Here is a 56197-nt window from a genome sequence, read left to right as displayed (position 1 = left end):
GGCCCCAGTGCTCGGCGACGACGGAGTCGATGGCGGCCATGCCGAGGCGGGTAGCGAGGACGCGGTCGAACGCGGTGGGGGTTCCTCCGCGCTGGATGTGGCCGAGGGTGGTCGCGCGGGTCTCGATGCCCGTGCGCTCCTCGATCATCGGAGCGAGCATCTCGCCGATGCCGCCCAGGCGCGGGCGGCCGAAGGCGTCGAGGCCGCGCTCGGAGTGCGCGTCGTCCATGCTGTCGAGCGAGAAGCCCTCGGCGACGACGACGAGGGGAGCGCGACCGCGGTCCTGAGCGCTCTTCACCCACTCGACGATCTGCTCGATCGAGGTCTTCTTCTCGGGGATGAGGATCACGTGCGCGCCGGCGGCCATGCCCGAGTGGAGGGCGATCCAGCCGACGTGGCGTCCCATGACCTCGGCGACCATGCAGCGCCCGTGGGAGTCGCCGGTGGTGCGGAGGCGGTCCATCGCGTCGGTCGCGATGCCGACCGCGGTGTCGAACCCGAAGGTGTAGTCGGTCGCCCCGAGGTCGTTGTCGATCGTCTTGGGGACGCCGACGATCTTGAGCCCGGCGTCGGTGAGGCGCTTGGCCGCGGCGAGGGTGCCCTCGCCTCCGATCGCGATGATCGAGTCGATGCCGTTGCGCTCCATCATCCCGGCGATCTTCTCGGGGCCGCCGTTCTCGCCCTCGAAGGGGTTCGTGCGGCTCGTGCCGAGGATGGTGCCGCCCTGCTTGGCGATGCCCTGGATGTCCGCGCGGCCGAGGGGGAGCAGGTCGCCGTCGACCACGCCGCGCCAGCCGTTGCGGAAGCCGACGAACTCCTGGTCGTACACCTTCATGCCCTTGTAGACAGCGCCGCGGATGACGGCGTTCAGCCCGGGGCAGTCGCCCCCGGAGGTCAGGATCCCGATCTTCACCCGCTCAGAGTAGAGGACGCGGGGGCGCGCTCGGGGCAGGAACGACGACGGGCCCCTCCTCGCCGCCTCGAGGAAGGGCCCGTCGTCGTACCGGACTAGTTGGCCTGGCTCGTGTTGACCACGCCGTTGACGCCCTCGGGGAAGAATCCGCCCTTGGTGGTCGCCTTCGGGTTCAGGTACACGACGTTGAGGACCTGGCCGGGGTTGCGGCTGAAGGCGATGCCGTTGGCGTCGGTGGGCTGGATGTTGGCCTCACCGCCGACCTTGACACCCTGGTCGAGATCGGTGGCCCCGTCGAGGCTGTCGCGAGCGTCGGAGAGCTTGCCCGCCTGCACGTCGAGACCGGCGCTGTAGATCGCCGAGCGGATGGCACCGGCGTGGTACGCCTCGACCGCGAGGATGCCGGCGGCCGCCTCCAGGTAGACCTTCGACTCGATGAGGGGAGCAGCGCCCTTGTAGGCGGTGACTCCGACGTCCTCGAAGACGTAGGCGCCGAGCAGGAAGTTCTGCTCGTTCAGGAACGGGTCGAAGGACCCACCGGCGGGGATCAGGCCGGCCGCGGTCGCGGCGGCGTTGAAGCTCTCGGTGAGGTTGATTGACGGGCGTGCGACAGCGGCGCCGCCGAGCTGGGCCCGGAGGAACTTGACGTGCGCCTTCTCGTCGTTGGCGACCTCGCGGGCGAACGACTTCAGCCACGGGGTCTTGAACGGGACGGCGCGGCCGCCCTTGACTCCGCCGAGACGGCCGACGCCGCCGGTGTCGCTGCTGTTGAGGCCCGAGCCGGTGACGGCGCGGAGGTAGAACTCGGCCTCGAGGTACTCGAGGTTGAGCGCGAAGTTGAGGACGGCGGGGTCGCCGGGGCCGGCGGCCGCGACTTCCTCGGCCGAGGCGGAGGGGGCGGCGAGGGCGGCTGCTCCGATGCCGAGGCCGGCGATGCCGGTGGCCTCGAAGAAGCGACGACGATCGAGGGCCGTCTCGGAGCTCCTCACGATCGCGTTGCGGATGAAGGTCGTGTCGAACATGTGCGCATCTCCAGTGATAGGCGGATGCCGGACGACGTGGTTCGTCGCCGCGACAGCGCGAAGCTACGCCCGGGAACCGAGCACTGACCAGCGAATTCCCGACATCGGATCTGCGCATGTGGTCATCGCGGTTGGACCAATCCGATGCGGGCGCGGCTCCGAACACGTCGTGGATGGCGGTTCTGCGGAGAGGCTTCCGGAGCCGATGTCGGAGGGCGCGGTTAGCATCGCTGCGTGTCGATCACCCACCCTGCTCCCGTGCCCGCCAGGGCAACGGTGTACGCGCCGGCCGTGCCGGTGAGCCTCGCGCTCACCGTGCGCACGCTGCTGCGGGGCTCGGGCGACCCGACGATGCTGATCGACGCCTCCGGCTACTGGCGCGCCTTCCGCACGCCGCTCGGGGCGGGCACTCTGCAGCTGCGGCAGGCCTCCGACGGCGCGGTGCACGCGCGGGCGTGGGGCGAGGGCGCCGAGTGGCTGATCGACAGGGTGCCCGAGCTGCTGGGGCACGGGGACGACTGGAGCGGGCTCGACCTCTCGTCGCACCGGCCGCTGGCCGAGGTGCTGCGGCGCTCCAGCGGGCTCCGGCTCACGCGGGCCAACCTCGTCTTCGAGATGCTCGCGCCGTCGATCCTCGAGCAGAAGGTCACGAGCACGGAGGCGTGGCGCGCCTATCGGGTGCTGGTGCGGCGCTACGGCGATCCGGCACCCGGCCCCGTGCCGCTCCACGTCGCGCCGACGGCCGAGCAGTGGCGCCGCATCCCCTCGTGGGAGTGGCACCGGGCCGGCGTCGACCCGCGGCGCTCGCGCACCCTCCTCACGGCGGCCCTCGTCGCCCCCGGTCTCGAGCGCACCCTCGCGCTCGGCCGCGGCGGCCCCGAGGTCGCGGCGCGACTGCAGTCGGTCCCCGGGATCGGCGCGTGGACGGCCGCGGAGGTGATGATGCGCGCGCACGGCGACCCGGATGCGGTGAGCGTCGGCGACTACCACCTGGCCGCCTCCATCGGCTTCGCTCTCACGGGGCGGCACGGGGTCGACGACGACGGCATGCTCGAGCTGCTCGAGCCGTGGCGCGGGCACCGCCAGCGCGTGATCCGCCTGATCGGCACGAGCGGGGCGCGCAAGCCCAGGCGGGGCCCGAGGATGACGATCCAGGACCACCGCCGGCACTAGGCCCCCGTCGCACTACGCCCCGAGCTCCTCCAGGACCGCCATCGCCGCGTTGTGCCCGCCGAGACCCGAGACGCCGCCCCCGCGCCGGGCGCCCGCACCGCAGAGGAGGATCCGCGGGTGAGCGGTCGCGACTCCCCAGCGCTGGGCGGGGGTGTCGAGCGGCTCGTCGTCCTCGGCGAACGGCCACGACAGCGGACCGTGGAAGATGTTCCCGCCGGGGAGCCCGAGGCTCGCCTCGAGGTCGCGCGTGGTCCGCGTCTCGATGCACGGCGCCCCGTCGGCGTCGCGCATCACCAGGTCGCGGATCGGCTCGGCGAGCACCGAGTCGAGGGAGTCGAGGATCTCGGCCTCGAGGCGCGCCCGCGTCTGCTCGTTGTTCTCGGCGGTCAGCCAGCGGTCGGGCGTGTGCAGGGCGAAGACCGTCAGGGTGTGCGCTCCCGAGGCGGCGAGCTCGGGCGAGAGGACCGTCGGGTCGGTCAGCGAGTGGCAGTAGATCTCGCACGGGATCGGGCCGGGAGCGATTCCGCGGGACGCCGCCCGGTAGGACTCCTCGAGGTGCCGGTAGCCCTCGTTGACGTGGAAGGTGCCGCCGAAGGCCGCCTCCGGGGTCACGCTGTCGTCGCGGAGGCGGGGGAGCCTGGTCAGCACCAGGTTCACCTTGACCTGTGCTCCCTCCGGTCGCTCGGCGCCGACTCCCGACCCGCCGCCCATCAGAGAGTCGAGGACGAACGGCGCCGCGTTCGAGAGCACGAAGCGGGCGCGGACCCGCCGCGTGCGGGGACCGCGGCGATAGGTCACCTCGCCGTCGGCGCTCACCGAGGTGGCCTCGGTGGCGGTGAGGATCCGCGCGCCGGCGTCGAGGGCGGCGCGCTCGAGAGCGCCCGACACGGCGCCCATGCCGCCCACGGGGACGTCCCAGTCACCGCTTCCGCCTCCGATCACGTGGTAGAGCAGGCAGCGGTTCTGCGCGAGGTCGGCGTCGAGAGCGCCGGCGAAGGTGCCGATCAGCGCGTCGGTGAGGAGGATGCCGCGGGCCGCATCGTTCGTGATGTTCCGCTCGATGACCTCGCCGATGGGCCGCTCGATCATCGCCCGCCAGACGTCGTCGTCGCCGACGAGACGCCGCGCCTCCCCTCGGCGCAGCAGCGGCTGGGTCAGCGTCGGCCAGAGAGCGCGCGCCATCCGCGCGGTGTGCCGCGAGAAGTCGGCGAACGGGTCTGCGTCGCCGGCGGCGCCGAGCCGGGCGAACGAGGCGGCGGTCGCCTCCGCATCGCCCGTGTCCACGAGGAGGCCGCGGGTCGGATCGACGGGGTCAGGCGTGTAGGAGGAGTAGCGGCGGCGCACGAGCGGGACGTCGACGCGCAGATCGGCGAGGATCGACGGTGGCAGCAGGCTCACGAGGTAGGAGTACCGGCTGAGGCGCGCCTCGACGCCGGGGAAGGGGTTCTCCGAGACCGCGGCACCGCCGGCGCGGGCGCTCCGCTCGAGGACGAGCACGTCGAGTCCGGCCTGCGCGAGGTAGGCGGCGGCGACGAGTCCGTTGTGGCCCGCGCCCACGATGACGACGTCGACGGCGGGGTCGGAGGGGGCGGGGCCGCCCGACCGCCGCGGACCGGGCGCGGTGCCGCTGCGCTCGGTGACGTCCTTCGGGCGGTGCCGGTCGCGACGGGCGGTGCTTCTGGCCATGCGCTCCAGTGTGCTCGGCGTTCGCGCGGGGCGCGAGTCAGCCCTCGTCGCTGCGCAGCGCCTCCGTGACGAACTCGCGGAGCGAGAACAGGATCTCCTCCCGGGAGCGGCCGCTCGACTCGACCAGGCGCCCGGTCAGCCAGGTCAGGCAGATGACGGCGGCGCCGGCGACGTCGGACGCGGTCGGCACGACGATGCCGTCGTCGTCGAGCACCCCCTCCTCGATGGGGCTGAGGGCGCGCTCGAGCGTCAGGCGGTTCATCGGGCCGGTCGCCTCGCCGTCGAACGCCGCCGCGCTGTCGATGAGCGCCTGCGCGGCGATCATGGCGGCGTGCGGGATGGGCAGCTGGTCCATCGGGGACTCCGATCGAGGGAGGCGGGTTCGCTCATCGTGCACCCCGGCGCGGGGCTCGTCCACACCCCGCCCTCGGCGCGGAGTCTCCCCAGAGCCGTGCGACACGCCCCGCTCGCATGCCGACTCGGGCATAGCCTCGACGCATGGAGCAGTCGACGTCCTCAGCAGCGCCCGGGAACGAGCCGGAGCGCGACGACGTGCTGTCCGAGGAGCAGGCCGCCGAGCAGTCGGAGGAGCAGGCCGAGGAGCAGCCGGCCGACGACGCCCGGCACGACCGGGGCGCCCTGAGCGACACCGGGCAGTACCACACCGGGATGCCGCTGCGGCTGCCGCGCTTGAAGCCCGAGTTCGACACCGACCAGCCGATCCTCGACAGGGTCGAGACGCTGGTGCGCCGCTGGCTCGTCCGCAGCCGCGCGTTCCCCGCCGACCCGGCCGCCCAGCGTCTGGCTGGCGTGCTGCAGGACCCGAACGGCCTCGACTTCACCGTCGGCTTCGTCGACGGCGTCGCCCGGCCGGAGGACCTCTCGGTCGCGGCCGAGAACCTGTCCGCGCTGACGGCGAAGACCCCCGCATTCCTCCCCTCCTACCTCCGCGCCGCGGTCGCCACCGGAGGCGCGGTCGGCCCGGTGCTCCCGTGGATCGTCGTGCCCGCCGCCCGCCGCGTGCTCCGCCAGATGGTCGGCCACCTGGTGGTCGACGCCTCCGACTCCCGCCTGGGCGGTGCGATCCGGAACCTCCGCACGGGCGGCGACCGGCTGAACCTCAACCTGCTGGGCGAGGCGGTGCTCGGCGAACGCGAGGCGCGGCGGCGTCTCGAGGGCACCCACCGGCTGCTCGAGCGCGACGACGTCGACTACGTGAGCATCAAGGTGTCGAGCATCGTCAGCCAGCTCTCGATGTGGGCCTTCGACGAGGCCGTCGACCGGGTCGTCGAGCGCCTGACGCCGCTCTACCAGCTCGCCGCGGCGAGCCCGACCCCCAAGTTCATCAACCTCGACATGGAGGAGTACCGCGACCTCGACCTCACGGTCGCCGTGTTCCGCCGGCTGCTCGAGCAGCCGGGCATGGAGGGGCTCGAGGCGGGGATCGTGCTGCAGGCCTACCTGCCCGACGCCCTCGGCGTGCTGCAGGGCCTCACCGCGTGGGCCGTCGAGCGCCGACGCGCCGGTGGGGCCCCGATCAAGGTCCGCGTCGTCAAGGGCGCCAACCTCGCGATGGAGCGGGTGGACGCGGCGATCCACGACTGGCCGATCGCCACGGTCGGCAGCAAGGCCGAGGCCGACACCAACTACAAGCGCCTGCTCGACTGGGCGCTCCGGCCCGAGCGCACCGACGCGGTGCGGATCGGCGTCGCCGGGCACAACCTCTTCGACATCGCGTTCGCCTGGATCCTGGCGAACGAGCGCGGGGTCGCCGAGGCGGTCGACTTCGAGATGCTGCTCGGCATGGCGACGGGTCAGGCCCGCGCGGTCCGGGAGGACGTCGGCCGGCTCCTCCTCTACACGCCCGTCGTGCACCCGCACGAGTTCGACGTCGCGATCTCGTACCTGATCCGTCGGCTCGAGGAGAACTCGAGCCCCGAGAACTTCCTGTCGGCCGTCTTCGAGCTCGAGGACGAGAGCGTCCTCCAGCGCGAGCTCGAGCGCTTCAGGGTCTCGCTGGAGGCGCTCGACGAGACCGTGCCGACTCCGAACCGCAGCCAGGACCGCCTGCGCGAGTGGGCGTCCGGCTCGGGGCTCCGCCTCGTGCAGGAGCACGCCGGGGCGGGCGAGCACGCCCACGATCCCGCGGAGGAGGGGCTCACCCAGGCGGTCCTCGGCCTCAGTCGCGGCTCCGGTGCCGCGGCCGCGACCGCGGGCTTCCGCAACGAGCCCGACACCGACCCGTCCCTGCCGGGCAACCGGCGCTGGGCGCGCCTGATCACCGAGCGCATCGCCACCTCGCGCATCGGCACGTCGACCGCCGACAGGGCGCGCGTCTCGACCGCCGAGGAGCTGCAGGAGGTGCTGCGCGGCGTCGCCCGTCGCGCCGAGCGCTGGGGCGACCGGCTGGGCTACGACCGCGCCGCGATCCTCGACCGCGCGGGCCTCGCCCTCGCTGCCAACCGCGACCGCCTGATCGAGGTGATGGCCTCCGAGACGGGCAAGACCCTGGCCGAGGCCGATCCCGAGGTGTCGGAGGCGATCGACTTCGCCCACTACTACGCCACCCGGGCGCGCGAGCTCGACGCGGTCGGCGGAGCGACCTTCGTCCCCGAGCGGGTGACCGTCGTCGCCCCGCCCTGGAACTTCCCGATCGCCATCCCGGCCGGCTCGGTGCTCGCGGCGCTCGCCGCGGGGTCGGGCGTCGTCCTGAAGCCGGCGCCGCAGGCCCGCCGCTCCGCCGCGGTCCTCGCCGAGGCGCTCTGGGATGCGGGCATCCCGCAGGACCTCCTCGCGCTCGTCGACCTCGACGAGGAGGCGCTCGGACGGGCGCTGATCACCGATCCGCTGGTCGACCGCGTCGTGCTGACCGGCTCGTACGAGACCGCGAAGCTCTTCCGCTCCTGGCGAGTAGACCTGCCGCTCCTGGCCGAGACCAGCGGCAAGAACGCGATCATCGTCACGCCCCACGCCGACTACGACCTCGCCGTGGCCGACATCGTCAGGAGCGCCTTCGGACACGCCGGCCAGAAGTGCTCGGCGGCGTCGCTGGTCATCCTGGTCGGCTCCGTCGCGCGCTCGAAGCGGTTCCGCGCGCAGCTCGTCGACGCCGTCACCTCGCTCCGGGTCGGGCTGCCGAGCGACCCCGCCGCGGTGATGGGTCCGCTGATCGAGGCGCCGACGGGCAAGCTCGCCCACGCCCTGACCACGCTCGGCGCGGGGGAGTCCTGGCTCGTCGAGCCCCGCCGACTCGACGAGGGCGGCCGGCTCTGGTCGCCGGGCGTCCGCGAGGGCGTCGCCGAGGACAGCTACTTCCACCTCACCGAGTTCTTCGGGCCGGTGCTCGGCATCATGCACGCGGCGACGCTCGAGGACGCCATCCGGATGCAGAACGCGACCGACTACGGGCTCACCGCGGGTCTGCACTCACTGCACGCCGACGAGCTGGCGGTCTGGCTCGACTCGGTCGAGGCGGGCAACCTCTACGTCAACCGCGGCATCACCGGCGCGATCGTGCGGCGGCAGCCCTTCGGCGGCTGGAAGCGCTCCTCCGTCGGCGGCGGCGCGAAGGCGGGAGGGCCGAACCACCTCATCGGGCTCGGCTCGTGGAAGCCCTCGCCCGCCCGGCCGTCGAGCACCCTGCACCTGCGCGGACTCGACGACCGCGCCCGGCAGTTCATCGAGGCCGCTCAGTCGTCGCTGCAGTTCGAGCAGTTCGACCTGCTCCGCCGCTCCGCCCTCTCCGACCAGCTCGCCTGGGCGACCGAGTTCGGCGTCGTCACCGACATCTCCAAGATCGGCGTCGAGCGCAACCTGCTCCGCTACCTGCGGGTGCCGGTCGCGATCCGGCTCGCCGACGGCGGTGATCTCGGCGAGCTGCTCCGGGTGATCGCCGCGGGACTGCTCACCCGCTCGCGGATGGACGTCTCGAGCTCGATCCCGCTCCCACCCCGGGTGCAGGAGATGCTCTCGGGCGACGAGCTCCAGGAGATGGCCGGACTCGTGCCGAAGGTCGTCGTCGAGTCGGACGCGCAGTGGCTCGAGCGAGCGGCCGCCGGACGGATCACGGCCTCGCGCGTGCGCATCGTCGGCGACATCGTCTCGGACCGCGTCGACGCCTTCGGCGGCCCGCAGGGCGGCACGGCGCCGTCCCTCGGGCGCGACGCGGCAGGCGCGCCCGCGCCCGCGTCACCCCATGCGACCCGGTCCTTCACGGACGTCCTCAGCGGGATGACCCGCGGCAGCACGGGCAAGCCCGTCCCGCTCGTCCGCGCCGACGGCTCCCGCATCCCGCTCTCGACCGCTCTCGCCGAAGCGCTCGGCGGCTCACCCGACGTCGCGATCTACGCCGACCCGATCACGCCCGCCGGTCGCGTCGAACTGCTGCCGTTCCTCCGCGAGCAGGCGATCTCGATCACCAACCACCGCTTCGGCAACCCGATCGCGCTCAGCGACGAGGTGGTGTGAGCCGCCGTCAGGGCGCCAGGGACTCGAGCAGCTCGGCGGGCGGCGCGAAGAAGAGGGCGCCGGTGGTGGCGCGCGAGACGTCGAGCATCCGGTCGTAGGAGCCGGCCGGCTCGCCGACGAACATGCGGTGCAGCATCTGCTCGATGACGCCCGGGTCGCGGGAGTAGCCGAGGAAGTACGTGCCGAACTCGCCGTGACCCGGCCGGCCGAAGGGCATGTTGTCGCGCACGATGTCGTGCTCCACTCCGGAGTCGTCGACGATCGTCGCCAGGGCTCGGTGCGAGGGGCGCTCGCCGGCCGGCGGCTCGAGCTCGACGTCGTCGATCTTCGAGCGGCCGATGATGTGCTGCTGCACCTCGAGCGGGATGCTCTCCCACGCGACCAGATCGTGCAGGTAGCGCTGCCCGACGAGGTAGCTGCCTCCCGCATCCGGACCGTCGGCGACCACCGTCGACGCCAGCGCGTCGGTGCCCGTCGGGTTCTCGGTGCCGTCGACGAAGCCCAGCAGGTCGCGCGAGTCGAAGGAGCGGAAGCCCACCGTCTCGTCGACCACGTCGACGTGCCCGCCGAGCCGCTCCATCAGCAGCCGCTCGAGCTCGAAGCAGAGGTCGCCTCGATCGGCGCGGAGGTGGAACAGCAGGTCGCCAGGGGTCGCGGGCGCCGTGTGCACCGACCCGTGCACGGGCGCGAGCGGATGCAGCAGTGCGGGGTGGGGGAGCCCGGTCAGCCGGTCCCACACGCCGGAGCCGATGCCCACGACGCACGAGAGCCGCTCGTCGGGCTCGCGGAAGCCGACCGCGCGGACGAGTCCCGGCAGTGCGCCGAGAGCAGACCGCACCGCCTCCTCGGCCTCCCGGCCCTCGCGCACGGTGGCGGTCAGGAAGACCGCGGCTCGGGTCAGCGGCGCGTCGACCGCCTGCGGGGTGCTCATCGGGCCGTGCCCGCGGGTGTCGTCATGATCGGTCCTCCGCTCGATCGGCGCGGTCGGGGCCGAGGCGCGGATCGCCTCTCCCCGGAGACCGCCGCCGGGGCTAGATTCGACAATTGTCGGGCCGGCCGGCGACGACCGGAAGGCGCGGAGACGACGATCCGGCTCCACCTCCCGACACTCCTGCGATCCGACATTCCTCACCGCCCGACACCCCTCACCGCCCGACACTCCTCACGGCCCGGCACTCCTCACGATCGAGAACGGAGGCACGTCCCATGCCCCACTCCACCGTCACCGACGGATCCGAGATCCGCCCCGAGGTGCCGCCGAGCGGCACCGGCTGCGTCGAGTGCGAGCAGGAGCAGCTCTGGTGGGTGCACCTGCGCCGGTGCGCGGCCTGCGGGCACATCGGCTGCTGCGACGACTCGCTCGCGAAGCACGCGACCTCGCACGCCCGCGCGACCGGGCACCCGATCATCCGCAGCTTCGAGCCGGGCGAGGACTGGTTCTGGGACTACCGGACCGAGGACTACACCGACGGCCCCGCGCTCGCCCCGCCCGAGAGCCACCCCGCCGGTCAGACCGTGCCGGGCCCGGCCGACCGCGTGCCGGCCGACTGGCAGGAGCGGCTCGAGCGCGACCGCGAGCGGGGCGACCGGCGGTGAGCGCCGCCTCCGCGCCCGTCGACCGCGTCGAGCTGCACGGCTCGACGCACAGCCGGCGGGCGTGGGAGGTGCGCGACTTCCTCGCGCGCAGCGTCGTCGACTTCCGCTGGCACGACGACCGCGACGCCTCCGAGCCGCTCGTCGTGGTGCTGCCCGACGGAGCTCGGCTCGAGGAGCCGTCGCTCGCCGAGATCGCGGGGCGGCTCGGCTGGGCGACGCGCCCCGCCCTCGCCGAGTACGACCTCTCGATCTACGGGGCGGGGCCCGCCGGACTCTCCGCGGCCGTCTACGCCGCGTCGGAGGGGCTGCGCGTCGTCCTGCTCGAGCGCGAGGCGGTCGGCGGCCAGGCCGGGTCGAGCAGCCTGATCGAGAACTACCTCGGCTTCCCGCACGGCGTCTCGGGAGCGACGCTGGCGGAGCGCGCCCGCCAGCAGGCCGTCGCCTTCGGCGCCGAGCTGGTGATGATGCGCCGCGGGGTGCTGGGCGAGTTCCGCGACGGACGGATCCACGCCAGGCTCGACGACGGCACGACGGTCGTCGCCCGCGCCAACATCTGCGCGACCGGCGTCGACTGGCGACGGCTCGGCCTCGCGGGGGAGGACGAGCTGCTCGGCTGCGGCCTCTACTACGGTGCGGGGACGAGCGAGGCGATGCGCTGCGGAGGCGAGGACGTCTTCGTCGTCGGGGGAGGCAACTCCGCGGGGCAGGCCGTGATGAACCTCTCGGCCCACGCCCGCCACGTGACGATGCTGGTCCGCGGCCCCGATCTCTCGAGCACGCTCTCGGCCTACCTCGAGACCCGCGTCCGCGCGCAGCCGAACGTCGAGATCCGCACCGGCGCCCGGGTCGCCGCGCTGCACGGCGACGGCTACCTCACCGGCATCACGATCGAGGAGTCGGTCGGCGGGGCCCGAGAGGAGCGCGCGACCGAGAACCTGTTCGTCTGCATCGGCGGCGACCCCGACACCGCCTGGTCGGCGGAGACCGCGATCCAGCGCGACCCGCACGGCTACCTGCTCACCGGACCGGACCTCGACGCCGCGGCCCTCGCCTCCGCTTGGCCGCTCGATCGCCCGCCCTTCTACCTCGAGACGAGCGTGCCGGGGTCCTTCGCCGCCGGAGACGTGCGGCACGGCTCGGTCAAGCGAGTCGCCGCCGCGGTCGGCGAGGGCGCCATGGCGGTCACCTTCACGCACCGCCACCTCGCCGAGACGTTCGGCTGAGAGGATCCCCGCGCCTTACTTGTCGCGGCAACCACTCGGTAGACTCCGAGCATGACCTCCGCTCCCCGCTGGCTGACCCCCGATCAGCTCGACGCCTGGATGCGTTTCATCGCGGTGGTCGAGCTGCTGCCCGGCGCACTCGACACGCAGCTGCAGCGCGACGCCGGCCTCACCCACTTCGAGTACATGACGCTGGCGATGCTGTCGGAGGCGCCCGACCACGCCCTGCGGATGACGACCCTCGCCACGCGCACGAACTCCACGCTGCCCCGCCTGTCCCACGTCGTGACCCGCCTCGTCGCTCGCGGCTACCTCGAGCGCCGGCCCTGCCCGACCGACGGGCGGGCGACCAACGCCGTCCTCACCGACGCGGGCCGGCAGAAGATCGTCGAGACGGCTCCCGGCCACGTGTCGACGGTGCTCGCCGACGTGATCGACCCGCTCGCTCCCGAGCAGATCGGTCAGCTCGCCGACATCATGGCGCGGATGCTCACTCGGCTCGACCCGGAGGGGCGGATGACGGTCGACGCCGTCCGCTCGACGCTCGCCGAGAACCCGGGCCCGCGCGCCTGCTGACGCGAGCCCCGCTCACGCCGAGTCGCGCGCGCCGGGTGCCGGCACGCGCAGGCTCAGCACCGTCTGGTCGCGACCGGGTGTCAGCACCACCTCGCCTCCGAGCGTCGCGGTGGACTCCCGGAGACCGCGGAGTCCCCGTGCCGTCGACGCAGCGCCGGCCGTCGCCTCCCCTCCCGGTGAGGTGACCGCGGCGACGACCGAGCCGTCGTCGTCGACCCTGACGGCGACGACGAGCGGTCCGGCGGCGGCGTGCTTGAGCGCGTTGGTCAGGCCCTCTCGGCAGAAGCGCACGAGCGCCGCGGTCGCCGCGGTGTCGAGTGCGCCGGGGTCGCCGTCGATCCGCACATCGAGTTCGCGGCCGGTCGAGGTCACGTCCGAGAACAGCCGGTCGAGATCGGCCGCAGCCTCGGTCGAGCCCGCGACCGGAGCCGCCCGGAGGGTGGCCGTCAGCGAGTCGATCGCCGTGCGGGTCTGCCGGTCGATCGACTCGGTGAGGATCCTGACCTCCTCCGGCGACAGTCCGTCGAGGTCGCGCAGCGCCGCCGAGTGAAGGCTCAGCAGCGTCAGCGAGTGGCCGAGGGAGTCGTGGATCTCCTCGGCGATGCGCTCGCGCTCGGCGTCGAGCGACCGCGCCAACGCCGTCCTCTCCCGGTCGAGCGCGCTGATCAGCCGACGATCGGCCTCGCGCTCGCTGCGCCGCTTCGCGCCGGTCAGTATGCCGAGCACGCCGATCGTCACGGTGACGGCCACCGAGAACAGCCCGACGAGGATCGACGCGCCGAGGATCTCGGGGCGTGCCCACCGGACGATGAAGAGCCCGAGGAGGAACGCATCGGCGAGCGCACCCGCCGCGACGAAGCGCCATGCCGTCCGCGCCGGCAGGCGTCGCCCGATGAGCACGAGCGCGGTCCAGAGGGCGGGCGTCGCGATCGGGGTGAGCGCGGCGCCGAGGCAGGCGGCGACCCCGGCGGTCCGCGGGCGTCGTCGCTGCCAGCCGAGCGGGAGGATCGCGCCGAGCCCGATCGCGAGGGTCAGCAGCAGATTCCACAGCGGCAGTCGAGGGGCGACGAGCGCGAAGATCGCGAGTCCGACCGCGAGGTTCGCGGCCAGGAGGATCGGGCCGGCGGAGCGCCGGTCGAGCCACGGGGTGGTGTGCACGGGGGTGCGGGGACGGGACACGGCGTACTCCGGGGGCGGGCGCCGGGGGTCGGCGCTCCGCCACGATAATGGATCGCCGGCACCCCCTCTCCCGGTCCACCTCACCGCGCCGGGTGCACGCACGGCGGCGCGCGCACCCCTTGGAGGCCGACGGTGTCGATCCCGCCCGCGGAGGACTCCGCGTCGTCGTCCCCGACGCCGGTCAGAGTCCTGCTCGTCGACGACGATCCGCTCGTGCTGATCGCCCTCAGGAACGTGTTGCGGACCGACCCCGCCGTCGCGGTGGTCGACGCGATCGACGACGGCGCGCTGGTCCTGCCCGCGGTCCGGCGCACCCGCCCGGACGTCGTCCTCCTGGACGCGCGGATGCGGTCGGTGTCGGGGCCGGAGGTCATCGGACCCCTGCGGCGCGCGGCTCCCGAGGTGCGCATCATCGTGATGTCCTCGTTCATCGGGCCGGAGTCGGAGGCGGCGGTGCTGGTCGCGGGCGCCGACGCGTTCCTGCCGAAGGTGTCGTCGCCTGAGCGGTTCGCGGCCGAGGTCCGCCGGGTCGCGGGTCTCGCGCCCGCTCCGCGGGACGTCGCTCTGTCGGCCCGCGAGCGCGACGTCGCGCGCGCGCTCGCTCAGGGGATGACGAACACCGCCATCTCGCGCTCGCTCGGGCTGACCGACAGCACGACCCGGACCTACGTCTCGAGGCTGCTGGAGAAGACCGGAGCCGGCTCGCGGGTCGAGCTCGCCAACCTGGTCAATGCGGGCAGGCTCGACGCCTGACCCCCGTCCCGTCAACGGGGGGTCCGGGTCGACGTAGACGCTTGTTGACGGTCGGAGGCGGGCACCGACCGCCCCTCCGTAGCGTGCGGAGCGCTGCTCGGAGTGCGCCGGCACCCGAAGACGGCGCACTCCGAGAGCGCCTGCCTCCGGCCGCCGCCGAGAGGCCCCCTCCCGCAGAAAGAGCTCCATGACCTCGCTCGACCCGTCCCTCTCGCGCCGCTCCGTCGTCTCGGCCGGAGCCTGGACCGCTCCCGCGATCGCCGTCGCGATCGCCGCCCCGCAGGCCGCCGCCTCCGAGCCCGTCGCCGAGGCCGAGCGCTGGGAGAACAACCTCTTCCCGCAGTTCGCCCTCGGCGCGTCCGACCTCGTCTGGGCGCGCACCACGGCGAACGTCCTCGGCCAGGGCCCGAAGCAGGCCCGCCTGTTCAACTACTCCTCCGCCGAGGACGTCCCCGCCGGTGCGGCGACGATCACGATCGAGGTCGCGCAGACCTCGGGCCCGACCCTCCCCGCGAACTCGCTGGTCATCACCTCCCTGACCGGACCGACCGCCGTCACCGGCCTCGGGACGTCCTTCGTGTCGTTCCTGAACCCGGCGCTGATCGCCCGCGACAACGGCTCCGCCGTCTTCCCCATCGCCTTCCGGGTGAAGACCGGCACCGTCGGCGTGAACGCGGCGACCGGCTGGTCGATGACCATCACCTCCTCCGCCGGCGAAGGCACCTACAGCCAGGGCAAGCTCGGTGCCTGGTCGGGTGCGAGCACGCTCTGATGATCCGACCGCCACGGGCTCTCGCTTCGGAGCGGGGCCCGTGGCAGTCTCCTGCCATGCGCTTCACGACGACGCTCTTCCGGATCGGGAACAACACCGGCATCGAGGTGCCGCCCGAGGTGCTCGACGCGCTCGGGGGCGGTCGCCGACCGGCCGTGAGCGTGGTGGTGAACGGGTTCGTCTTCGCCGGCACCGTCGGGGCGATGGCAGGCCGCGCGCTGATCTCGTTCTCGGCCGACAAGCGCGCGGCGACCGGCCTGACGGGCGGCGAGACGATCGAGGTCGACCTCGAGCTCGACACGTCCCCCCGCGAGGTCGCCGTACCGGAGGATCTTGCGGCAGCGCTCGCTTCAGCAGGTCTGAGCGACGCGTTCGCGGCCCTCGCGCCGAGCGCGCGCAAGGCGCACGCGACGGCGGTCGGCGGCGCGAAGACGCCGGAGACCCGCACCCGGCGGATCGCGGCGATCGTGGGCAAGCTCGGCGGCTGAGCCCGCGCGCCTCCTCCCGTGTCATCACGAGCCGTCCCCCTCGAGAGCGACGCGGGGCGGCTCGACTGCTCGATAGGCTGCCGTTCGGTGCGCCAGGGGGCGAGGCCAGCAACGCGTGGCGCGGAGTCGGGGGACAGCATGGGCACGGTTCGACGATGGGTGTTCCCGATCGTGTGGATGATCATCCTCGGCGCGGCGAGCATCGCGCTGGTGAAGATCGCGTTCTTCCCCGACAGCAGCGCCGACGCCGATCCGACCGTCCCGACCGGTGAGCTGACCGAGCCGACCGTCGCCGTCGGGCGGGGCACGATCACGAACGACCTCACGCTGCAGGGCACGGTCGCCGCCGACCCGGCCGTGCCGATGAAGGCCACGGCGGCCGGCACCGTCGACGACGTCTACATCGCGCAGGGTGCCGTGGTGGCGACGGGCGATCTCGTCTACGACATCCGCGTCGAGACTCCGCGCGATCCGGTCGAGACCACGAACCCCGACGGCACGGTCACCGTCACCCAGCCCGAGCCGTCGGTGCGCTTCGAGCGCGTCTACGCGCCCACCTCGGGCACGCTCAGCGCGCTCGGCGTCATCCACGACCAGGCCGTGACGGTCGGAGAGGTCACCGGCCAGGTCGCGCCGCCCACCTTCGCGGTCACGGGCTCCATCGACGCGCAGCAGCTCTACCGGATCCAGGACCGGCCGACCGAGGCGCAGGTCTCGATCACAGGAGGGCCGGCCGGCTTCACCTGCACCGGGCTCACGATCACCACACCGCTCGCCGGCGAGGGCGAGGCTCCGGCCGGGGACGGCGCGACCGGTGCGACGGGGAGCGGCACCAGCTTCCGCTGCCAGGTGCCTCCCGAGGTGACCGTGTTCCCGGGCCTCGCCGCCTCCGTCACCCTCGCGGGCGGCAAAGCCGAGAACGTGCTCGTGGTGCCGACGACAGCGGTCGAGGGCTCGGCGCAGTCGGGCGTGGTCTACCGCCAGGCCGACGACGGGACGACCGAGGAGGTGCCGGTCACGCTCGGGCTGACCGACGGCGTGAACGTCGAGATCACGGGAGGAATCGACGAGGGAGCGCTGCTCCTGCAGTTCGTCCCCGGAGCCGCGGCCGGCGAAGAGGTGCCGCTCGAGGGCGACTGCATCGCGAACCCCGACGGCTCGGTCATCTGCTCGTGACGATCCTCCGGCTCGAGGGCATCCGCAAGGTCGTCCCCCTGCCCGACGCCCCGCCGCTGACGATCCTCGACGGGGTCGATCTCGAGGTGGGCGAGGGCGATCACGTCTCGGTCGTCGGGCGCAGCGGCTCCGGCAAATCGACGCTCCTGAACATCCTCGGTCTCATCGACGAGCCGACCGACGGCCGGATGCTGCTCGAGGGCCGCCCGACCGAGACCCTGTCCTCCCGCGCCAGAGCGCGGATCCGCGGCGGGAGCATCGGCTTCATCTTCCAGCAGTTCAACCTGCTCGAGGGGCGGACGGCGCGCGAGAACGTGATGACCCCGCTGCTCTACGCCACCGGATCCGAGTTCTGGAAGCGCGCCTCGCTCGCGGCCGACATGCTCGAGCGCGTCGGCCTCGGCCACCGGGTCGACTCGATGCCGGGCCGCATGTCCGGAGGCGAGCAGCAGCGCATCGCCATCGCGCGCGCGCTCGTCCGCCGCCCCCGCCTGATCCTCGCCGACGAGCCCACCGGCGCCCTCGACACCGACACGGGAGAGAGCGTGATGAGCCTGCTCGACGAGATCGCCCGCGAATCGGGATCCGCGCTCGTCACCATCACCCACGACCCGGCGATCGCGGCCCGCGCCGAGCGGCACTACCGGCTCGACCGCGGCCGGCTGGGCGCGGCGTCCGGATCGACGTCGGAGCCCCGGGTCCCCGCCCACGCGGCCGTCGAGGAGGCGCTCTGATGGGCGGTCTCGTCGGCATCGCCGGTGCGATCGTCGAGGCGTGGACCGAGCTGCGGATCCACCGGGGCCGGGTCCTGCTCTCGCTCATCGGCGTGGCCGTGGCCGTCGCCGCGCTCACCGGAGTCGTCGCCGCGGGCGGCATCGCGCGCCAGGCGAGCATCGAGCAGGCCGAGCGCTCGAGCGGACGCCCGGCGAGCCTCTACCTGAGCGCCTACTCGACCGGCCCCGACGGGGTCGTCGACAACGCCGCCCTGCAGACCGCGTGGGAGACGGTGCTCGAGCGCTACGGCATCGACTACGCCAGCCGGACCACCTACGGGAGCGCGCGCGTGCAGTTCGCCGACGGAGCCGTCGACGTGCCGGTCACGGCCGTCGACCAGCCCTACGCGGTGATGCACCGGCTCGAGATGGAGCAGGGCAGCTGGTTCGCCGAGGGCGACGAGCGCCGCCTCGCCCCCGCCCTGGTCGTCAGCGAGATCTTCTGGCAGCGTCTCGGCAGCCCGGATCTGCGCACCCACCCGGTCGTCACCCTCCTCGGCGGAGAGCACGACACGACGGCGGTGATCGTCGGCGTCACTCCCGTGTCGCAGTGGGAGACCGAGCCGACGATGATGATGCTCGCCGACGCCTACGCGGAGCTGGAGGTGCCGGTCGACCCGGCCCTCGGCGGATCGCAGACCCCGAACTACGAGATGTGGGTCCCGCTGGACATCGCCGAGCCTCTCGCCGCCGCCCTGACCCGTGACGTCACCGCCGCGCTCGGGCCGGGCATCGAGGCCAGCGTGAATCGTCAGGACTACCTGACCTACGACTCCGACCCCTTCGGCGTGCTCACCTGGGTCATCGGCGGGGTGGCGGGTCTCGTGCTCGCGCTCGGCGCCCTCGGGCTGCTCAACATCGCGCTCGTCACCGTGCGGCAGCGGATCCGCGAGATCGGCATCCGCCGCAGCTTCGGGGCGTCCTCGGGCCGGATCTTCTTCTCGATCATGATGGAGAGCGTCGTGGCGACCGTGGTCGCGGGAGTCGTCGGGGTCACCCTCGCGGTGATCCTGGTCACCAATCCGTGGACGGTCGACTGGATCCGGCAGAACGGGATCGACGACATCCCGCCGTTCCCGGTGGAGGCGGCGCTGCTCGGACTCGGCGCGGCGACGCTGGTCGGCGCTCTCGCGGGACTCGTGCCGGCGATCGTCGCCGTGCGCGTCAAGGTGATCGACGCGATCCGGTACTGAGTGATCCGGTGCTGGGCGATCCCGTACTGGGCGATCCGGTACTGAGTGATCCGGTGCGGGACGATCCAGTACGGGGCGATCCCGTACGGAGTCCTCCGCGTCCCGGGTGCTCAGCCGAGCGCGATGACCAGCTCGTCGCCGTCGATCTCGACGCGGGCGTCGGAGTAGTGCGCGATGCGGGGGAGGTCGGCGGTCGTCGCGCTCTCGTGCGCGCCGACGACGACCACGCGCATCCCGGCGGCGAGACCCGCGCGGATGCCCGCCTCGGCGTCCTCGAAGACGATCGCGTCGGCCGGGGCCGCGCCGAGGCGCTCGGCGGCCAGCAGGTAGCCGTCGGGAGCCGGCTTGCCGTTCGCCACGTCGTCGGCGGTGACGACGGTGTCGGGGGAGGGGACGCCCGCCGCGGCGAGGCGGCCGGCCGCGAGTGCCGGGCTCGCCGAGGTGACGAGGGCGACGGAGGCGCGCGGCAGTGCCGCGAGGAAGGCGACGGCCCCCGGGATCTCGAGGGTGCCCTCGGTGTGCTCGAGCTCGTACGCGTTGAGCTCGGCGACGACGGCCGCGACGTCGGTGCCGGCCGGGGCGAAGCGGCGGACGCTGTCCTCGGCGCGGACGCCGTGCACGGCACCGAGGACCATCGCGCGGTCGAGCTCGAATCGGTCGGCGAAGTCGCGCCAGATCGTCTCGACGACCGCGGTCGAGTCGACGAGCGTCCCGTCCATGTCGAAGAGGACGGCGCGGGCGCGGAGGAGGTGGGGCATGCGTCCATCCTGACGGGTGGAGCGGGGTCGACGGAGCGCCCGGACGAAGCGGGTCGGAGTCCGCGGAGCGGGCGCGGGGCGCAGCGCGCGCTCAGCGGCCGGTGATTCACGGGACCGCTCCGGAGCTCGGCGGATATCCGGCTCTTCCGACTCAGAACGGCGGTGGTGCGTCGGTGAACCTCGGGCCGGGTGGGCTGCCGGGGAGCGCGGGTGGTCGGGTGGTGACGTGGCGTCCGGTCGGGGTGGTCCAGTCGGCGGTGCCGTCGGGATGGAGGACGTAGGTCCAGCGGTCGCCGTGGCGGACGTGGTGGTGGGCAGTGCAGAGCGACGCGAGGTTCTCGAGGGAGGTCTCGCCTCCGTTGCGCCATTCGATCGTGTGGTCGGCTTCGGCGGTGGAGGCGGGGCGGGTGCAGCCGGGGAAGCGGCAGGTCTGGTCGCGCAGCTGGAGGTGCAGCCGCATCTGCGCCGGCGGGACGCGGTGGGTGCGCCCGACGGACGTGACGGTCCGTGTGTGCGGGTCGGTGAGGACCCGGGTGAAGGACGCGCCGCGATCGACCAGGGCGCGGGCGACGTCGGCGGGGATCGGGCCGTACCCGTCGAGGTCGGCGGCGGCGTCGTCGAGGCCGGCGGCCGTCGTCGCGGGCAGCGTGAGTCGAACCTCCGCGCGCACCCCGGGAACGAAGGTCGGCGCGGGGGCCTGCTCGTCGGAGACGGGCGTGGTGCCGAGGATGTCCCCGTCGCAGAGCAGGTCTGCGAGGGCGTCGGCGCGCAGCTGCGCGAGGGTGCGCTCGTCCCCAGGCCCGTCGTCCCCATCGCGGAGACTCCGGGCGATGCGGTCGAGGCGGTGGTAGGCGCCGAGAGCGGCCGGAGCGGGTAGGCAGGCGGTCAGCGTCGCCATCCCGTCGACCTCCGGCGTCAGCCATACCGCGCGGTCCTCGCGTGCGCGGGCGTGCCGCTGGGTGAGCGGCTGCTCGTGCAGCTGCTCCCGCCACCGCGCGAGCGCGCGTCGCAGCTGCGTCGGCGTCATCGTGAGGGCTGCATCGGCGGCACGCTCGTCGAGCGTGGCGCGCGATTCGGGCGGGAGGGTCGAGGCGGTCCGGCAGATCAGCTCGCCGGACTGCCAGAGGATCCGCGCGCCCGCCAGAGCGGCGCGGGTGAGCGGGAGGTCCTCGACGAGCAGCTGCGCGTGCTCGAGTCGGCGCGACACGGCCCACTCCGACGTGCCGAGGGCGACGGCCAGCTCGGCCCGGATCGAGCGCTCGGCGAGGTCGTTCGCCTCGCTCCGCGAGAGGCGCAGCCCCCGCGCGAACGACTCCTGAGCCTCGAGCGCCCTGCGATGCCCCGCGTAGAGGCGCTCGGCCGTCGCGAGCAGCCGCGGCGCCATCGCCCGGTCCTCGCCCGCAACACCGTCACCGCACTCCCGCACCTCCGCGAGTACCGCGTCCGCTCTTCCGATCATCTCCATACGAGAAGCTAATCAGCGACCACTGACATTCGCTCACGTTCGTGCCACGCCCCGCATGGCCCTCGGCGCGCGCACGGCGGGCTCATCGGAGGCTCTTCGCCGACGCTCAGGCGTCGCGCGAGGTCGCGGCGATACGCTTCACGGTGATCACGGGCAGAGCGCTCGGAGGGGAGCAGAGGACGCGATGACCGACGAGAACCAGACCGATCCGACCGGCAGCGGCGGCGCACCCTCGGGCCCGCGAGCGGGCTGGTACCCCGACCCTGCGGGGTCCCCGCGCCAGCGCTGGTGGGACGGCTCCGGGTGGACGGACTCGCTCCGCGACGCCCCTGCCGCGACCACGCCCGTCGCCCCCGTCACCTCCGCTGCGCCGGTCGCCCCCACGCCTCCGGCTGAGGCCCCCACGCCGCCCGCCGCTCCCGCGCGCCCCGCCTACGGCGAGACCTCGAGCGGGCAGGCGACCAGCTACGGCCAGTCCGCGTCGGGCCAGTCGGCTCCGGAGCAGCAGGCCCCGCAGCAGCAGAATCCCTACGCGCCCCAGAACCCGTACGCGCCGCAGCCCCAGCAGAGCGCCTACGGCCAGCAGGCCAACACGCAGCAGCCCAGCGCGCAGAACCCCTACGGCCAGCAGGCCCAGAACCCCTACGGCCAGCAGCCCCAGCAGCCCTACGCCGCCCAGCCCGCGCCCGCCGCCGCCGCGCAGCAGCGCGACCCGAGCATCTCCAGCTCCACCCCGTGGATCTGGGTCGTCGTGCTCCTCCCTCTGCTCTCGGCGCTGTCGCTCTTCCTGCTCTCGCCGAGCGCCATCGTCGACTCCTCGATGGCCTCCACCTACGGACCGCAGGCGTCGATGGGCATGTCGACCGGCTACCTCCTCGGGCTCGGCGCCGTGCAGGTCCTCGGCTTCCTGATCTACGCGGGCGAGGTCGTCTTCGCGTTCCTCGACTACCGCCAGCTCAAGAACGCCGGCGTGCAGAAGCCGTTCCACTGGGCCTGGGCCTTCCTCGCCGCGCCGTACGTCTACGTCATCGGCCGCAGCGTGGTCGTCAAGCGCGTGACCGGAGGCGGCCTGCTGCCGCTCTGGATCTTCATCGGCGTCGTCGTCGTCAGCTTCATCATCGCGATCGCGTGGTTTGCCGCGGTGTTCTCGGAGATGATGCAGGCCTTCCCGACCGCGGGGCTCTGACCCGCAGCACCACCGCACCACCCGCACGACCCCGAGGGGCCCGTGGAGCCGACGCTCCCGGGCCCCTCCGTCGTCGGACCGGACGGCGCAGCGCTGCCGACCCGTGGCACTCACGGACCCTTTGGGAACCGTAACGCGTTGTTTACAACGGTTTCCATTGCTTATCGCCCGATCTGCGCTTGAATGCGAAGCACAGTTCGACGTGCGATCGCGCGCGTCCGACCGATGGGAGCCCTCTCCGGTGTCAGCGACCCCGCTCATCACTCCGCCCACGACCGGCTCGGCGGCGCCCGCCGGCGTGGCCGGCTCGGTCGTCCTCGAGGGCGTCCGCAAGCTCTACGGCACCTCGGTCGCCGTCGACGGCGTCGACCTGCGCGTGGAGCCGGGTGAATTCCTCTCGCTGCTCGGCCCCTCCGGCTGCGGCAAGACCACGACGCTGCGGATGATCGCCGGCTTCGAGCACCCCGATGCGGGCGACATCCGCATCTCGGGGCAGTCGGTGCTGCGCCGGGCCCCGCACCAGCGCGACGTCAACACCGTGTTCCAGGCCTACGCGCTGTTCCCGCACATGACGATCGCCGAGAACGTCGCCTACGGGCTGCGTCAGCGCCGCACTCCGAAGAGCGAGATCCGCGGACGCGTCAGCGACGCCCTCGACATGGTGCGGATGCGCGGCTTCGCCGACCGCAAGCCCACCCAGCTCTCGGGCGGGCAGCAGCAGCGGATCGCCCTCGCGCGCGCCCTGGTGAACCGCCCCTCCGTACTGCTGCTCGACGAGCCGCTCGGCGCCCTCGACCGGCAGCTGCGCGAGGAGATGCAGATGGAGCTGAAGCTGCTGCAGACGCGGCTCGGCATCACCTTCGTCTTCGTCACGCACGACCAGGGCGAGGCCATGTCGATGAGCGACAGGATCGCGGTGATGCGCGACGGTCGCATCGAGCAGCTCGCCGACGCGAACACCGTCTACCACCGTCCCGCCTCGGCCTACGTGGCCGCGTTCGTCGGGCAGCAGAACTTCCTCGCGGGAGTCGTCGGCGACTCCGGTGCCCTGGTCACCCCCGTCGCGACGATCAGCGGGACGGAGGCGGCCGGGCGGCCCGGCGAGAAGCGGCAGGCGGCGATCCGGCCCGAGTCGATCCGGATCCACGCGGCGTCCGAGCGGGAGGCCGGCGGCGTCGACACCGCGAGCGGGCGCGTGCTCTCGATCGCGAACCTCGGCGAGACGGTGCAGTACCTCGTGCACCTCGACCCCGAGCACTCCGTCCTCGTGCGCAGGCCCGCCCCCGACGCCCCGGCGCTCTCCGTCCACTCCGCCGTCACGCTCAGCTGGACCAGCGCGAGCACCCTGTTCTTCCCCCTCGACGAGGCGGCCCGCGCGGCCGGCTACGTCGAGCCGCCGACCGTACCCTCGAGCAGCTCGGAGACATCATGACCGCGAAGCACCCCGTGAACATCCTCGCTCCCGCCCAGGCTGTGCCGATCATCCGGCGGGAGCTCTCGCGCCGTCGCCTCTTCGGCGTGGCCGGCGGCGTGGGCGCCACCGCGTTCCTCGCCGCGTGCTCCTCGCCCGGTGCGGGCTCCGCTCCCGAGGCGACGGGCGGCGCGCTCGAGGGCGACCTCTCGATCTACACCTGGGGCGACTACGACTCGCCCGACGTCATCGCCGCGTTCACGAGCGATCAGGGCCCGCAGATCACCCTCGACTCCTACAGCTCGAACGAGGAGCTGCTCTCGAAGCTCGGCGCCTCGAAGGGCACCAGCGGCTACGACATCGTGGTGCCGACCGGCATCTTCGTCCCCGGGATGATCGAGAACGGCCTGCTGACCAAGTTCTCGAAGGACCTGATCCCGAACCTCTCGAAGGTCGACCCGCAGTTCCTCGGGCAGGCCTGGGACCCCGACAACGAGTACACGGTCTGCAAGAACTGGGGCACCACCGGCTTCGCCTACGACACCACCGTGATCACCCGCGACCTCGTCACCTGGAGCGACTTCCTCGACGCGGTGCAGAACGAGGGCAGCGGCAAGACGTCGTTCCTCGACGACCCGATCGAGATCGTGGCGCCGTACTTCTGGGCGAACGGCATCGACTACACGACCGAGTCCGAGGACGACTACGCGGCGGCCGAGACCTTCATGGTCGAGAAGATCGCTCCGCACATCGCGGCCTTCGAGTCGTACCCGGGCGGTTCGATCATCCCCCAGAACACGCAGGTGCTCGTGCAGTCGTGGAACGGCGACGCGCGCCTGGGCAAGCTCAACAGCGAGGACCCGGAGCGCTGGAAGTGGGTGCTCGGCTCGCCGACCACCGAGCTCTGGATGGACAACTGGGCCATCGCCGCCGGCGCCCCGCACCCGGAGGCGGCGCACGCGTTCATCGACTACGTGCTCGACCCCGCGAACGCGATCCAGGAGCTCGACTACATCGGGTACAACACGGGCACCCTCGACATCGAGACGCTCGCCCGCGACGCCCAGCTCGAGTTCCTCGACGGCTACATCTTCTATCCGGAGGAGACGGTCGCCACGATGCAGACCGGCACCGTCACCAATCAGATGACGCTCGACGTCTACAACAAGGTCAAGGCGGCCGCGGGGGCGTGAGCGCACTCAGCACGGCGACCCGCCCGATCGACTTCCCCGCCCGGCGGCGCGGGCCGCGGTTGCCCTTCGCCCTCGCGGTGCCGGCCTGGCTCTGGCTCGTGGTGTTCTTCGTGGCGCCCGTCCTGCAGGTCGTCTGGTTCAGCTTCGGCTACAAGCCGGGCGTCTTCGGGACGCACGCCAACGATGTGCTCTCGTTCGACCGCTACGTCGAGGCGTTCTCGCCGACCTTCTTCCAGACCTTCGCCAACACCCTCTGGGTGGGCGTCCTCGGCACGGTGCTCTGCCTCGTGATCGGGCTGCCGGTCGCCTACTGGATGGCGGTCAAGGCCGCTCCGAACCGCCGCGGTCTGCTGATCGCGCTGGTCATGGTGCCGTACTGGACGAACTTCCTCGTCCGCACGATCGGCTGGCAGGTGATCCTCGCTCCCGAGGGCGTGCTCTCGCAGGCGCTGCAGGCCATCGGCGTCATCCCCGGCCCGATCGACCTGCTCTACACGCGACCGGCGGTGCTGCTCGGCGTGGTCTACAACTACCTGCCGCTGATGATCCTGCCGCTCTACGTCGCCTTCGACCGGGTGGCGCCGGCGCTGCGCGAGGCGAGCGGGGATCTCGGGGCGTCGAGCTGGCGCACCTTCCGCGACATCACCCTGCCGCTGGCGCGTCCCGGCATCATCGTCGGCACGCTCCTCGTCTACATCCCGCTGATGGGCGACTACATCACGGCCACCGTGCTCGGCGGCGCGAAGGGCAACATGGTCGGCCAGATGGTGGCGAGCCAGTTCCAGGTCGGCCAGAACTGGGCGCTCGGCTCGGCGATGGCGGTGCTGCTGATCGTCGTGATCCTGGTGACGGCGGCCCTCGCGGGCGTGCTGGTGTGGGCCGTGACGCTGCCGCTGCGGCGCAGTGCGCGCCTCCGACTGGGGGACGGCGCATGAGCGACGTGAAGGTGCACCGGAGGCGCCGCTCGCCGATCGACGTCGGCCTCGCGGTCTGGAGCACCGCGGTCTTCGTCTTCCTCTTCCTCCCGATCATCGTGATCGTGATCTCGTCCTTCAACACCGGGCGGCTGCTCGTGGCGTGGGAGGGCTTCGGGTTCGACGCCTTCGCGACGATCCTGAACAAGCCGGCGGTGCAGAGCGCGGTGATCGTGTCGATCCGGACGGGGCTCATCGCGGCCCTGCTGGCCACGCTGCTCGGCACGCTCGCCGGCATCGCCCTCGCCCGACGGCCCGGCCGCTGGGCGGTCTGGTTCATCACCCTGCTGCTGCTGGTCTCGGTCACGCCCGAGATCGTCGACGCGGTGGCGCTGCTGCCGTGGCTGGTGTTCCTCGGGCAGGATCTCGGGCTGTCGGTCTTCAACGACGGCACCGCGCGCCTGGTCGTCGGGCACTCGCTCTTCGCCGTGGCGGTCGTCTCGTACCTCGTTCGCGCCCGCCTGATCGGCCTCGACGAGAAGCTCGAGGAGGCGTCGGCCGACCTCTACGCGACGCCGATGCGCACCTTCTGGCGCGTCACCTTCCCGCTGGCCATGCCCGCGGTGCTCGCGGGCGGCCTGCTCGCCTTCACCTTCAGTCTCGACAACACGGTGATCGCGGCGTTCGTGCAGGTGTCGGGGTCGACCCCGTGGCCGGTCTACGTGCTGAGCGCCGTGCGCAGCGGGCTCAGGCCCGAGATCGCGGCGGTGTCGACCGTGATGCTGCTGCTGACCCTGATCGCCCTCGCCGCCGTCGCGCTCGTGCTGCGCCGCGCCGGCGACTCCGCCTCGCAGATCGCCAAGACGCTCGCGGGCGGCTGAACCCCTCTCTCGACAAGGAACCGCCATGCCCCACGCCGACCTCGTCCTCTCCGGAGGCCCCGTCTTCACCGCCGACGCGGTGCGCAGCCGCGCGAGCGCGGTCGCCGTCGTCGGGGGGAGGATCGCGGCCGTCGGACACGACGCCTCCGACTGGATCGGCCGGCGCACCGAGGTGGTCGACCTCGGCGGGCGGATGCTCGTCCCCGGCTTCCAGGACGCGCACGTGCACCCGGTCTGGGGCGGGTTCGACATGATGCGCTGCTGGGTCGGCGACGGAGCGACATCGGGCGACTACCTCGCGACGATCGCGGACTACTCGGCGCGGAACCCCGACGAGGAGTGGATCCTCGGCGGCGGCTGGAGCATGTCGGCGTTCCCCGGCGGCACCCCGACCGCGGCGGCGCTCGACGCGGTCGTGGCCGACCGCCCCGCCTTCCTGACCAACGCCGACGGGCACGGCGCGTGGGTCAACTCCGCCGCCCTGCGACTCGCCGGTATCGACCGCGACACCCCCGATCCCGCCGACGGGCGCATCGAGCGGCTCCCCGACGGCACTCCGTCCGGCACCCTGCACGAAGGGGCGATGGAGGCGGTGCGGCGCCTCCTGCCCGCCTCGACCGACGAGCAGATGCGCCAGGCGCTGCTGCTCGGGCAGCGCTACCTGCACTCGCACGGAGTGACCGGCTGGCAGGACGCGATCATCGGCTCCTACGGCGACGTCGGCGACCCGGGCCCGGCGTACGTGCGGGCGGCGGAGGCGGGGGAGCTGACCGCGCGGGTCCGCGGCGCGATCTGGTGGGACCGTGCGCGCGGCGTCGAGCAGATCCCGGAGCTGATCGAGAAGCGCGAGCAGTGGACGGCGGGCCGCTTCGCCGCGACGAGCATCAAGATCATGCAGGACGGCGTCGCCGAGAACTTCACCGCGGCGATGCTCGACCCCTACCTGGACGGCCACGGGGCGCACACGCACAACGACGGGCTCTCGATGGTCGACCCGGCGGTGCTGAACGAGGCCGTGCCGCTGCTGGACGCGGCGGGGTTCCAGGTGCACTTCCACGCGATCGGCGACCGGGCGGTGCGCGAGTGCCTCGACGCGGTCGAGCACGCGATCGCCGCGAACGGCCCCAGCGGCAACCGGCACCACCTCGCGCACCTGCAGGTCGTGCACCCCGAGGACGTGCCGCGGTTCCGGCGGCTCGGCGTCGCGGCGAACCTGCAGATGCTGTGGGCGGCGCTCGAGCCGCAGATGGTCGAGCTGACCCTGCCGTTCCTCGGCGAGGAGCGCGCGGCGTGGCAGTACCCGTTCGGCGACCTGCAGCGCTCGGGCGCGGTGCTCGCGGCGGGCAGCGACTGGTCGGTGTCGACCCCGGACCCGCTCGCGGCGATGCACGTCGCCGTGAACCGGCTCTCGGCCCCCTCGGAGCGCGGGGCGGCCGGGAAGTACGACGTGTTCCTCCCGGAGCAGCGGATCGACCTCGCGACGGCCCTCACCGCGTACACCGCCGGCTCGGCCTGGGTGAACGGCGCGGAGGCGGTGAGCGGCTCGATCGAGGTCGGCAAGGACGCGGACTTCGCGGTGCTCGACCGCGACCCCTTCGCGCACGACCCGCTCGAGATCGGCGAGACCCGCGTGCTCGAGACCTTCGTCGGCGGGACCCGTGTCTACAGCACCTCCGAGAGGACGACCTCATGACCTCCCTCCTGATCACCGGCGGGCACGTGCTCACCCCGGCCGGCGTCGTCGAGGAGCCGGTGCTGCTCGTCGACGGCCTGATCGCCGCGATCGGCGGCGAGGCTCCGGAGGGCGTCGAGACGCTCGACGCCGCGGGCGGGCTCGTGCTGCCCGGCTTCCAGGACAGCCACGTGCACCCGCACCACGCGGGCCTCGACATCCTCTCGTGCGACCTCACGCCCTACACGACGCGCGAGGAGTACCGCGGGGCGATCGCCGCGTACTCGGCGGCGAATCCCGACCTCGAGTGGATCGTCGGCGGTGGCTGGTCGATGGACTCGTTCCCCGGCGGACTGGCGACCGCGGCCGAGCTCGACGAGATCGTGCCCGATCGCCCGGCGTACTTCCCCAACCGCGACGGCCACGGCGCCTGGGTGAACTCGCGGGCGCTCGCGATCGGCGGGATCGACGACTCCACTCCCGACCCCTCCGACGGCCGCATCGAGCGCGACGGCGACGGGCACGCGCTCGGCACGCTGCAGGAGGGGGCGATGCAGATCGTCGCGCGGCACATCGAGCTCCCCACCGAGGACGACCTCGACGACGCCATGCTGGTCGCGCAGGAGCGCCTCTTCGCCTGGGGCGTCACCGGCTGGCAGGACGCGATCGTCGGAGCGACCAACGACGTGCCGGACACGCTCGACTCCTACCTGCGGCTCACCGCCTCCGGGGCGCTGAAGGCCCGCGTCGTCGGCGCGCTGTGGTGGGACCGCGGGCGCGGGATCGAGCAGATCGACGAGCTGGTCGCCAAGCGCGAGCGGGCGGCGGCCGCGGGGTTCCGCGCGACGAGCGTCAAGATCATGCAGGACGGCGTCGCCGAGAACTTCACGGCCGGGATGCTCGAGCCCTACCTCGACGAGTGCGGCTGCCCGACCCGCAACGCGGGCAAGAGCTTCGTCGACCCGACGTCGCTGCAGGAGATCTCGATCCGGTTGGACGCGCTCGGCTTCCAGATCCACTACCACGCGCTCGGCGACCGGGCCGTGCGGGAGGCGCTCGACGCGATCGCCGCCGCGCGCGCCGCCAACGGAGACTCCGACCTGCGGCACACGCTCGCGCACATCCAGGTGATCCACCCCGACGACGTGCCGCGCTTCGCCGAGCTCGGCGTCGTGGCCAACATGCAGCCGCTGTGGGCGCGGCACGAGCGCCAGATGGACGAGCTGACGATCCCCTTCCTCGGGGCGCAGCGCGCGCGGCGGCAGTACCCGTTCGGGTCGCTGTCGCGCGCGGGTGCCGCCCTCGCCTCCGGGAGCGACTGGCCGGTCAGCACCGCCGACCCGCTCGAGATCGTGCACACGGCGGTCAACCGCGCCAACGTCTCCGCCGACGGGAGCTTCCGCTGTCCGTTCCTCGGCGAGCAGGCCCTCTCGCTCGCCGATGCGCTGGCCGCGCACACCGCCGGCACGGCGTACCTCAACCACGACGAGGACGCCTCCGGCACCCTCGCTCCCGGGCTCGCGGCCGATGTCGTCGTGCTCGACCGCGACCCGTTCGAGCGGCCGATGAGCGAGATCGGGCTGGCCCGGGTCAGCGCGACGATCGTCGGCGGCGAGATCGTGCACCGAGCCTGATTCCCGCACCTCCCCGCACCGCCTACCGAGAAGAGAAGCGATGTCCTCCTCACGACCCCTGCGCGCGCTCGTCCCCTCCGCCCTCGAGTCCCGTCTCGCGCGGCGCACCTTCCTCGGCGGCTCGGTCGCGGCCGCGACCCTCGGCCTCGCGGCGTGCGCGAGCCCGTCCGGCGGCGGCGGCGATTCCGGAGGCGGCAGCCTCAGCATCTACACCTGGGGCGAGTACGACGATCCGGCGACGCTGACCGACTTCACGGCCGCGCAGGGCCCGTCGGTGATCGTCGACTCGTACAGCTCCAACTCCGAGCTCGCCGCGAAGCTCGGCACCGCCCGCGGCACCAGCGGCTACGACATCTGCGTGCCCACGCACTCGTACGTGGCAGAGATGGGCGCGGCCGGGCTGATCAAGGAGCTCGACCTCTCGCGCATCCCGAACTTCGCCAACCTCAGTTCCGCGGTCGTCGACACCCCCTTCGACCCGGGTAATAAATACAGCGTCTGCAAGGACTGGGGCTCGACCGGCTACGTCTACGACACCAGCGTCATCACCCGCGAGCTGACCTCGTGGGCCGACTTCCTCGACGCCGCGCAGAACGAGGCCTCGGGCAGCTTCTCGCTGATGGAGGACCAGGGCGAGGTCTCGTACACCTACTTCTTCGCGAACGGGATCGATCCGAACACCACCGACCCCGACGACCTCGCCGCGTTCCGCAGCTACTACCTCGACAACATCGCCCAGCACGTGCAGGCCTTCGAGTCGTACTCGAGCCAGTCGGTCAGCGCGTCGGCGCGCACGCTGATGCACGCCTGGAACGGCGATGCGCGCCTGGGCATCCTGAGCAACCCCGACCCCGAGCGCTACCGCTTCGTCTGGCCGTCGGAGGGCGCGAACCTCTGGCAGGACAACTGGGCCATCGTCGAGGGCGCCGAGAACGAGGACGCCTCCTACGCCTTCATCGACTACGTGCTCGAGCCCGACGCGTCGCTGAAGGAGCTGGCCTACATCGGCTACAACACCGGCGTCGAGGGCATCGAGGAGGCGGCGACCGCGGCGGGAGTGGAGCGTCCCGATCTGATCTTCATCGACGACGAGCGGATGTCGAAGCTCGTCTACAGCCAGATGACGAGCGCGACGCAGGACGTCATCGCGATCTTCGACGAGATCAAGGCGAAGGCGGGGCAGTGACGGAGCTCACGAACGGCGACGTCTCGTTCTGGTGGTCCTCCCTCGGGCGACCGGAGCCGCGCCCGTCGCTCCCCGAGTCGATCGACGTCGACGTCTGCGTCGTCGGCGCCGGCTACACCGGCCTCTGGACGGCGTACTACCTGAAGAGGGCGGCGCCCGAGCTGCGCGTCGTGATCCTCGAGGAGCGCTTCGCGGGCTTCGGAGCCTCCGGCCGGAACGGCGGCTGGCTGACCAACGAGATCACCGGAGGCGTCTCCTCCTACGCCCGCAGCCACGGTCCCGAGACGGTCGGCCGCTTCCAGGTCGCGGTGAACGAGACGGTCGACGAGGTGATCGCCGTCGCGCTCGCCGAGGGGATCGATGCCGACATCGTGAAGGGCGGCGAGTTCCAGGTCGCCCGCGGCGACGCGCAGAAGGCCCGCCTCGAGGCGACGGTGGCGGCCGCCCGCGCCCGGGCGCACACCGACGTCGAGCTGCTCGACGCGCGGGAGGCGTCGGCGCGGATCGCGGTGAGCGGCACCTCCGCCGGCATGTGGCACCCGCACTGCGCGCGCATCCACCCGGCGAAGCTCGCAGCAGGGCTCGCCCGCGCGGTCGAGGCGCTCGGGGTCGAGATCTACGAGGACACCCGGGTCGACGAGATCCGGGCCGGGGTGGCGGTCACCGCGCGGGGGAGCGTGCGCGCCCGATTCGTGCTGCGCGCGACGGAGGGGTTCACCGCCCGGCTGGCCGGCCACGAGCGGGAGTGGCTGCCGATGAACTCGTCGCTGGTCGCGACGGAGCCCCTCGGGGCCGAGGTCTGGGACGCCATCGGCTGGGCGGGGCGCGAGACGCTCGGCGACTTCGCGCACGCCTACATGTACGCGCAGCGCACCGCCGACGACCGCATCGCCATCGGCGGGCGCGGAGTGCCCTACCGCTTCGGCTCGGGGATCGACGACGACGGTGCGACCGATCCGCGCACGGTCGGGATGCTGCGCGAGATCCTCGAGCGCTTCTTCCCGGTGCTGCGCGGAGTCGGCATCGAGCACGTCTGGTCGGGGGTGCTCGGCGTGCCGCGCGACTGGCACGCGACGGTCGGACTCGACCGCGCCACCGGCCTCGGCTGGGCGGGCGGGTTCGTCGGCACCGGTGTGACGGCGACCAACCTGGCGGGGCGGACCCTCCGGGACCTGGTTCTGCAGGAGCTCGGCCCGGGGGAGCGGACGCCGCTCACGGAGCTGCCCTGGGTCGACCACCGCGTCCGCCGGTGGGAGCCCGAGCCGCTGCGCTGGCTGGCCGTGAAGACGCTCTACACCGCGTACGGCCTCGCCGACCGGGCGGAGGAGCGGGGCCGGCCGACGACGTCACCGCTCGCGAGCCTCGCCGACGTGGTCGCGGGGCGCTCGCACTAGGGCGTCACGACTCCCCGCGCTGGACGAGCCGCGACAGCACGATCGCCGAGCGGGTGTGGTCGACGTTGGGGGCGATGCGCACCTTCTCGAGCGCGAGCTCGAGGCTCGGGATGTCGCGCGAGCGGATGTGCACGATCGCATCGGCCGAGCCGGTGACCGTTCCGGCGTAGACGACCTCTGGCACGGCCGAGAGGATGCGGCGCAGCTCGTCGGGCGCGACGGTGCCCCGGCAGAACAGCTCGACGTACGCCTCGGTGCTCATGCCGTCGACCGCCGGGTCGACCTTGATCGTGAAGCCGCGGATCACGCCGTCGGCCACGAGGCGGTCGACGCGGCGCTTCACGGCGGAGGCGGACAGACCGACCACCCCGCCGATGTCGCCGTAGCCCGCGCGGGCGTTCAGGCGCAGCAGATCGAGGATCTTCCGATCGATGTTGTCCATGGCTCGAGGATAGGCGGGGAGGGTCGGCGGACGCCTTGCTCGCTGATCGAGTAGGCCGCGGAGCGGCCGTATCGAGATCCACCTCCGTCAGAAGGCGAGGTGTGCAGACCGCTCGTCTGACGCTGGTGGGTCTCGATACGCCCCTGTGGGGCTACTCGACCAGCATGGGGAGGCTGGCGAGGTCTGTGCGGACTCCTCGCCTGACGCTGGTGGGTCGCCCAGGAGAAGCGACCTCCTGAGCGGGGTCCCTCCTCGCTGATCGAGTAGGCCGCGGAGCGGCCGTATCGAGATCCACCTCCGTCAGAAGGCGAGGTGTGCAGACCGCTCGTCTGACGCTGGTGGGTCTCGATACGCCCCTGCGGGGCTACTCGACCAGCGGGCTGACTGGCTGGCGAGGTCTGTGCGGACTGCCCGCCTGACGCTGGTGGGTCGCCCAGGAGAAGCGACCTCCTGAGCGGGGTCCCTCCTCGCTGATCGAGTAGGCCGCGGAGCGGCCGTATCGAGATCCACCTCCGTCAGAAGGCGAGGTCTGCAGACCGCTCGTCTGACGCTGGTGGGTCTCGATACGCCCCTGCGGGGCTACTCGACCAGCATGCTGTGAGCGAGCGGGCGACGCTCGGAGGCAAGGGTAGCCTTGCCTCAGACATCCGACCGAGCCGGAGGGAGGCGCGTGCCCGCGTTCCTGGACGAGCTGGGCTTCGTGGAGCTGCTGGCGGCGCTGTTCGTCATCGTCTTCCTCCGCGCGCAGGCGACGTACTGGGCGGCGCGCGCGATCGTGACCGGCGCCGCCTCCCGCCGCGGGGGCCGCTGGCTGGAGTCGCCGGCGATGCGGCGGGCCTCGGCGCTTCTCGCGCGCTACGGCGCCCCGGCCGTCACGCTCAGCTTCCTCACCGTGGGGTTCCAGACGGTGCTCAACGCCGCGGCGGGGGCCTCGCGGATGCGCTTCCTCGTCTACCTGCTCGCGATGCTGCCCGGCTGCGCGGCCTGGGCGCTGATCTACGCGACCGTCGGCTTCGCCGTGCTCTGGGCCGTCATCGGCGCCGCGGCCGGGTCTCCGCTCGGGATCGCCTCAGTCGTCGTGCTGCTGATCGCCGTCGTCGTGGCGGTCGTGCTGCTCCGCCGCCGCAGCACGACGCACTGACTTCGCGCACCCCTCGCCAAACAGGCGAGCCGGGCTATATAGTTGCTCTCGGTCAATAGTTGACGCAGGTCAACCAGTGCACGCCGGTCATCCAGAGCCGGCCGGTGCAGACCGCATCGTCACGAGGAGCAGAATGTCCCGCCCAGAACGCGCCGCCACAGTGGAGCGCACCCCCGCCGGCCCCGACGGGTCCATGTCGCACCGCCAGGTGCTCGAATCCCTCAGCGGACTGCTGCTCGGCATGTTCGTCTCGATCCTCGCGGGCACGGTCGTGTCGACCTCGCTGCCGCTGATCATCTCGGACCTGAAGGGCGACCAGAACGCCTACACCTGGGTCGTCACCGCGACGCTGCTCGCGACCACGGTCTCGACTCCGCTCTGGGGCAAGTTCGCCGACCTCTTCAACCGCAAGCTGCTCATCCAGCTCGCCCTCGCGATCTTCGTGATCGGATCCGCGGCCGCCGGCTTCTCGCAGGACACGAACATGCTCATCGTGTTCCGCGTCTTCCAGGGCCTCGGCGCCGGCGGACTCGCGGCGCTGAGCCAGATCATCATGGCCGACATCATCAGCCCCCGTGAGCGCGGCAAGTACGCCGGCCTCTTCGGCGGAGTGATGGCGATCGGCACGGTCGGCGGCCCGCTCCTCGGCGGCGTCGTCACCGACGCGTTCGGCTGGCGCTGGAACTTCTTCATCGCGCTCCCCGTCGCGATCGTGGCGATCATCCTGCTGCAGGTGACCCTCCGACTCCCCGCGCACCCCAAGCGCACGGTGAGGATCGACTACCTCGGCGCCGTGCTCATCGCCGGCGGCGTCTCGCTGCTGCTGATCTGGGTGTCGCTCGCCGGCAAGAACTTCGAGTGGGCCTCGTGGGAGACCGCGGTCATGGTCGGCGGATCCGTCGTCCTGCTCGTCGCGGCCGTCATCACCGAGCTCACCGTCGCCGAGCCGATCATCCCGATGGGCATGTTCAAGAACCGCACCTTCAGCCTCGCCGTCGTCGCGAGCATCTCGGTCGGCGTCTCGCTCTTCGGCACCGCCGTGTTCCTCGCGCAGTACATGCAGCTCTCGCGCGGTGCGACGCCCACGCAGTCGGGCCTGCTGACGATCCCGCTGATGGCGGGCCTGCTGATCGCCTCGACGATCTTCGGCGGCATCATCTCGCGCACCGGCAAGTGGAAGGCGATCATGATCACCGGCGCCTCCTTCTCGATCATCGGCACGGCCCTCCTGAGCCAGCTGCGCTACGACACGAGCTTCGTGTACGTCGGCATCTCGATGGCGGTCCTCGGCGCCGGCCTGGGCATGCTCATGCAGAACCTGGTGCTCGTGGTGCAGAACTCGATCGAGGTCGAGAACCTCGGAGTCGCGACCAGCGCGGTCACCTTCTTCCGCAGCCTGGGCGGAACCATCGGCGTCTCGGTCCTCGGCTCGATCCTCGGCACCGTCATCGCCGATCGCACCGCCAGCGGCATCGCGGGACTCGCCCCGGCCGACCAGGCCGCGGCCGCGCAGGCGCTCGGCAGCGGCACCATCCCGCAGGTCTCCACCCTGCCCGACGCCGTGCGCATCGTGGTCGAGGGCGCCTACGGCATCGGCGTCGGCGATGTCTTCCTGTTCAGCATCCCGCTGGCGATCGTCACGCTGATCGCGGTGGCCCTGCTGCCGAACGTCGACCTCGGCACCAAGAACGCCGTGCAGCTGAAGGCGGAGCCCGCGCGCACCGTCGAGGCCGCGGAGGACGCCCTGATCGGCGCCTCCGACGGGCAGGCGGGACTGCGCCCCGTCGGCCAGGCCGTGGCGACCGACGAGGCCGTGCACCCGGAGGCCGTGCGCTCGGAGGGCGTGCGCTCAGAGGGTCGGCACGCCGCTCCCGTCGGGCACGCCCGTCACGCGGCACCCGTCCGACCGACCGGCTCGATCGACGTGGTCGAGCGACGCTGATGCCGTCGACCGCGCCGGCCCCGGCGAGCGCTCTGCTCGAGGTCGAGGAGCAGATCACCGCGCTCGCCGTCCAGGTGCGTGCCGCGGTCCGCGACGCGGCGGCGGCGATCGACCCGTCGCTGCCGCCGTTCGGGCTCCGGCTCCTCCGGATGCTCGAGCGCTGCGGGCCCGTCCACTCCAGCGCCGCGGCCCTCCAGCTCGGCGTCGACCGCAGCGCCATCAGCCGCCAGGCCCGGCAGCTCGGCCGGCTGGGTCTGGTCGAGATGACGGCCGATCCCGCCGACGGGCGTGCCCGCTTCCTCGCCCTGACGGCGGAGGGCCGCGCCCGGATGGCGGACCTCGGCGGCCTGCAGCGCCGCCGGATGCAGGAGGCGCTCAGCTCGTGGCCCGAGGCCGACCTGCGGGCGTTCGCCGGCTACCTCGAGCGGCTGACCTCGGCCTGAACCGTCAGGCCGGCGCCCCCAGCACCGCCGCGACGTGCACCACGAAGGCGCGCCGCCGGTCGCGGGTGCCCTCGCCGCCGCGCTCGGCGAACGGCGTCAGGTGCCAGATCTCGCACAGGCCGAGCAGCGCGATGAACAGGTCGTCGGGCGCCCAGCTCGCGTCCACGACTCCGGAGCGCTGCCACTCGAGAACCCGCGCCTCGGGGGCGGGGATGCCGCCCAGGCGCTCGCCCGCCTCCTCCCAGAAGCCGGAGCCCTCGAGGCGTGCCCAGGTGAGCAGGCGGAGGAACTCCGGGTGCTCCCAGACGTGGTCGAACATCCGCCCGGCGAGGTCGGGCAGATCGGCCGCCTCGGCGAGCAGGGTGTCGTCCAGCGCCTTCAGCGCCTCGACCACTGTCGAGACGAACAGTCCGCGCTTGCCGCCGTAGTAGGCGTAGAGCCGCTCCTTGTTGAGGCCGGCGGAGGCGGCGACCCGGTCGACCCGCGCCCCCGCGAACCCGTGCGCCGCGAACTCGGCGGTCGCGGCGTGCAGGATCCGCTCGCGCGCGGATGTCTTCTCGATGTTCGTCTGATCCACGCTTACACCTCCGGGCGCTCGAACAGTACACTCGTCAACGCCCAACCAACCAGTTGGGGTGGTTCAGTCTCAACGATGCGGCTCGGATCCGGACCCGCCGGTCCCGCTCCCTCCGCTTCGAAAGGCTCTGCAATGCCCGCGCCCTCCTCCTCCCGCCGCTGGTGGGTCCTCGTGATCCTCGCGATGACCCAGCTCGTCGTCGTCCTCGACGGCACCATCGTCACGATCGCCCTGCCCGCCGCGCAGGCCGACCTCGGTCTCACCGACGTCGAGCGCCAGTGGGTCGTCACCGCGTACGCGCTCGCCTTCGGCGCCCTCCTGCTCCTCGGCGGCCGCATCGCCGACTACACCGGGCGCAAGCGCACCTACCTCATCGGCATGATCGGCTTCGGCGCCGCGAGCGCCTGGGGCGGCGTCGCCTCCTCCGGCACCGAGCTCATCGCCGCGCGCGGCCTCCAGGGCGCGTTCGCCGCGCTCCTCGCCCCCGCCGCCCTGGCCCTCCTGACCGTGTCCTTCCCCGGCGGACGCGAGCGCAACACCGCGTTCGCCGTGTTCGGCTCGGTCGCCGGAGCCGGCGCCGCGGTCGGCCTCGTCCTCGGCGGCCTGCTCACCGAGTTCGCCGACTGGCGCTGGTGCCTCCTGGTCAACGTCCCCGTCGTGATCGTCGGCGTCGTCGCCGGTGCGCTGCTCGTGACCGAGAGCCGCGCCGAGGGCCGCAACCGCTTCGACATCGCCGGCACGATCACCGTCGCGCTCGGTCTCGCCAGCGTCGTCTACGGCTTCACCCTCGCCGAGCAGGGCTGGCTGCGCATCGACACCCTCGGCTTCCTCGTCGCCGGCGTCGTGCTGCTCGCGGTCTTCGTCCGCATCCAGGCGCGCTCCGACCACCCCCTGCTGCCGCTGCGCATCGTCGCCGACCGGGTCCGCGGAGGCGCGTTCCTCATCCAGGCGATCGTCGGCAGCGTCATGATCGGCTCGACCCTCTACCTCACGCTGCACCTGCAGCTGGTGCTGGGTCTCGCACCGCTCGAGGCCGGCCTCGCCAACCTCCCGATGACCGTCACGATCATGATCGTCGCCGGGATCGCCACGAAGCTGCTCCCGAGCGTCGGCCCCCGCGTCCTGATGATCGTCGGCCCGCTGATCGCCGCCGCCGGCCTCGTCTACCTCAGCCGCATCACCCCCGACGGCTCCTACCTCGTCCAGGTCCTCCCCGCGCTGATCCTGCTCGGCGTCGGCATGGCCATGATCTTCGTGCCCGTGCAGAACGTGGCACTGACCGGAGTCGCCGCGCACGACGCCGGCGCCGCCGGAGCGACCGCGAACGCCGCGATGCAGATCGGCGGCTCGATCGGCCTCTCGATCTTCACCACGATCTACGCCGGAGTCGCGGGGGAGCAGGGCTCGCCCGTCGAGTTCGTCGACGGCTACTCCGCGGTGTTCGTCGCGGCCGCGGTCGGCCTGGTGCTGGCCTCCGTCATCGCGTTCTCGATGATCCGCATCAAGAAGGAGGAGTTCCTCGCGCAGGCTCCCCAGGAGGCCGTCGCCCACCTGGGCTGAACGCGTACTCTGGAGGAATGAGCATCCAGGAGGTCGTCGGCGGTCGCACCGCCGTCGTCAGGTAGCAGCCGCTCCCGGTCCGTCCTCGGACGACCGGGCAGCGGCGCCTTCGGAACCCGGCCCCCGGGGTCGGTCTCTTCCGTCGCGCCTTCACACTTCCGGATCCGCCCGCGTCGTCGGGCCCCATCGAACGGTGCTCCCATGCTCCCCCTGACCGACCAGACCATTCGCGACTCCTTCGTGAACGCCTCCCGCAAGGAGGTCTCGGACCTCTCGCTGCCCACCGGCTTCGACACTCTCGACTGGGAGGCGATCGACCACCTCGGCTGGCGCGACCGAAAGATCGGCCGCCGTGCCTACGTCGTCGTTCCGCTCGAGGAGCGGCTCGTCGGCGTCGTCCTCCGGCAGGCCGACGCGAACCCGCGCTCGAGGGCGCAGTGCTCGTGGTGCCGCGACATCCGCCTGCCCAACGACGTCGTGTTCTTCGGTGCGAAGAAGGCCGGACCGGCCGGCCGGGCCGGCGACACCCTCGGCACGCTGATCTGCGCGAACTTCGAGTGCTCGGTCAACGTCCGCACCCGCCCGTCGGTCGCCTACGTCGGGTTCGACGTCGAGGCGGCGAAGGCCGAGCGGATCGCGACGCTGCGCGCGAAGACCACCGGCTTCGTCCGCGAGGTGCTCGGCGAGGCCTGAGCAACTGCGGGCGGAGGCGCTCAGCGCGCGGTCGACGCGCGCACGTGCATCCGCTCGCCCTGGCGGCCGAACAGGCTGAGGAACTCGACGGCCCTCTCGTCGGCCCGCCCGAACCAGTGCGGCACCCGGGTGTCGAACTCGGCGGCCTCGCCCGGCGGCAGCACCAGATCGTGCTCGCCCAGCCTCAGACGCAGCCGCCCGCTGATCACGTAGAGCCACTCGAAGCCCTCGTGGGTCCGCTGCTGCTCGGGCGCGGGCACCGGACCCGCGGGGATCGTGGTCTTGAAGGCCTGCAGCGCGCCGGCGTCCCTGCTGAGCGGCTGGATCACCATCCCGTGCCGTGTGAAGGGCCGGCCGTGCACCCGGGGATCCTCGGGAGCCGCCCCGACCAGTTCGTCGAGCGGGGCGCCGAGGGCCCGCGCGATCGGCAGGAGCAGCTCGAGCGTCGCGCGTCGCCCGCCGCTCTCGAGGCGCGAGAGCGTGCTCGCCGAGATCCCCGTCTCGGCGGCGAGCGACGCCAGGGTGCGGTCGCGCCGGGTGCGGAGGCGCCGCAGCCGCGCACCGACGGCCGCCACGATCTCGTCGTCGGAGGGGGAGTGCGCGGGATCCATGCTGCGAGCCTCCCACGCTCGGGGCGTGGTCATGCCATTACGGCACGGATCCTCGCCCTCGGATGCCGTCTCGCGCACTCTCGAGTCATGACCGACACCAGCACCCCCTCCGACGTCCTCACCATCGGCGCCTCGTTCGCCGGCCTCGCCGCCGCCACCGCGCTCGGCCGGAGCCTGCGCGACGTGGTCGTCGTCGACGGCGGCGCGCCCCGCAACGCGCCCTCTCCCGGCGCCCACAACGTGCTGACCCGCGACGGCACCCCGCCCGTCGAGCTGGCCCGCCTCGGCCGCCTCGAGGCCGAGGGCTACGGCGCCCGGGTCGTGACCGGCCGCGTGATCAGCGCCTCCGCCTCCGGCGCCGGCGTCTCCGCCACCCTCGAGGACGGCACCGTGCTGCGCGCCCGCCGCCTCCTGCTCGCGACCGGCGTCCGCGACCACCTGCCCGCGATCCCCGGCCTCGCCGAGCGCTGGGGACGCGACGCGCTGCACTGCCCCTACTGCCACGGCTTCGAGGTCCGCGGGCAGCGGATCGGCGTGCTCGGCAGCTCCTTCTCGGGCCACCAGGCGCAGATGTTCCGGCAGCTGAGCGACCGCACCTCGATCCTGTCGAACGGCGTGTGCGTGCCCTCGGCGGAGGAGGCCGAGGCCCTCGCTGCACGGGGCATCGAGCTCGTCCCCGGCGTCGTCGAGCAGGTCGTCGTCGAGGACGACCGCCTCGTCGGCGTCCTGATCGACGGCCGCCTGCACCCCCTCGACGCGCTCGTCGTCGGCCCGCGCGTCGAGGCCGTCCTGCCCGAGGGTCTCGGCCTCGAGCTCGTCGACCACCCGTCCGGAGCCGCCCGCCACCTCGCCGTCGACCCGATGGGCCGCACCGGAGTGCCCCGCGTCTTCGCCGCCGGCTCCGTCGTCGAGCCGATGGCGCAGGTGATGGCCTCGGCCGCCGACGGCCTGCGCGTCGCCGCCGCGATCAATTACGACCTGATCGAGGAGGAGATCGCCGCGGCGCTCGGCGCAGCCGCGGCCTGAGCTAGCGCCGCCGGTACTCCAGCTCCGGGCGCCCGGGGGAGCCGTAGCGCGGGGCGCGCTCGGCGACTCCGGTGTCGGCGAGGTGCTCGAGGTAGCGCCGGGCCGTCACCCGCGAGATGTCGAGGCGGGTCGCGAGCTCGCCCGCCGAGAGGCCGACGGGCCCGAGCAGTCCGGTGACCGCCTCGAGGGTCTCGGCCGAGAGCCCCTTCGCCAGGCCCGGCGCGTTCGAGGTCCGCAGCGCCGCGAACGCACCGTCGACCTCGAGCTGGCTCGCGACGTCCGCGCCGTGCATGCGTTCCCGATAGGAGCGGTAGCTCGCGAGCTTCGCCGCGAAGACGCTGAAGACGAACGGCTTGATCAGGTACTGCACGATCCCGGCCGAGACGGAGGCGCGCACCACGGCCGCGTCGCGCACGGCCGTGATCGCGATCACGTCGACGTCGAGCCCCGCCGTGCGGACCGCCCGGCAGAGGTCGAGCCCGCCCATGTCGGGCAGGTTCATGTCGAGGAGGATCAGCGCGATCGCCGGGTCCGCCCGCAGCGCGCGGATCGCCTCCGCCCCGCTGCCGGCCACCGCGGCGACCTCGAACCCGTCGACCCGGCGCACGTAGTCGGCGTGCGCGCTCGCGGTCAGCGGCTCGTCCTCCACCACCAGCACGCGGATGCTCATCGCGTCGCTCCCTCGCGCAGCGGCAGCTGCACCGTGAACACCGCACCGACGTGCCGCGACACCTCGATGCTCCCGCCGAGCCGCTCGACCACCTGCTGCACGAGGGCCAGGCCGATCCCGCGGCCGAACGCGTCCGACTCCTTCGTCGAGTAGCCGCGGGCGAACACGTCGGCGGCCTCCTCGACTCCGGGGCCGCTGTCCGAGACCTGCAGCACCAGGTCCCCGCCGTCGCCGAGACCCAGGTAGACCTCGACCCACGGTTCGCGGTCGAGCGCGGAGGAGGCGGCCGCGTCGAGCGCGTTGTCGATCAGATTGCCGAGCACGGTCACCAGGTCGCCCGGCTCGAAGCCCTGGGTGCCGGGCTCGAGGTGCGTCTCGAGGTGCAGCTCGACGCCGCGCTCGCGGGCCTGCGCCGCCTTGCCGAGCAGCAGCGCGGCGATCACCGGCTCCTGCACCGAGCTCAGCACCCGGTCGGCGAGCCGCTGACTCAGGTTGAGCTCGCCGGCCGCGAAGGCGAGCGCCTCCTGGGGGCGGCCGAGCTCGATCAGCGACGCGATCGTGTGCAGGCGGTTCGAGAACTCGTGGGTCTGCGAGCGCAGCGCATCCGAGAGGGTGCGCATCGACTCCAGCTCGCCGCTGACCCGCTGCAGCTCCGTGCGGTCGCGGAGGGTCGTGACCGTGCCGAGCGGCCGGGCGCCCGGCGAGGCGGCCGGCCGCTCGTTGACGACGAGGATGCGCTCGTGCGCGACGACCAGGCGGTCGGCGATCGGCTCGTCGGCCTGCAGCAGCTCGCGCAGCGCCTCGGGGATGTCGAGATCGGCGACCGGGATCGGCGTCTGGACGCCCTCGAGCCCGAGCAGCTCGAGCGCGTGGTCGTTGGCGAGCACGAGCCGCCCGCGATCGTCGACCAGCAGCAGCCCCTCGCGGACCGAGTGCAGCACCGACTCGTAGTACGCGAAGACCTGGCTCATCTGCTCCGGCCCGCGCCCGCCCGTGACCCGGCGGAGGTACCGGGCGAGCAGCCACGAGCCGACGCCGCCGAGCGCGACCGCGCCGAGCACGCCCCAGGCCACGACCTGCACGCGCGAGACGAAGGAGGCGTCGACCGCCGAGAGCGTCACGCCCGCCGAGACCAGCGCCACGACGGTCCCGTCGGCATCGAGGATCGGCGCGACCGCGCGCACCGACGGGCCGAGCGTTCCCGTGTAGGTCTCGGTGAACGTGCGCCCCTCGAGCGCGGGCGCGATCGTGCCGAGGAAGGGGAGGCCGATCTGGTCGCGGTCGCGATGCGTGAGGCGGGTGCGGTCGGGATCCATGATCGTGAGGAAGTCGACGCCGGTGTCGGCCATGATCTCCTCGGCGTACGGCTGGAGCGATGCCGACGGATCCGCCTCCTCGGTCGCCTCGAGCACGAACGGGTTGTCGGCGACGGTGCGGGCCACCACCAGACTCCGCTGGGCCGCCTCCTCGCCCGAGCGGCCGCGGGCGTCGATCGCGAGCACAACTACGGCGGCGGCGCCGACCAGCAGGATGCAGAGGAGCTGGATCACGAACAGCCGCGCGGCGATGCTCCCGCGGGGACCGCGCGCGGCGACCGGCCTGACCATCGCGAACCTCCTCGTCCGTGAACAGTATGAACGCAACCTCCGACCCCGACCGCGGCGGGTCCAGCATCGTCCTGTGCCGGAGCCCCCGCTCCGCCGACTCGACGAAGAGACAGGACACGCTCATGGCGAAGACGCCCGGCAGCCCCAGGCCCCGCACCGATCGGCTCAGTCCCGCGGTCACCCCCGCGAAGACCCGCAGGCGGATCGACCGCAATCACTGGCTCTACATCGCGGTCATCATCGCCGTGGTCGCGGGCGTCGTCGTCGGGCTCGTCGCCCCCGCCTTCGCCGCGACGCTCGAGCCCGTCGGCAAGGCCTTCGTCGGCCTGATCAAGATGATGATCGCGCCGATCATCTTCTGCACGATCGTGATCGGCATCGGATCGATCGCGAAGGCCGCCACGGTCGGCAAGGTCGGCGGGCTCGCGCTCGGCTACTTCATCGTGATGTCGACCTTCGCGCTCGCGATCGGCCTCGTCGTCGGCAACCTGCTGCACCCGGGCGAGGGCCTCGACATCTCCAACGCCCAGTACGACACGAGCGACCTGAAGGCCGAGACGACGTCCGAGTTCATCCTCGGCATCATCCCCGTCTCGCTCTTCTCCTCGCTGGTCGACGGCAGCATCCTGCAGACCCTCTTCGTCGCCCTCCTGGTCGGCTTCGCCCTGCAGAAGATGGGCCCCAAGGGCCAGCCGATCCTCGGAGCGATCAAGCAGCTGCAGGTGCTCGTCTTCCGCATCCTCTCGATGGTGCTCTGGGTCGCCCCGATCGGCGCCTTCGGTGCGATCGCGGCGGTCGTCGGCAAGACCGGCTGGGGCGCGGTCGTCGCCCTCGCCACGCTGATGATCGGCTTCTACCTCACCTGCGCGATCTTCGTGGTCGTCATCCTCGGCCTGCTGCTGCGCCTGGTCACCGGCGTCAGCATCTTCTCGCTGATGAAGTACCTGGCCCGCGAGTACCTCCTGATCGTCGGCACCTCCTCCTCCGAGGCGGCTCTGCCCCGCCTGATCGCCAAGATGGAGCACCTCGGCGTCTCCAAGCCCGTCGTCGGCATCACCGTCCCGACCGGCTACTCGTTCAACCTCGACGGCACCGCGATCTACCTGACGATGGCCTCGCTCTTCATCGCCTCCGCCACCGGTGCGCCGATGTCGATCCCGGAGCAGATCGGCCTCCTCCTCTTCATGATGATCGCGTCCAAGGGCGCCGCCGGCGTCACCGGAGCCGGCCTCGCCACCCTCGCGGGCGGCCTGCAGTCCTTCCGCCCCGACCTCGTCAACGGAGTCGGCGTCATCGTCGGCATCGACCGGTTCATGTCGGAGGCGCGCGCCGTCACCAACTTCACCGGCAACGCGGTCGCCACCCTGCTGGTCGGCACCTGGACCAAGCAGATCGACATGGTGCAGGTCCGCGAGGTGCTCGGCGGCCGCCTGCCGTTCGACGAGGCCACCCTCGGCGCCGACGACCACGGCTCCGACGGGCACGGTGCGCCCGCCTCCGGCACCTCGATCACCGAGGGCATCGCCTCGATCCAGGACTCGGACGAGGCCGGCCGCACCCGCGCCGAGCTGGCGGCCAAGCGCTAGCCGACACGCACGACGAAGGCCCCGCCGGAACTCCCCGGCGGGGCCTTCGTGCGTGTGGGCGTCAGCGGGAGGAGCCGGCTGCGCCCGCGTCCCCCCCCCCATGCTGGTCGAGTAGCCGCCGCAGGCGGCGTATCGAGACCCACCAGCGTCAGCAGATCAGGCCTGAGCCCTGCGCTTCTGACGGACGTGGATCTCGATACGCCCGCTGCGCGGGCTACTCGATCAGCAGCGGGGGGACGCGGGCTTGCAGGCTCGGTCGATCGGCGGTCTGGCCGGGGCGTCCGCGGTCACTCAGTGCCGCCGCACCCCGAACAGCGGCAGGGTGACCGAGCAGAGCGGGCCGATCAGGGCCGCGAAGAGCAGCGTGCCGAGGCCGACGTCGCCGCCGAGTGCCCAGCCGGTGAGCAGCACGGTGACCTCGACGCCCGAGCGCGCGATCCAGATCGGCAGCCCGGTGCGCGCGTGCAGCCCGGTCATCAGACCGTCGCGCGGGCCGGGCCCGAGGCGCGCGCCGATGTAGATGCCGCTGGCGATCGCGAGCAGCAGCAGTCCGCCGGCGAACATCAGCGCGCGGCCCCACCACAGCTCCGGCGCGGGGAGCACGGCGATCCCGACGTCGATCATCGTCCCGACGACCAGCACGTTGAGCACCGTGCCGAGCCCCGGCCGCTGCCGGAGAGGGATCCACAGCAGCAGCACGAGCAGGCCGATCACGTTGGTGAGCAGTCCGATCCCCAGTCCGGTCTGGCGTGAGAGGCCCTGCGAGAAGACGGTCCACGGGTCCACTCCGATTCCGGCGCGGATCATCATCGCGTCGGCGAACCCGTAGAGCATCAGCCCGATCAGCAGCCGCGGGACGGGTCGCCAGCGCCACTGGCTCAGGGGAGGGGCGGCGACGAGCGTCGGGGCGGTGCTGGCGGTCATGGCCCCATCCCACCCCACGATTGGCCTTCCCCGCGCGGTCCAATCCGGCTACCTTGGACGCATGGCTGATGTCCACTTCGGCGTGCGCGCCCTGCAGACCCTCCTCGGCGACTGGCGCGAGCAGCGCGGCACGCGACCCGCGTACCTCGCGCTCGCCGACCGCATCCGCCTCCTGAGCATCGACGGGCGGATCCCGACCGACAGCCGGCTGCCCGCCGAGCGCGAGCTGTCGACCCGGCTCGGCGTCAGCCGCACCACGGTGGCGGCCGCCTACCGGGAGCTCCGCGAGAGCGGCTACCTGGTCAGCGTCCGCGGCTCCGGCAGTGTGACCCGCCTCCCGGGGGCGGCCGTCCACGCGGTGCCCTCGCTCGCGCCCGACTTCCTCGACTTCACCAAGGCGGCGCTCCCCGCCGTTCCCGAGCTCGCCGAGGCCTACGGCCGCGCGGCCGATCGGATGGCGGAGCACTTCGACGCCGGCTCCTACGACACCGTCGGCCTGCCGATCCTCCGTCGCGCGATCGCCGACCGCTACACGCAGCGGGGGCTCCGCACCGAGCCCGGCCAGATCATGGTGACGATCGGCGCCCAGCACGCCATCGCCCTCGTCGCCCGGACCCTGCTCGCCCGCGGCGACCGCGCCCTGATCGAGGCGCCAACCTACCCGCACGCCTACGAGGCGCTGCGTCTCGCGGGTGCCCGGCTCGTGCCGGTCAACGTCGACGGCGCCGACGGCTGGGACGGCGAGGGCCTGATCGCCGCGCTCCGCGGCACCAGCCCCTCGCTCGCCTACCTGATGCCCGACTTCCACAACCCGACGGGCCGCTCGATGGCTCCGGAGCTGCGCGAGCGCGCGATCGCCGCGGCGGCGCGCCAGGGCACGCTGATCATCGCCGACGAGACGACGGCCGAGCTCGACATCGACCGGCGGATGACTCCGCTGCCCTTCGCGGCCTACGGGCCGGAGGGCACGGTCCTCTCGATCGGCTCGGTGGGCAAGACCCTCTGGGGCGGCATCCGCATCGGCTGGATCCGCGCCGAGCGCAGCGTCATCCGCAAGCTCGTCGCTGCGCGCAGTGCGGGGGATCTCGGCAGCCCCGTCCTCGAGCAGCTGCTGGTCGCCGACATGCTCGGGCGGATGGACGGCGTGCTCGAGCTGCGCCGCGCCCAGCTCCGCGCCGGCCGCGACCACCTCGAGGAGGCGCTCTCGCGCGCGATCCCGGAGTGGAGCGTCCCGCGGGTCTCTGGCGGCCTCTCGACCTGGGTCGGCCTCGGCCGCCCCGCCAGCTCGCAGCTGGCGCTCGCCGCCCGCACCTCTGGCCTGCTGATCACGGCGGGTCCGCGGTTCGGGATCGACGGAGCCTTCGAGCGCTTCCTCCGCATCCCGATCGGCTACTCGCCCGAGACGACCGACCGCGCGGTCGAGGCGCTCGCCGCCGCGTGGGCGCAGGTCGCCCGGCACCCGGCGGCCGAAGTGGGGTACCTGGCGGACGTCGTCTAGTCGGCGATCATCCCCCGGGTCGACGAATACTCAGCTGGCTGATGGAAGACTCTTAGCGTGCATCTCCTCGCCGTCCTGAGCATGAAGAACCGGGCGCTCATCGCCCTCGTCACCGTCGTCATCGCCGTGTTCGGCGGTGTCGCCCTCACCGGTCTGAAGCAGGAGCTCGCTCCGTCGATCTCGTTCCCGCAGCTCGCGGTGATCTCGAGCTACCCGGGTGCCGCGCCGGAGGTGGTCAACGACGACGTCTCGACTCCGATCGAGACCGCGATCCAGGGTGTGCCGGGGCTCGAGACGACCAGCGCGACCTCGTCGACGAACTCGTCGCTGATCTCGGCGTCCTTCGTCTACGGCACCGATCTCGCGACCGCCGAGCAGAAGATCCTGCAGGCGATCAACCGCATCAAGAGCACGCTGCCCGAGGGAGTCGACCCGCAGGTCGTCACCGGCTCGTTCGACGACCTGCCCGTGCTGCAGCTCGCGGTCTCGAGCGACGGAGACGCGAAGGAGCTCGCGAGCACTCTGCGCACCTCCGTCATCCCCGATCTCGAGAAGGTCGACGGAGTGCGCGAGGTCGCGCTGGTCGGTGAGAGCGCCCAGCGCGTCACCATCACTCCCGACGATGCGCAGCTGGCCGCGGCCGGACTCACGGTGAACGACATCCGCACCGCCCTGCAGCAGAACGGCGTGCTCGTCGCCGGTGGCGAGATCACCCAGGACGGCTCGACCTTCTCGGTGCAGTCGGGCGTCAAGCTCGGCTCGACGGACGACATCGCCTCCCTCCCGCTGCTGCCCTCGCTCACCGGGGCCTCCGGGCTGCAGGCCGTGCCCACCGTCACGACCGTCGGCGCCGTCGCCGCGGTCGCCCTGACGGACGCCCCGATCACCTCGATCTCGCGGGTCAACGGCCAGCCCGCGCTCACGCTCTCGATCACGAAGCTGCCCGCCGCGAACACCGTCGACGTGTCGACCGGCGTCACCGCGCTGCTGCCCGACCTCGAGGCCTCCCTCGGCGACGGAGCGACATTCACCTCGGTCTTCGACCAGGCCCCCTACATCCAGGACTCGATCGAGTCGCTCGCGCAGGAGGGGGCGCTCGGCCTCGTCTTCGCCGTGCTGGTGATCCTCGTGTTCCTGCTGTCGGTGCGCTCGACGCTCGTCACCGCGATCTCGATCCCGACCTCGGTGCTGATCACCTTCATCGGCTTGCAGACCGCGGGCTACACGCTCAACATCCTCACGCTCGGCGCCCTGACGATCGCGATCGGACGCGTGGTCGACGACTCCATCGTGGTCATCGAGAACATCAAGCGGCACCTCGACGCGGGGGAGGAGCGCGCGGCCACGATCGCCGTCGCCGTGCGCGAGGTCGCCGGAGCGATCACCGCCTCCACCATCACGACCGTCGCCGTGTTCCTGCCGATCTCGTTCGTCGGCGGCACCACGGGCGAGCTGTTCCGGCCCTTCGCCCTGACCGTCACGATCGCGCTGCTCGCCTCCCTGGTCGTCGCGCTGACGATCGTGCCGGTGCTGGCCTACTGGTTCCTCCGCCCCTCCAAGCGCGCCGGAGTGCGCGAGGCGGCCCAGGCGGCGCTCGCCGAGGAGCGCAGCGCGGCGGGCGAGCAGACCGCGCACGAGGAGGCACCGCCGCGCCACGGTGCCCACGCCGCCCCCCGCCGCGGCTCCGCGCTGCAGCGCGTCTACGGACCGGTCATCGGCTGGACGCTGCGCCACTCCGTCACGACGGTGCTGCTCGCCCTGCTCGTGCTCGTGGGCACCGGCGCGCTCTACCCGCTGATGAAGACGAACTTCCTCGGCTCCAGCGGCCAGAACACCTTCACCGTCACCCAGACCGTCCCGGTCGGGCAGAGCCTCGACGCGCAGGATGTGACCGCCCAGCAGGCGAGCGCCGCGATCCTCGACGTCGGCGGGGTCGAGACCGTGCAGCTCTCGATCGGCTCGTCCGGCGGCGGCCTGCAGAGCGCCTTCGGCGGCGGCGGAGGCGGCTCCTCCATCCGCTACTCGGTCACCACCGACGAGTCGGCTGATCAGGAGGTCGTGCAGTCCGACGTCCGCGACGCGCTCGGCGCGATCGCCTCGCCCGACGACATCAGCGTCGCCGCCTCGTCCGGCTTCGGCGCCTCCTCGGACATCGAGGTCGACCTCTCGAGCGCGTCGCAGAGCGATCTGCAGGGCGCGAACGACACCCTGCTCGAGGCGCTGCGCGGCACCGACGGCATCAGCCAGGCCGAGAGCAACCTCTCCTCCTCGCTGCCCTACATCGCGGTCCGCGTCGACCGGGCGGCGGCGGCGGAGGCGGGACTCAGCGAGGTCGCGGTCGGCACGCTCGTCAGTCAGGCCCTGCAGCCCACCCAGGTCGGCAGTGTCGTGATCGACGACCGGACGCTCTCGGTCTACCTGGCCGACGCGCAGCCTCCGGCGACCCTCGACGCACTGTCGGCCCTGCCGATCCCGACCCGCGCCGGCGAGGTGGCGCTCTCGACGCTCGCCACGGTCGAGCAGACGAACGGCCCCGCGAGCATCACCACCGAGCGCGGGCAGCGCACGGCGACGATCACCGTGACCCCCGAGGGCGACGACCTCGCCTCCGCGAACGTCGCCGTGCAGTCGGCGATCGACGACACCGACCTGCCGGCCGGCGTCTCGGCCTCGCTCGGCGGCGTCACCGCCGACCAGAGCGACGCGTTCTCGCAGCTCGGGATCGCGCTGCTGGTGGCGATCCTGATCGTCTACGTGGTGATGGTCGCGACCTTCCGCTCGCTGCTGCAGCCGCTGCTCCTGCTGGTGTCGGTGCCGTTCGCGGCGACCGGGGCTATCGCCCTGCAGGTCATCACGGGCGTGCCGCTCGGCGTGCCGTCGCTGATCGGCGTGCTGATGCTGATCGGCATCGTGGTGACCAACGCGATCGTGCTCGTCGACCTGGTGAACCAGTACCGCGAGCGCGGGATGCCGGTGCGGGAGGCGCTGCTGCACGGCACCGAGCGGCGGCTCCGCCCCATCCTGATGACCGCCCTCGCGACGATCTTCGCCCTGCTGCCGATGGCGCTCGGGATCACCGGTCACGGCGGCTTCATCTCGCAACCGCTGGCGATCGTCGTGATCGGCGGACTCGTGTCCTCGACCGTGCTGACCCTCGTCGTGCTGCCCGTCGTCTACAACCTGGTCGAGGGGTATCGTGAGCGGCGGCGTGCCGCTCGCGCCGAGGGGGCATCGGCATGAGTCGCATGAGCACGGCCGACACGACCACGATCGGCTCCCGCTGGAAGAGCGGTCCCGAGCGGGCCGCTGCGGTCCTGGCCGAGGTGGGCCCCGAGCGCTTCGTCGATCCCGACTTCCGCCCCGGCACCCTCCGGCACATCGTGCTCTTCCGCTTCCGGCCGACGGCGCTCGTCTCCGAGGTCGACGCGGTGACGGAGCGCTTCGTGGCGCTCGCCGATGAGTGCGTCCGCGACGGGAAGCCGTACATCGTCTCGCTCGAGACCGGTCCGCAGCTCAGCTCCGAGGGCGCGGGCGAGGGCTTCGACCGCGCGTTCCTGCTGACCTTCGCGTCGGAGGGCGACCTCAACTACTACCTCGGCCGCCCGGCGGTCGACGGCCCCGGCCTGTTCGATCCGGCGCACGACGCCTTCAAGGCGTTCGTCGGGCCGTTCCTCGACACGGCGGGCGTCGTGGCGTTCGACTTCCGGCCCGAGTCGCGCCTGGACTGACTCGGATGGCGACCCCCGAGTTCATCCTGCGGCTGCGCGAGCGGATCGGCACCGAGCTGCTCTGGCTGACGGGCGTCACCGCGGTGATCCTCCGCGAGGATCACGTGCTGCTCGTCCGCCGCTCCGACACCGGCGCGTGGACCCCGGTGACCGGCGTCATCGACCCGGGTGAGACCGTCGCCGCGACCGCCGTGCGCGAGGCGCTGGAGGAGACGGGCGTCGTCATCGAGGTCGAGCGCCTCGTCTGGGTGCACACCCTCGCGCCGATGCAGTACCCCAACGGCGACCGCGCGCAGTACCTCGACCACACCGTCCGCGCCCGCTACGTCTCGGGCGAGGCGCACGTCGCCGACGAGGAGTCGAGCGAGGTCGGCTGGTTCGCGCTCGACGCGCTGCCGCCGATGTCGGCGGACCACCGCGAGCGGATCGCGCGGGCGCTGTCGGACTCGGGGGAGTGCGCGCTCGACTGAGGCGCGAGGCGGCTCGAGCCGACAGGGCTCGAGCCTTCGTCGTGCGGCTCGACCGCGTCAGACGTGCTCCGACACGAGCACCGCGGTCGTGCCCGGCTCGAGGGCGTCGAACACGTGCTGCTCGTCGCCCGGGTACGAGAGGTAGTCGCCCGGCCCGAGCTCGACCGGCTCGTCGGCCGGGCCGACGCGGGCGCGGCCGGTCGAGAGCACGACGTGCTCGACGGTGCCGCGGGCGTGCGGGGCGGAGTCGCGCGCGGTGCCGGGCCCGCCCGCGACGAGGTAGACGTCGCGGCGCGCTCCGGGCGGGCAGGCGCTGAGCAGGGTCGCGACGTAGTCGGCCGTCGCGGAGGCGATGCGCGGCCCGTCGCCCGCGCGGATCAGCTGGACGGTGCGCCGCGGCGGCTCGACGAGGTGCGAGAACGGGACTCCGAGGGCGCCGCCGAGCGCCCAGAGCGTCTCGAGGTTCGGGTTTCCCTCGCCCGCCTCCAGCTGCGAGAGGGTCGACTTCGCGATGCCGGCGCGGCGCGCGATCTCGGAGATGCTCAGGCCGAGGCGGCCGCGCTCGCGGCGGAGGGCGGCGGCCACCAGGTCGCGGGGGGATTCGGTCACTTCGTTCGGCTTCCTGATCGAGCGTTCGACTTGACGAACGCAAGGGGCGACGGCACGATGGCCGCATGTCCACCATATGCGCCGCGCGTTCGCTCCTCCGAACACTCACAGTCGCCGATCGGCGCGCCATCGCCCTCGTCGGTGCCTCCGTCGCGGTGGTCGGCGTCTCGTACGGGCTCGGCGCGGCCGGCGCGGGCTTCCCGCTCTGGCAGATCCTGCTGCTCGCCGTGGCGGTCTTCGGCGCATCCGCCGAGATCCTGTTCGTCGGAGTGATCGCCGCCGGAGGCGCACCGCTCGCCGCCGCGCTCGCCGCGCTGCTCGTCAACGCGCGCGCCCTGCCCTACGGGATGACAGTGGGCGCCTTCCTGCCGAGCGGTCCCCTCCGCCTCGTCGGCGCGCACCTGGCGAACGACGAGACCGTCGCGCTGGCGATGTCGGGCGGGACGCGCGAGCGCCGCCGCGCGCTGTTCTGGACGTCGGGCGCGGTCGTCGCGCTCGCCTGGCCGCTCGGCGCTCTCGTCGGAGCCCTGCTCGGCGCCGTGGTCGCCGACCCGGCGGTGCTCGGGCTCGACGCCGTGTTCCCCGCCGTCCTGCTCGCCCTCGCGCTTCCGTCCCTGCGGCGGGCGCGGACCGCTGCCGCAGCGACGGCCGGGGGAGTGGTCGCGCTCGCGGTCCTGCCGATCGCTCCGCTCGGCCTCGCGCCCGTGCTGGCCCTCACCGGCCTCGTCGTCGCGGGGAGGCGCGCGTGAGCACCGCGGCGGTCACCCTCGGCATCGCGGTCCTCGCCGTCGGAAGCTTCGCACTCCGCGCGGGCGGCGCCGCGCTCGGCGACCGGGTCGACCTCGGTGAGGCGACCGGGCGCCTCCTCGACCGCGGCACGGTGGTGCTGCTCGTCGCCGTCGCCCTCGTCTCGACCCTTGCCGACGGCACCGAGCCGGCCCCCGCCTCCCGGGCGGTCGGCGTCGCGGCAGGAGTGGCGGCCGCGCTGCTGCGCGCGCCGCTCGTCGTCGTCGTGCTGACGGCGGCACTGGTGACCGCGCTGCTGCGGTGGTGATTGCGCGTCACCCCGGTGCTGCCGGTCAGATCGCCTTCGCGAAGCAGACGCCCGAGACATCGCCGACGTGGGCCCCGAATCCGTCGATCTCGATGAAGCCCAGTGCGGAGGCGGTGGCGATCGCCTCGGTCGCCCCGACGGGGACGCGGAACCGCATCGTGCGGATCCGCTGGACCCTCGCCCAGGCCTCGGCCGCGGTGACCAGTCGCCGGGCGACTCCCGCGCGTCGCGCCGCGGGCAGCACCGTCGCCGCGAGCAGCTCGGCGAAGTCGTCGGGCCCCGGCGCGAGCGCGAGCGCACCGAGCAGCTGCCCGCCGGAGTCGCGCGCCGCGAAGGCGCGGGCGTGCCGCGGGGGAGGCGGCGTCAGCAGCGCCGCGAGATCGGCCGCGTCCCCGCGCTCGAGTCGGACGACGATGCCGGCCGTCACGACTCGGGGTCCGTCGCTCCGGCGTCGAGTGACAGGGTCTGCTCGGCCGGGGCGTCGAGCTGCGCGTGCAGGAACTCGACGATCGTGCCGCGCAGGGACTCGTCGAGCATGGCGATCGAGTGCGCCGCTCCGGGGACGACCACGAAGTCGACGCTCGCGCCCGCCGCGTCGAGAGCGTCGGCGAACGCGCTCGACTGCGAGAGCGCGATCCGCTCCTCGGCCGAGTGCGCGATCAGGAAGGCGGGCTCCGTGCCGTCGACATGGGCGAGCGGCGACGCCTCCGCCGCCGCGGGGCACGCGGCGAGGTCGGCGCAGTCGAGATACGTGCGCACAGCACCGGCGACCCCCACGACCGGGTCGTCGTCGGCGAGGCCGGCCGCGGTCAGATCGGAGGGGCCGCTGAGGTCGACCACCGCGGCCAGGCGGGACGAGGTCGACTCCCGAGTGCCGAGGAGCGAGACGAGATTGCCGCCGGCCGAGCCGCCGAACGCCGCCACCCGATCGGGGTCGATGCCGAAGCGCTCGGTCTGCGCAGGATCGAGGATCCAGTCGAGAGCGGCCGACACGTCGTCGATCTGCGCGGGGAACACGGCGTCGGGAGCGAGGCGGTAGTTCACCGAGACCGCGACGAAGCCCTCCGAGGCGAGCCACTGGCAGAGCGGCCGCCAGTTGACGTCGGCCTTGTCGCCGCGCGCCCAGCTCCCGCCGTGCACCACGAGCACCGCGGGGAGGGGCGAGGCGCCGGCGTCGACCGGCGAGCAGACGTCGAGCGCCTGGCCCGTCGCCTCGTCGTAGACCAGGTCGGCCTCGACCGGGACATCCGGGTACGCGGCGACCGGAGCCGCCCCGGGGGCCTGCGCGATCGGCTCCGACACGGGAGTGCTCGAGCATCCGGCGAGCAGCCCCGCGGTGAGCGCCAGGATCGCCGCAGACAGGGCGAAGGATCGCGTGGGTCGGAGAGGCTCGCGCATGGGTGAGACGAGCGTATGCGCCGTGAACCCCCTGCGCCTAGAGCAACCCCGTGATCAGGGGGTGTACAGCGGCTCGACCGGCTCGCGCTCCTCTATCGGAGCCGCACTCGGCGCCTCCGACTGCAGCCGCACCAGCACCACGCCGACGAGGATCAGCGCCCCGCCCGCGAACTGGATCGGCGCGGGGAGCTCCCCCAGCAGCGCCCAGGCCGCGACGATCGAGAACAGCACCTCGGTGAGCCCGACGAACGAGGCGATCCGCGTGCCGAGCCGCGATCCGCCGGCGATGCCGAGCAGGTACGCGGTGACCGTCGACATGCCCAGGATCACGGCGGCGGGCAGCAGCCACGACACCTCCGAGCCCACGAACAGCACGTCGCCGAAGCTCGCCCGCAGCGGCACGATCCCGATGGCTCCGAGGGCCAGGAGGAGCACCGCGCCCACCGCCATCGCGCCGGCCGTCAGGGCGATCGGCGGAAGCTCCGGATCGATCCGCCCGGCGATCACGTAGTAGACGCAGAGGCCGAGCGAGGCGGTGAGCGCCCACGCGACGCCGACGAGTTCGGGAGTGGCCTGGCCCGACAGGTCGAGCACGAGCACCAGCCCCAGCAGGGCGAGCGCGGAGCCCGCTAGGGTGAACCGTCCTGGGTGCCGGCGCGTCCGCGCCCAGGCGAAGAGCACGAGGAACACCGGAGCGAGGTACTCGATCAGCAGGGCGACGCCGACCGACATGTGCTCGATCGCGCTGTAGAAGCAGAGCTGCGCGGCGATGACGGCGAACACTCCGTAGAGCCCGATCGTGCCGACGTTGCGGCGCAGCACGTGCCAGCGGCCCCGGAGGGAGAGGACCGCGGGGACCGCGAGGATCAGCGCCGCGCCTCCCGCTCGCCAGAGCACGGCGGCCGCCGGGGTCCAGCCCGCCTCGAGCAGCGGCTTCACGAAGGGGCCGCCGAGCCCGAAAGCGGCGGCGGCCGCCAGTGCGAGCACGAGGCCCGAACCGAGGCGGCGTGGCTGCGCTGTGGTGGTCATGGCTGGCCCTTCATGAGTCAAAGCCGGTTTGCCGGTGACAAGCGGTATGCTCGTGACACTAACCGCCCGCGCTGTCAGGAGTCAACATGGTCTTCGCTCATGACGTCGAAGCGGCCCTCACCGCGACCGCCGTCCTCGTCAACACCCTCCCCGAGCTCTCGCCGTCGGGCGAGGACGAACTGGTCACCCTCGAGCAGCTCGAGGACTTCGTGCTCGACAACCGCTACACAGGCAGTCGCGAGCACTCGCCCGACGAACTCGAGGCGGTCCGCGGAGTCCGTGCGCCGCTCCGGGCGCTCTGGCTGAGCCGGGCCGAGGAGGACCTCGTCGCCCTCGTCAACGCGATGCTCGAGGACGCGCCGGCCCTTCCGCAGCTCGTCCGCCACGGCATCTACGGCTGGCACCTGCACGCCACCCGCGACGAGAGCCCCCTCGCCACGCGCATCGTCGTCGAGGCGGCCATGGCGTTCGTCGACGTCGTCCGCGGCGACGAGCGCGACCGCAT

At 72.7% G+C, this 56197-nt stretch carries 52 protein-coding genes (2 of these 52 running past the window's edge); 34 read left to right on the top strand and 18 right to left on the bottom strand.

Annotated elements, in window-relative coordinates; genetic code table 11:
- Together GRS92_RS01915 and GRS92_RS01910 are read right to left on the bottom strand one after the other, a co-directional pair.
- A protein-coding gene (locus GRS92_RS01915; RefSeq protein ID WP_159852784.1) for a 6-phosphofructokinase crosses the window boundary here: on the bottom strand, positions 1 to 913 show its 5' portion. 116 nt of this gene lie to the left of the window's left edge; only the first 913 of its 1029 coding nucleotides appear in the window; its start codon is at positions 911 to 913; the stop codon falls past the left edge of the window.
- A gap of 95 nt (positions 914 to 1008) precedes the next feature.
- Positions 1009 to 1935: a ferritin-like domain-containing protein gene (locus GRS92_RS01910; protein ID WP_159852782.1), complete on the bottom strand. Its 927-nt coding sequence runs from the start codon at positions 1933 to 1935 to the stop codon at positions 1009 to 1011.
- A 234-nt stretch (positions 1936 to 2169) separates the two neighbouring features.
- Here GRS92_RS01910 and GRS92_RS01905 point away from each other — a divergent pair, with 234 nt between their 5' ends.
- Complete coding sequence (locus GRS92_RS01905) at positions 2170 to 3108, top strand: DNA-3-methyladenine glycosylase family protein (protein ID WP_327437418.1); 939 nt, start codon at positions 2170 to 2172, stop codon at positions 3106 to 3108.
- A 12-nt stretch (positions 3109 to 3120) separates the two neighbouring features.
- On the opposite strand, the gene GRS92_RS01900 is transcribed toward GRS92_RS01905, so the two are convergent.
- Positions 3121 to 4794: a phytoene desaturase family protein gene (locus GRS92_RS01900; RefSeq protein ID WP_159852780.1), complete on the bottom strand. Its 1674-nt coding sequence runs from the start codon at positions 4792 to 4794 to the stop codon at positions 3121 to 3123.
- Positions 4795 to 4831: 37 nt separating this feature from the next.
- Positions 4832 to 5149, bottom strand: a complete 318-nt coding sequence (locus GRS92_RS01895; protein ID WP_159852778.1) for a hypothetical protein — start codon at positions 5147 to 5149, stop codon at positions 4832 to 4834.
- Positions 5150 to 5463: 314 nt separating this feature from the next.
- Here GRS92_RS01895 and GRS92_RS01890 point away from each other — a divergent pair, with 314 nt between their 5' ends.
- Positions 5464 to 9261, top strand: coding sequence for a bifunctional proline dehydrogenase/L-glutamate gamma-semialdehyde dehydrogenase (locus GRS92_RS01890; protein WP_159853266.1), 3798 nt, complete (start codon positions 5464 to 5466; stop codon positions 9259 to 9261).
- Positions 9262 to 9268: 7 nt separating this feature from the next.
- Here the strand turns inward: GRS92_RS01890 and GRS92_RS01885 are convergent, their stop codons facing one another.
- Positions 9269 to 10192 carry a Dyp-type peroxidase gene (locus tag GRS92_RS01885; protein ID WP_159852776.1) on the bottom strand — a complete coding sequence of 308 codons (924 nt, stop codon included), beginning with the start codon at positions 10190 to 10192 and terminating at the stop codon, positions 9269 to 9271.
- Between the two features lie 275 nt (positions 10193 to 10467).
- Between GRS92_RS01885 and GRS92_RS01880 the strand changes: the two genes are divergently transcribed.
- Genes GRS92_RS01880 through GRS92_RS01870 form a run of 3 tightly spaced genes read left to right on the top strand, consistent with a single transcriptional unit; the run spans position 10468 to position 12656 of the window.
- Positions 10468 to 10857 carry a UBP-type zinc finger domain-containing protein gene (locus GRS92_RS01880; protein ID WP_159852774.1) on the top strand — a complete coding sequence of 130 codons (390 nt, stop codon included), beginning with the start codon at positions 10468 to 10470 and terminating at the stop codon, positions 10855 to 10857.
- Positions 10854 to 12080 carry an NAD(P)/FAD-dependent oxidoreductase gene (locus tag GRS92_RS01875; protein ID WP_159852772.1) on the top strand — a complete coding sequence of 409 codons (1227 nt, stop codon included), beginning with the start codon at positions 10854 to 10856 and terminating at the stop codon, positions 12078 to 12080. The genes GRS92_RS01880 and GRS92_RS01875 overlap by 4 nt, the downstream gene beginning before the upstream one ends.
- Positions 12081 to 12131: 51 nt before the next feature.
- Positions 12132 to 12656 carry a MarR family winged helix-turn-helix transcriptional regulator gene (locus GRS92_RS01870; RefSeq protein ID WP_159852770.1) on the top strand — a complete coding sequence of 175 codons (525 nt, stop codon included), beginning with the start codon at positions 12132 to 12134 and terminating at the stop codon, positions 12654 to 12656.
- A gap of 12 nt (positions 12657 to 12668) precedes the next feature.
- Here the strand turns inward: GRS92_RS01870 and GRS92_RS01865 are convergent, their stop codons facing one another.
- Positions 12669 to 13835: a sensor histidine kinase gene (locus GRS92_RS01865; protein ID WP_159852768.1), complete on the bottom strand. Its 1167-nt coding sequence runs from the start codon at positions 13833 to 13835 to the stop codon at positions 12669 to 12671.
- A 132-nt stretch (positions 13836 to 13967) separates the two neighbouring features.
- Here GRS92_RS01865 and GRS92_RS01860 point away from each other — a divergent pair, with 132 nt between their 5' ends.
- The 6 genes from GRS92_RS01860 to GRS92_RS01835 all read left to right on the top strand — a co-directional run bounded on the left by GRS92_RS01860 (position 13968) and on the right by GRS92_RS01835 (position 18990).
- Positions 13968 to 14588, top strand: a complete 621-nt coding sequence (locus GRS92_RS01860; RefSeq protein WP_159852766.1) for a response regulator — start codon at positions 13968 to 13970, stop codon at positions 14586 to 14588.
- Between the two features lie 187 nt (positions 14589 to 14775).
- Positions 14776 to 15360, top strand: coding sequence for a hypothetical protein (locus tag GRS92_RS01855; protein ID WP_159852764.1), 585 nt, complete (start codon positions 14776 to 14778; stop codon positions 15358 to 15360).
- 56 nt (positions 15361 to 15416) lie between these two features.
- A complete protein-coding gene (locus GRS92_RS01850) occupies positions 15417 to 15848 on the top strand; it encodes a YdeI/OmpD-associated family protein (RefSeq protein WP_159852762.1) in 432 nt (143 codons plus the stop codon).
- A 138-nt stretch (positions 15849 to 15986) separates the two neighbouring features.
- On the top strand, positions 15987 to 17024 hold the full coding sequence (locus GRS92_RS01845) for a hypothetical protein (RefSeq protein WP_235021767.1): 1038 nt from the start codon (positions 15987 to 15989) through the stop codon (positions 17022 to 17024).
- Positions 17021 to 17758, top strand: coding sequence for an ABC transporter ATP-binding protein (locus GRS92_RS01840; protein WP_159852758.1), 738 nt, complete (start codon positions 17021 to 17023; stop codon positions 17756 to 17758). Before GRS92_RS01845 ends, GRS92_RS01840 begins: the two co-directional genes overlap by 4 nt.
- A complete protein-coding gene (locus GRS92_RS01835) occupies positions 17758 to 18990 on the top strand; it encodes an ABC transporter permease (RefSeq protein ID WP_159852756.1) in 1233 nt (410 codons plus the stop codon). Before GRS92_RS01840 ends, GRS92_RS01835 begins: the two co-directional genes overlap by 1 nt.
- A gap of 110 nt (positions 18991 to 19100) precedes the next feature.
- Here the strand turns inward: GRS92_RS01835 and GRS92_RS01830 are convergent, their stop codons facing one another.
- Positions 19101 to 19748 (bottom strand): HAD-IA family hydrolase, encoded by a 648-nt coding sequence (locus GRS92_RS01830; protein ID WP_159852728.1) that lies wholly within the window; start codon positions 19746 to 19748, stop codon positions 19101 to 19103.
- A 151-nt stretch (positions 19749 to 19899) separates the two neighbouring features.
- Positions 19900 to 21207, bottom strand: coding sequence for an HNH endonuclease signature motif containing protein (locus GRS92_RS01825; RefSeq protein WP_235021764.1), 1308 nt, complete (start codon positions 21205 to 21207; stop codon positions 19900 to 19902).
- 190 nt (positions 21208 to 21397) lie between these two features.
- On the opposite strand from GRS92_RS01825, the gene GRS92_RS01820 reads away from it, so the two are divergent.
- The 9 genes from GRS92_RS01820 to GRS92_RS01780 all read left to right on the top strand — a co-directional run bounded on the left by GRS92_RS01820 (position 21398) and on the right by GRS92_RS01780 (position 32684).
- Positions 21398 to 22399 (top strand): DUF2510 domain-containing protein, encoded by a 1002-nt coding sequence (locus GRS92_RS01820; protein ID WP_159852724.1) that lies wholly within the window; start codon positions 21398 to 21400, stop codon positions 22397 to 22399.
- Between the two features lie 241 nt (positions 22400 to 22640).
- Entirely contained in the window at positions 22641 to 23831 is a 1191-nt protein-coding gene (locus tag GRS92_RS01815; protein ID WP_159852722.1) for an ABC transporter ATP-binding protein, read from the top strand.
- Positions 23828 to 25003, top strand: a complete 1176-nt coding sequence (locus GRS92_RS01810) for a polyamine ABC transporter substrate-binding protein (protein ID WP_159852720.1) — start codon at positions 23828 to 23830, stop codon at positions 25001 to 25003. The genes GRS92_RS01815 and GRS92_RS01810 overlap by 4 nt, the downstream gene beginning before the upstream one ends.
- Positions 25000 to 25938, top strand: a complete 939-nt coding sequence (locus GRS92_RS01805; RefSeq protein ID WP_235021762.1) for an ABC transporter permease — start codon at positions 25000 to 25002, stop codon at positions 25936 to 25938. The genes GRS92_RS01810 and GRS92_RS01805 overlap by 4 nt, the downstream gene beginning before the upstream one ends.
- Positions 25935 to 26798 (top strand): ABC transporter permease, encoded by an 864-nt coding sequence (locus GRS92_RS01800; RefSeq protein WP_159852718.1) that lies wholly within the window; start codon positions 25935 to 25937, stop codon positions 26796 to 26798. The genes GRS92_RS01805 and GRS92_RS01800 overlap by 4 nt, the downstream gene beginning before the upstream one ends.
- A 25-nt stretch (positions 26799 to 26823) precedes the next feature.
- On the top strand, positions 26824 to 28491 hold the full coding sequence (locus GRS92_RS01795) for an amidohydrolase (protein ID WP_159852716.1): 1668 nt from the start codon (positions 26824 to 26826) through the stop codon (positions 28489 to 28491).
- A complete protein-coding gene (locus tag GRS92_RS01790) occupies positions 28488 to 30104 on the top strand; it encodes an amidohydrolase (protein WP_159852714.1) in 1617 nt (538 codons plus the stop codon). Before GRS92_RS01795 ends, GRS92_RS01790 begins: the two co-directional genes overlap by 4 nt.
- 40 nt (positions 30105 to 30144) lie before the next feature.
- Positions 30145 to 31290 (top strand): ABC transporter substrate-binding protein, encoded by a 1146-nt coding sequence (locus tag GRS92_RS01785; protein WP_159852712.1) that lies wholly within the window; start codon positions 30145 to 30147, stop codon positions 31288 to 31290.
- The gene (locus GRS92_RS01780) at positions 31287 to 32684 is read left to right on the top strand and encodes an NAD(P)/FAD-dependent oxidoreductase (protein ID WP_159852710.1); all 1398 of its coding nucleotides are present in this window, start codon (positions 31287 to 31289) and stop codon (positions 32682 to 32684) included. The genes GRS92_RS01785 and GRS92_RS01780 overlap by 4 nt, the downstream gene beginning before the upstream one ends.
- Before the next feature lie 4 nt (positions 32685 to 32688).
- Here GRS92_RS01780 and GRS92_RS01775 read toward each other — a convergent pair whose 3' ends face one another.
- Complete coding sequence (locus tag GRS92_RS01775; protein WP_056037720.1) at positions 32689 to 33126, bottom strand: Lrp/AsnC family transcriptional regulator; 438 nt, start codon at positions 33124 to 33126, stop codon at positions 32689 to 32691.
- 670 nt (positions 33127 to 33796) lie between these two features.
- On the opposite strand from GRS92_RS01775, the gene GRS92_RS01770 reads away from it, so the two are divergent.
- The 3 genes from GRS92_RS01770 to GRS92_RS01760 all read left to right on the top strand — a co-directional run bounded on the left by GRS92_RS01770 (position 33797) and on the right by GRS92_RS01760 (position 36652).
- Positions 33797 to 34267: a DedA family protein gene (locus GRS92_RS01770; protein WP_159852708.1), complete on the top strand. Its 471-nt coding sequence runs from the start codon at positions 33797 to 33799 to the stop codon at positions 34265 to 34267.
- A 133-nt stretch (positions 34268 to 34400) separates the two neighbouring features.
- On the top strand, positions 34401 to 36209 hold the full coding sequence (locus GRS92_RS01765) for an MDR family MFS transporter (RefSeq protein WP_442966215.1): 1809 nt from the start codon (positions 34401 to 34403) through the stop codon (positions 36207 to 36209).
- A complete protein-coding gene (locus GRS92_RS01760; RefSeq protein ID WP_159852706.1) occupies positions 36209 to 36652 on the top strand; it encodes a MarR family winged helix-turn-helix transcriptional regulator in 444 nt (147 codons plus the stop codon). The genes GRS92_RS01765 and GRS92_RS01760 overlap by 1 nt, the downstream gene beginning before the upstream one ends.
- 4 nt (positions 36653 to 36656) lie before the next feature.
- Here the strand turns inward: GRS92_RS01760 and GRS92_RS01755 are convergent, their stop codons facing one another.
- Positions 36657 to 37229, bottom strand: coding sequence for a TetR family transcriptional regulator (locus GRS92_RS01755; RefSeq protein WP_159852704.1), 573 nt, complete (start codon positions 37227 to 37229; stop codon positions 36657 to 36659).
- A gap of 132 nt (positions 37230 to 37361) precedes the next feature.
- On the opposite strand from GRS92_RS01755, the gene GRS92_RS01750 reads away from it, so the two are divergent.
- Together GRS92_RS01750 and GRS92_RS01745 are read left to right on the top strand one after the other, a co-directional pair.
- The gene (locus GRS92_RS01750) at positions 37362 to 38789 is read left to right on the top strand and encodes an MFS transporter (protein ID WP_159852702.1); all 1428 of its coding nucleotides are present in this window, start codon (positions 37362 to 37364) and stop codon (positions 38787 to 38789) included.
- 201 nt (positions 38790 to 38990) lie between these two features.
- The gene (locus tag GRS92_RS01745) at positions 38991 to 39482 is read left to right on the top strand and encodes an FBP domain-containing protein (protein ID WP_159852700.1); all 492 of its coding nucleotides are present in this window, start codon (positions 38991 to 38993) and stop codon (positions 39480 to 39482) included.
- Between the two features lie 20 nt (positions 39483 to 39502).
- Here GRS92_RS01745 and GRS92_RS01740 read toward each other — a convergent pair whose 3' ends face one another.
- The gene (locus GRS92_RS01740) at positions 39503 to 40126 is read right to left on the bottom strand and encodes a helix-turn-helix domain-containing protein (protein ID WP_235021761.1); all 624 of its coding nucleotides are present in this window, start codon (positions 40124 to 40126) and stop codon (positions 39503 to 39505) included.
- A 54-nt stretch (positions 40127 to 40180) separates the two neighbouring features.
- Between GRS92_RS01740 and GRS92_RS01735 the strand changes: the two genes are divergently transcribed.
- Positions 40181 to 41119: an NAD(P)/FAD-dependent oxidoreductase gene (locus tag GRS92_RS01735; RefSeq protein ID WP_159852698.1), complete on the top strand. Its 939-nt coding sequence runs from the start codon at positions 40181 to 40183 to the stop codon at positions 41117 to 41119.
- 1 nt (position 41120) lies between these two features.
- Here GRS92_RS01735 and GRS92_RS01730 read toward each other — a convergent pair whose 3' ends face one another.
- The gene (locus GRS92_RS01730) at positions 41121 to 41789 is read right to left on the bottom strand and encodes a response regulator (RefSeq protein ID WP_159852696.1); all 669 of its coding nucleotides are present in this window, start codon (positions 41787 to 41789) and stop codon (positions 41121 to 41123) included.
- The gene (locus GRS92_RS01725; RefSeq protein WP_159852694.1) at positions 41786 to 43396 is read right to left on the bottom strand and encodes a sensor histidine kinase; all 1611 of its coding nucleotides are present in this window, start codon (positions 43394 to 43396) and stop codon (positions 41786 to 41788) included. The genes GRS92_RS01730 and GRS92_RS01725 overlap by 4 nt, the downstream gene beginning before the upstream one ends.
- 122 nt (positions 43397 to 43518) lie before the next feature.
- On the opposite strand from GRS92_RS01725, the gene GRS92_RS01720 reads away from it, so the two are divergent.
- Positions 43519 to 44982 carry a cation:dicarboxylate symporter family transporter gene (locus GRS92_RS01720; protein ID WP_159852692.1) on the top strand — a complete coding sequence of 488 codons (1464 nt, stop codon included), beginning with the start codon at positions 43519 to 43521 and terminating at the stop codon, positions 44980 to 44982.
- 291 nt (positions 44983 to 45273) lie between these two features.
- On the opposite strand, the gene yczE is transcribed toward GRS92_RS01720, so the two are convergent.
- Positions 45274 to 45816 carry a membrane protein YczE gene (gene yczE, locus GRS92_RS01715; RefSeq protein ID WP_159853258.1) on the bottom strand — a complete coding sequence of 181 codons (543 nt, stop codon included), beginning with the start codon at positions 45814 to 45816 and terminating at the stop codon, positions 45274 to 45276.
- 151 nt (positions 45817 to 45967) lie between these two features.
- Between yczE and yczR the strand changes: the two genes are divergently transcribed.
- The 4 genes from yczR to GRS92_RS01695 are packed head-to-tail and all read left to right on the top strand — an operon-like array spanning position 45968 to position 51602.
- Complete coding sequence (yczR, locus tag GRS92_RS01710) at positions 45968 to 47404, top strand: MocR-like transcription factor YczR (protein ID WP_159852690.1); 1437 nt, start codon at positions 45968 to 45970, stop codon at positions 47402 to 47404.
- Positions 47405 to 47461: 57 nt separating this feature from the next.
- A complete protein-coding gene (locus GRS92_RS01705; RefSeq protein WP_159852688.1) occupies positions 47462 to 50644 on the top strand; it encodes an efflux RND transporter permease subunit in 3183 nt (1060 codons plus the stop codon).
- On the top strand, positions 50641 to 51132 hold the full coding sequence (locus tag GRS92_RS01700) for a Dabb family protein (RefSeq protein WP_235021760.1): 492 nt from the start codon (positions 50641 to 50643) through the stop codon (positions 51130 to 51132). Before GRS92_RS01705 ends, GRS92_RS01700 begins: the two co-directional genes overlap by 4 nt.
- A 5-nt stretch (positions 51133 to 51137) precedes the next feature.
- The gene (locus GRS92_RS01695; protein WP_159852684.1) at positions 51138 to 51602 is read left to right on the top strand and encodes an NUDIX hydrolase; all 465 of its coding nucleotides are present in this window, start codon (positions 51138 to 51140) and stop codon (positions 51600 to 51602) included.
- A gap of 57 nt (positions 51603 to 51659) precedes the next feature.
- On the opposite strand, the gene GRS92_RS01690 is transcribed toward GRS92_RS01695, so the two are convergent.
- Complete coding sequence (locus tag GRS92_RS01690) at positions 51660 to 52211, bottom strand: helix-turn-helix domain-containing protein (RefSeq protein ID WP_204162105.1); 552 nt, start codon at positions 52209 to 52211, stop codon at positions 51660 to 51662.
- A gap of 65 nt (positions 52212 to 52276) precedes the next feature.
- Between GRS92_RS01690 and GRS92_RS01685 the strand changes: the two genes are divergently transcribed.
- Both GRS92_RS01685 and GRS92_RS01680 read left to right on the top strand, forming a co-directional pair.
- Positions 52277 to 52960, top strand: coding sequence for an AzlC family ABC transporter permease (locus tag GRS92_RS01685; protein ID WP_159852682.1), 684 nt, complete (start codon positions 52277 to 52279; stop codon positions 52958 to 52960).
- Positions 52957 to 53265, top strand: a complete 309-nt coding sequence (locus GRS92_RS01680) for an AzlD domain-containing protein (RefSeq protein WP_159852680.1) — start codon at positions 52957 to 52959, stop codon at positions 53263 to 53265. Before GRS92_RS01685 ends, GRS92_RS01680 begins: the two co-directional genes overlap by 4 nt.
- Positions 53266 to 53290: 25 nt before the next feature.
- On the opposite strand, the gene GRS92_RS01675 is transcribed toward GRS92_RS01680, so the two are convergent.
- The 3 genes from GRS92_RS01675 to GRS92_RS01665 are packed head-to-tail and all read right to left on the bottom strand — an operon-like array spanning position 53291 to position 55692.
- Positions 53291 to 53692, bottom strand: coding sequence for a GNAT family N-acetyltransferase (locus GRS92_RS01675; protein ID WP_159852678.1), 402 nt, complete (start codon positions 53690 to 53692; stop codon positions 53291 to 53293).
- Complete coding sequence (locus tag GRS92_RS01670) at positions 53689 to 54663, bottom strand: alpha/beta hydrolase (protein WP_159852676.1); 975 nt, start codon at positions 54661 to 54663, stop codon at positions 53689 to 53691. The genes GRS92_RS01675 and GRS92_RS01670 overlap by 4 nt, the downstream gene beginning before the upstream one ends.
- Positions 54664 to 54717: 54 nt before the next feature.
- Positions 54718 to 55692: an EamA family transporter gene (locus tag GRS92_RS01665; RefSeq protein WP_159852674.1), complete on the bottom strand. Its 975-nt coding sequence runs from the start codon at positions 55690 to 55692 to the stop codon at positions 54718 to 54720.
- 86 nt (positions 55693 to 55778) lie between these two features.
- Here GRS92_RS01665 and GRS92_RS01660 point away from each other — a divergent pair, with 86 nt between their 5' ends.
- Positions 55779 to 56197, top strand: the 5' portion of a protein-coding gene (locus tag GRS92_RS01660) for a CGNR zinc finger domain-containing protein (RefSeq protein WP_159852672.1). Its footprint extends 139 nt past the window's final position; the window shows 419 of its 558 coding nt (coding positions 1-419); the start codon lies at positions 55779 to 55781; its stop codon lies off the right edge, out of view.

The sequence above is a fragment of the Rathayibacter sp. VKM Ac-2754 genome (assembly GCF_009807095.1).
Classification (GTDB): Bacteria; Actinomycetota; Actinomycetes; order Actinomycetales; family Microbacteriaceae; genus Rathayibacter.
The sequence above is the reverse complement of the archived record's forward strand: the minus strand, read 5'-3'. Positions and strand labels throughout refer to the sequence as shown.

Excerpts from the sequence above, each read along its gene's own strand:
- GRS92_RS01820 (WP_159852724.1), top strand. The coding sequence starts at position 21,398 with ATGACCGACGAGAACCAGACCGATCCGACCGGCAGCGGCGGCGCACCC.
- GRS92_RS01740 (WP_235021761.1), bottom strand. The coding sequence starts at position 40,126 with ATGACCACGCCCCGAGCGTGGGAGGCTCGCAGCATGGATCCCGCGCAC.
- GRS92_RS01720 (WP_159852692.1), top strand. The coding sequence starts at position 43,519 with ATGGCGAAGACGCCCGGCAGCCCCAGGCCCCGCACCGATCGGCTCAGT.
- GRS92_RS01750 (WP_159852702.1), top strand. The coding sequence starts at position 37,362 with ATGCCCGCGCCCTCCTCCTCCCGCCGCTGGTGGGTCCTCGTGATCCTC.
- GRS92_RS01695 (WP_159852684.1), top strand. The coding sequence starts at position 51,138 with ATGGCGACCCCCGAGTTCATCCTGCGGCTGCGCGAGCGGATCGGCACC.
- GRS92_RS01665 (WP_159852674.1), bottom strand. The coding sequence starts at position 55,692 with ATGACCACCACAGCGCAGCCACGCCGCCTCGGTTCGGGCCTCGTGCTC.
- GRS92_RS01845 (WP_235021767.1), top strand. The coding sequence starts at position 15,987 with ATGGGCACGGTTCGACGATGGGTGTTCCCGATCGTGTGGATGATCATC.
- GRS92_RS01790 (WP_159852714.1), top strand. The coding sequence starts at position 28,488 with ATGACCTCCCTCCTGATCACCGGCGGGCACGTGCTCACCCCGGCCGGC.
- GRS92_RS01855 (WP_159852764.1), top strand. The coding sequence starts at position 14,776 with ATGACCTCGCTCGACCCGTCCCTCTCGCGCCGCTCCGTCGTCTCGGCC.
- GRS92_RS01745 (WP_159852700.1), top strand. The coding sequence starts at position 38,991 with ATGCTCCCCCTGACCGACCAGACCATTCGCGACTCCTTCGTGAACGCC.
- GRS92_RS01825 (WP_235021764.1), bottom strand. The coding sequence starts at position 21,207 with ATGATCGGAAGAGCGGACGCGGTACTCGCGGAGGTGCGGGAGTGCGGT.
- GRS92_RS01760 (WP_159852706.1), top strand. The coding sequence starts at position 36,209 with ATGCCGTCGACCGCGCCGGCCCCGGCGAGCGCTCTGCTCGAGGTCGAG.
- GRS92_RS01800 (WP_159852718.1), top strand. The coding sequence starts at position 25,935 with ATGAGCGACGTGAAGGTGCACCGGAGGCGCCGCTCGCCGATCGACGTC.
- GRS92_RS01685 (WP_159852682.1), top strand. The coding sequence starts at position 52,277 with ATGTCCACCATATGCGCCGCGCGTTCGCTCCTCCGAACACTCACAGTC.
- GRS92_RS01870 (WP_159852770.1), top strand. The coding sequence starts at position 12,132 with ATGACCTCCGCTCCCCGCTGGCTGACCCCCGATCAGCTCGACGCCTGG.
- GRS92_RS01785 (WP_159852712.1), top strand. The coding sequence starts at position 30,145 with ATGTCCTCCTCACGACCCCTGCGCGCGCTCGTCCCCTCCGCCCTCGAG.
- GRS92_RS01775 (WP_056037720.1), bottom strand. The coding sequence starts at position 33,126 with ATGGACAACATCGATCGGAAGATCCTCGATCTGCTGCGCCTGAACGCC.
- GRS92_RS01795 (WP_159852716.1), top strand. The coding sequence starts at position 26,824 with ATGCCCCACGCCGACCTCGTCCTCTCCGGAGGCCCCGTCTTCACCGCC.
- GRS92_RS01885 (WP_159852776.1), bottom strand. The coding sequence starts at position 10,192 with ATGAGCACCCCGCAGGCGGTCGACGCGCCGCTGACCCGAGCCGCGGTC.
- GRS92_RS01670 (WP_159852676.1), bottom strand. The coding sequence starts at position 54,663 with ATGCGCGAGCCTCTCCGACCCACGCGATCCTTCGCCCTGTCTGCGGCG.
- GRS92_RS01735 (WP_159852698.1), top strand. The coding sequence starts at position 40,181 with ATGACCGACACCAGCACCCCCTCCGACGTCCTCACCATCGGCGCCTCG.
- GRS92_RS01900 (WP_159852780.1), bottom strand. The coding sequence starts at position 4,794 with ATGGCCAGAAGCACCGCCCGTCGCGACCGGCACCGCCCGAAGGACGTC.
- GRS92_RS01810 (WP_159852720.1), top strand. The coding sequence starts at position 23,828 with ATGACCGCGAAGCACCCCGTGAACATCCTCGCTCCCGCCCAGGCTGTG.
- GRS92_RS01835 (WP_159852756.1), top strand. The coding sequence starts at position 17,758 with ATGGGCGGTCTCGTCGGCATCGCCGGTGCGATCGTCGAGGCGTGGACC.
- GRS92_RS01890 (WP_159853266.1), top strand. The coding sequence starts at position 5,464 with ATGCCGCTGCGGCTGCCGCGCTTGAAGCCCGAGTTCGACACCGACCAG.
- GRS92_RS01850 (WP_159852762.1), top strand. The coding sequence starts at position 15,417 with ATGCGCTTCACGACGACGCTCTTCCGGATCGGGAACAACACCGGCATC.
- GRS92_RS01725 (WP_159852694.1), bottom strand. The coding sequence starts at position 43,396 with ATGGTCAGGCCGGTCGCCGCGCGCGGTCCCCGCGGGAGCATCGCCGCG.
- GRS92_RS01700 (WP_235021760.1), top strand. The coding sequence starts at position 50,641 with ATGAGTCGCATGAGCACGGCCGACACGACCACGATCGGCTCCCGCTGG.
- GRS92_RS01880 (WP_159852774.1), top strand. The coding sequence starts at position 10,468 with ATGCCCCACTCCACCGTCACCGACGGATCCGAGATCCGCCCCGAGGTG.
- GRS92_RS01830 (WP_159852728.1), bottom strand. The coding sequence starts at position 19,748 with ATGCCCCACCTCCTCCGCGCCCGCGCCGTCCTCTTCGACATGGACGGG.
- GRS92_RS01895 (WP_159852778.1), bottom strand. The coding sequence starts at position 5,149 with ATGGACCAGCTGCCCATCCCGCACGCCGCCATGATCGCCGCGCAGGCG.
- yczR (WP_159852690.1), top strand. The coding sequence starts at position 45,968 with ATGGCTGATGTCCACTTCGGCGTGCGCGCCCTGCAGACCCTCCTCGGC.
- GRS92_RS01730 (WP_159852696.1), bottom strand. The coding sequence starts at position 41,789 with ATGAGCATCCGCGTGCTGGTGGTGGAGGACGAGCCGCTGACCGCGAGC.
- GRS92_RS01765 (WP_442966215.1), top strand. The coding sequence starts at position 34,401 with ATGTCCCGCCCAGAACGCGCCGCCACAGTGGAGCGCACCCCCGCCGGC.
- yczE (WP_159853258.1), bottom strand. The coding sequence starts at position 45,816 with ATGCTCTACGGGTTCGCCGACGCGATGATGATCCGCGCCGGAATCGGA.
- GRS92_RS01910 (WP_159852782.1), bottom strand. The coding sequence starts at position 1,935 with ATGTTCGACACGACCTTCATCCGCAACGCGATCGTGAGGAGCTCCGAG.